The 56,660-nt window shown below is 66.3% G+C and carries 47 protein-coding genes, 1 tRNA gene and 1 pseudogene (1 of these 49 running past the window's edge); 26 read left to right on the top strand and 23 right to left on the bottom strand.

The genetic code is table 11. The features are described from left to right. Both HMPREF2826_RS08400 and rd read left to right on the top strand, forming a co-directional pair. A protein-coding gene (locus tag HMPREF2826_RS08400) for a cupin domain-containing protein (protein WP_070640907.1) crosses the window boundary here: on the top strand, window positions 1–508 show its 3' portion. Its footprint begins 146 nt before the window's first position; 508 of the gene's 654 nt are visible here — the last part of the coding sequence; its start codon lies off the left edge, out of view; its stop codon occupies window positions 506–508. Window positions 509–522: 14 nt separating this feature from the next. Continuing rightward, complete coding sequence (rd, locus tag HMPREF2826_RS08395; protein WP_148138367.1) at window positions 523–1,914, top strand: rubredoxin; 1,392 nt, start codon at window positions 523–525, stop codon at window positions 1,912–1,914. Window positions 1,915–1,987: 73 nt separating this feature from the next. Here the strand turns inward: rd and HMPREF2826_RS08390 are convergent, their stop codons facing one another. The 6 genes and pseudogenes from HMPREF2826_RS08390 to HMPREF2826_RS08375 form a co-directional block, all read right to left on the bottom strand. After that, window positions 1,988–2,800 carry an N-acetylmuramoyl-L-alanine amidase gene (locus tag HMPREF2826_RS08390; RefSeq protein ID WP_070640905.1) on the bottom strand — a complete coding sequence of 271 codons (813 nt, stop codon included), beginning with the start codon at window positions 2,798–2,800 and terminating at the stop codon, window positions 1,988–1,990. Window position 2,801: 1 nt separating this feature from the next. Next, window positions 2,802–3,206 (bottom strand): hypothetical protein, encoded by a 405-nt coding sequence (locus HMPREF2826_RS08385; RefSeq protein ID WP_070640903.1) that lies wholly within the window; start codon window positions 3,204–3,206, stop codon window positions 2,802–2,804. A 326-nt stretch (window positions 3,207–3,532) separates the two neighbouring features. Next, window positions 3,533–4,027, bottom strand: coding sequence for a hypothetical protein (locus tag HMPREF2826_RS09705; RefSeq protein ID WP_070640901.1), 495 nt, complete (start codon window positions 4,025–4,027; stop codon window positions 3,533–3,535). Next, window positions 4,028–4,177 (bottom strand): hypothetical protein, encoded by a 150-nt coding sequence (locus HMPREF2826_RS09700; protein WP_168163999.1) that lies wholly within the window; start codon window positions 4,175–4,177, stop codon window positions 4,028–4,030. Window positions 4,178–4,226: 49 nt separating this feature from the next. Continuing rightward, a pseudogene (locus tag HMPREF2826_RS09805) lies at window positions 4,227–4,280 on the bottom strand (hypothetical protein); the annotation flags it as partial. A gap of 484 nt (window positions 4,281–4,764) precedes the next feature. Beyond that, window positions 4,765–7,341, bottom strand: a complete 2,577-nt coding sequence (locus tag HMPREF2826_RS08375) for a YfhO family protein (RefSeq protein WP_070640899.1) — start codon at window positions 7,339–7,341, stop codon at window positions 4,765–4,767. 98 nt (window positions 7,342–7,439) lie between these two features. Here HMPREF2826_RS08375 and rffA point away from each other — a divergent pair, with 98 nt between their 5' ends. The 5 genes from rffA (at window position 7,440) to HMPREF2826_RS08350 (ending at window position 13,323) form a co-directional block, all read left to right on the top strand. Beyond that, window positions 7,440–8,588, top strand: coding sequence for a dTDP-4-amino-4,6-dideoxygalactose transaminase (gene rffA, locus HMPREF2826_RS08370; RefSeq protein ID WP_070640897.1), 1,149 nt, complete (start codon window positions 7,440–7,442; stop codon window positions 8,586–8,588). Then, window positions 8,581–9,810, top strand: a complete 1,230-nt coding sequence (locus tag HMPREF2826_RS08365; protein ID WP_070640896.1) for an ATP-grasp domain-containing protein — start codon at window positions 8,581–8,583, stop codon at window positions 9,808–9,810. Before rffA ends, HMPREF2826_RS08365 begins: the two co-directional genes overlap by 8 nt. A 16-nt stretch (window positions 9,811–9,826) precedes the next feature. Beyond that, window positions 9,827–10,789, top strand: a complete 963-nt coding sequence (locus HMPREF2826_RS08360) for a glycosyltransferase family 2 protein (RefSeq protein WP_246824723.1) — start codon at window positions 9,827–9,829, stop codon at window positions 10,787–10,789. Between the two features lie 90 nt (window positions 10,790–10,879). Then, entirely contained in the window at window positions 10,880–12,070 is a 1,191-nt protein-coding gene (locus tag HMPREF2826_RS08355; protein WP_070640894.1) for a sugar-transfer associated ATP-grasp domain-containing protein, read from the top strand. Window positions 12,071–12,138: 68 nt separating this feature from the next. After that, on the top strand, window positions 12,139–13,323 hold the full coding sequence (locus tag HMPREF2826_RS08350; RefSeq protein WP_070640892.1) for an ATP-grasp domain-containing protein: 1,185 nt from the start codon (window positions 12,139–12,141) through the stop codon (window positions 13,321–13,323). Here the strand turns inward: HMPREF2826_RS08350 and HMPREF2826_RS08345 are convergent. Then, entirely contained in the window at window positions 13,242–14,285 is a 1,044-nt protein-coding gene (locus HMPREF2826_RS08345; RefSeq protein ID WP_168163998.1) for a hypothetical protein, read from the bottom strand. The two genes, HMPREF2826_RS08350 and HMPREF2826_RS08345, sit on opposite strands and share 82 nt — an antisense overlap. 236 nt (window positions 14,286–14,521) lie before the next feature. On the opposite strand from HMPREF2826_RS08345, the gene HMPREF2826_RS08340 reads away from it, so the two are divergent. The 5 genes from HMPREF2826_RS08340 to HMPREF2826_RS08320 all read left to right on the top strand — a co-directional run bounded on the left by HMPREF2826_RS08340 (window position 14,522) and on the right by HMPREF2826_RS08320 (window position 19,997). After that, a complete protein-coding gene (locus tag HMPREF2826_RS08340) occupies window positions 14,522–14,899 on the top strand; it encodes an EamA family transporter (RefSeq protein WP_070640888.1) in 378 nt (125 codons plus the stop codon). Further along, on the top strand, window positions 14,896–15,246 hold the full coding sequence (locus HMPREF2826_RS08335) for a DMT family transporter (RefSeq protein ID WP_070640887.1): 351 nt from the start codon (window positions 14,896–14,898) through the stop codon (window positions 15,244–15,246). Before HMPREF2826_RS08340 ends, HMPREF2826_RS08335 begins: the two co-directional genes overlap by 4 nt. Window positions 15,247–15,415: 169 nt before the next feature. Continuing rightward, window positions 15,416–16,528 carry a DegT/DnrJ/EryC1/StrS family aminotransferase gene (locus HMPREF2826_RS08330; RefSeq protein WP_070640885.1) on the top strand — a complete coding sequence of 371 codons (1,113 nt, stop codon included), beginning with the start codon at window positions 15,416–15,418 and terminating at the stop codon, window positions 16,526–16,528. A gap of 34 nt (window positions 16,529–16,562) precedes the next feature. Further along, window positions 16,563–17,522 carry a glycosyltransferase family 2 protein gene (locus HMPREF2826_RS08325; protein WP_070640883.1) on the top strand — a complete coding sequence of 320 codons (960 nt, stop codon included), beginning with the start codon at window positions 16,563–16,565 and terminating at the stop codon, window positions 17,520–17,522. A gap of 141 nt (window positions 17,523–17,663) precedes the next feature. After that, window positions 17,664–19,997, top strand: a complete 2,334-nt coding sequence (locus HMPREF2826_RS08320; protein WP_070640882.1) for an RICIN domain-containing protein — start codon at window positions 17,664–17,666, stop codon at window positions 19,995–19,997. Window positions 19,998–20,033: 36 nt separating this feature from the next. On the opposite strand, the gene HMPREF2826_RS08315 is transcribed toward HMPREF2826_RS08320, so the two are convergent. Continuing rightward, window positions 20,034–21,086 (bottom strand): glycosyltransferase family 2 protein, encoded by a 1,053-nt coding sequence (locus HMPREF2826_RS08315; RefSeq protein ID WP_070640881.1) that lies wholly within the window; start codon window positions 21,084–21,086, stop codon window positions 20,034–20,036. A gap of 98 nt (window positions 21,087–21,184) precedes the next feature. On the opposite strand from HMPREF2826_RS08315, the gene HMPREF2826_RS08310 reads away from it, so the two are divergent. Then, window positions 21,185–22,090 (top strand): glycosyltransferase family 2 protein, encoded by a 906-nt coding sequence (locus HMPREF2826_RS08310; RefSeq protein WP_070640879.1) that lies wholly within the window; start codon window positions 21,185–21,187, stop codon window positions 22,088–22,090. Here the strand turns inward: HMPREF2826_RS08310 and HMPREF2826_RS08305 are convergent. From HMPREF2826_RS08305 to HMPREF2826_RS08295, 3 genes are read right to left on the bottom strand one after another with little or no spacing between them, the layout of a single operon-like run. Next, window positions 22,040–22,444: a DUF2304 domain-containing protein gene (locus HMPREF2826_RS08305; RefSeq protein WP_070640876.1), complete on the bottom strand. Its 405-nt coding sequence runs from the start codon at window positions 22,442–22,444 to the stop codon at window positions 22,040–22,042. The genes HMPREF2826_RS08310 and HMPREF2826_RS08305 overlap by 51 nt on opposite strands. A gap of 9 nt (window positions 22,445–22,453) precedes the next feature. Beyond that, window positions 22,454–23,137: a glycosyltransferase family 2 protein gene (locus HMPREF2826_RS08300; protein ID WP_070641303.1), complete on the bottom strand. Its 684-nt coding sequence runs from the start codon at window positions 23,135–23,137 to the stop codon at window positions 22,454–22,456. Between the two features lie 54 nt (window positions 23,138–23,191). Beyond that, window positions 23,192–25,279, bottom strand: a complete 2,088-nt coding sequence (locus tag HMPREF2826_RS08295) for a DUF6541 family protein (RefSeq protein ID WP_070640874.1) — start codon at window positions 25,277–25,279, stop codon at window positions 23,192–23,194. Window positions 25,280–25,504: 225 nt separating this feature from the next. Here HMPREF2826_RS08295 and HMPREF2826_RS08290 point away from each other — a divergent pair, with 225 nt between their 5' ends. The 6 genes from HMPREF2826_RS08290 to argS all read left to right on the top strand — a co-directional run bounded on the left by HMPREF2826_RS08290 (window position 25,505) and on the right by argS (window position 32,112). Continuing rightward, window positions 25,505–25,708: a cold-shock protein gene (locus HMPREF2826_RS08290; protein ID WP_058270229.1), complete on the top strand. Its 204-nt coding sequence runs from the start codon at window positions 25,505–25,507 to the stop codon at window positions 25,706–25,708. Window positions 25,709–25,831: 123 nt separating this feature from the next. After that, entirely contained in the window at window positions 25,832–27,280 is a 1,449-nt protein-coding gene (locus HMPREF2826_RS08285) for a Sapep family Mn(2+)-dependent dipeptidase (RefSeq protein ID WP_070640872.1), read from the top strand. Further along, window positions 27,273–28,256 carry a radical SAM protein gene (locus HMPREF2826_RS08280; RefSeq protein WP_070641302.1) on the top strand — a complete coding sequence of 328 codons (984 nt, stop codon included), beginning with the start codon at window positions 27,273–27,275 and terminating at the stop codon, window positions 28,254–28,256. Before HMPREF2826_RS08285 ends, HMPREF2826_RS08280 begins: the two co-directional genes overlap by 8 nt. Further along, a complete protein-coding gene (locus HMPREF2826_RS08275) occupies window positions 28,249–28,557 on the top strand; it encodes a hypothetical protein (RefSeq protein WP_070640870.1) in 309 nt (102 codons plus the stop codon). The genes HMPREF2826_RS08280 and HMPREF2826_RS08275 overlap by 8 nt, the downstream gene beginning before the upstream one ends. Before the next feature lie 117 nt (window positions 28,558–28,674). Further along, window positions 28,675–30,153, top strand: a complete 1,479-nt coding sequence (locus tag HMPREF2826_RS08270; RefSeq protein WP_070640868.1) for a nicotinate phosphoribosyltransferase — start codon at window positions 28,675–28,677, stop codon at window positions 30,151–30,153. Window positions 30,154–30,267: 114 nt separating this feature from the next. Then, window positions 30,268–32,112, top strand: coding sequence for an arginine--tRNA ligase (argS, locus tag HMPREF2826_RS08265; RefSeq protein ID WP_070640866.1), 1,845 nt, complete (start codon window positions 30,268–30,270; stop codon window positions 32,110–32,112). An 83-nt stretch (window positions 32,113–32,195) separates the two neighbouring features. Here argS and HMPREF2826_RS08260 read toward each other — a convergent pair whose 3' ends face one another. The 3 genes from HMPREF2826_RS08260 to HMPREF2826_RS08250 all read right to left on the bottom strand — a co-directional run bounded on the left by HMPREF2826_RS08260 (window position 32,196) and on the right by HMPREF2826_RS08250 (window position 33,888). After that, a complete protein-coding gene (locus HMPREF2826_RS08260; RefSeq protein WP_210388989.1) occupies window positions 32,196–32,993 on the bottom strand; it encodes a YdcF family protein in 798 nt (265 codons plus the stop codon). Window positions 32,994–33,055: 62 nt separating this feature from the next. Further along, window positions 33,056–33,131 (bottom strand) — tRNA-Ala (locus tag HMPREF2826_RS08255). Between the two features lie 61 nt (window positions 33,132–33,192). Beyond that, window positions 33,193–33,888, bottom strand: coding sequence for an HAD family hydrolase (locus HMPREF2826_RS08250; RefSeq protein ID WP_070640864.1), 696 nt, complete (start codon window positions 33,886–33,888; stop codon window positions 33,193–33,195). 159 nt (window positions 33,889–34,047) lie between these two features. On the opposite strand from HMPREF2826_RS08250, the gene HMPREF2826_RS08245 reads away from it, so the two are divergent. Beyond that, entirely contained in the window at window positions 34,048–35,460 is a 1,413-nt protein-coding gene (locus HMPREF2826_RS08245; RefSeq protein WP_070640862.1) for a Sapep family Mn(2+)-dependent dipeptidase, read from the top strand. A gap of 251 nt (window positions 35,461–35,711) precedes the next feature. Here the strand turns inward: HMPREF2826_RS08245 and HMPREF2826_RS08240 are convergent, their stop codons facing one another. The 3 genes from HMPREF2826_RS08240 to HMPREF2826_RS08230 form a co-directional block, all read right to left on the bottom strand. Continuing rightward, window positions 35,712–38,339, bottom strand: coding sequence for a bacterial transcriptional activator domain-containing protein (locus HMPREF2826_RS08240; protein WP_148138365.1), 2,628 nt, complete (start codon window positions 38,337–38,339; stop codon window positions 35,712–35,714). A gap of 66 nt (window positions 38,340–38,405) precedes the next feature. Further along, entirely contained in the window at window positions 38,406–39,746 is a 1,341-nt protein-coding gene (locus HMPREF2826_RS08235; protein WP_168163997.1) for a polysaccharide deacetylase family protein, read from the bottom strand. A 314-nt stretch (window positions 39,747–40,060) separates the two neighbouring features. Beyond that, window positions 40,061–41,293 carry a DUF1015 domain-containing protein gene (locus HMPREF2826_RS08230; protein WP_070640858.1) on the bottom strand — a complete coding sequence of 411 codons (1,233 nt, stop codon included), beginning with the start codon at window positions 41,291–41,293 and terminating at the stop codon, window positions 40,061–40,063. Between the two features lie 178 nt (window positions 41,294–41,471). Between HMPREF2826_RS08230 and HMPREF2826_RS08225 the strand changes: the two genes are divergently transcribed. From HMPREF2826_RS08225 to HMPREF2826_RS08215, 3 genes are all read left to right on the top strand, one after another. Beyond that, a complete protein-coding gene (locus tag HMPREF2826_RS08225) occupies window positions 41,472–42,161 on the top strand; it encodes an HAD family hydrolase (RefSeq protein WP_070640857.1) in 690 nt (229 codons plus the stop codon). A 138-nt stretch (window positions 42,162–42,299) separates the two neighbouring features. Then, entirely contained in the window at window positions 42,300–42,671 is a 372-nt protein-coding gene (locus HMPREF2826_RS08220) for a phasin family protein (RefSeq protein ID WP_070640855.1), read from the top strand. A gap of 10 nt (window positions 42,672–42,681) precedes the next feature. Next, complete coding sequence (locus HMPREF2826_RS08215; RefSeq protein WP_070640853.1) at window positions 42,682–44,400, top strand: ABC1 kinase family protein; 1,719 nt, start codon at window positions 42,682–42,684, stop codon at window positions 44,398–44,400. Between the two features lie 71 nt (window positions 44,401–44,471). Here HMPREF2826_RS08215 and HMPREF2826_RS08210 read toward each other — a convergent pair whose 3' ends face one another. The 6 genes from HMPREF2826_RS08210 to HMPREF2826_RS08185 all read right to left on the bottom strand — a co-directional run bounded on the left by HMPREF2826_RS08210 (window position 44,472) and on the right by HMPREF2826_RS08185 (window position 52,170). Next, the gene (locus HMPREF2826_RS08210) at window positions 44,472–45,494 is read right to left on the bottom strand and encodes an RlpA-like double-psi beta-barrel domain-containing protein (RefSeq protein ID WP_070640851.1); all 1,023 of its coding nucleotides are present in this window, start codon (window positions 45,492–45,494) and stop codon (window positions 44,472–44,474) included. A gap of 187 nt (window positions 45,495–45,681) precedes the next feature. Continuing rightward, entirely contained in the window at window positions 45,682–46,368 is a 687-nt protein-coding gene (locus HMPREF2826_RS08205) for a peptidylprolyl isomerase (protein WP_305778305.1), read from the bottom strand. Next, a complete protein-coding gene (locus HMPREF2826_RS08200) occupies window positions 46,359–47,501 on the bottom strand; it encodes a hypothetical protein (RefSeq protein ID WP_070640849.1) in 1,143 nt (380 codons plus the stop codon). Before HMPREF2826_RS08200 ends, HMPREF2826_RS08205 begins: the two co-directional genes overlap by 10 nt. Window positions 47,502–47,796: 295 nt before the next feature. Further along, entirely contained in the window at window positions 47,797–49,671 is a 1,875-nt protein-coding gene (locus HMPREF2826_RS08195) for an ABC transporter ATP-binding protein (RefSeq protein WP_070641294.1), read from the bottom strand. 100 nt (window positions 49,672–49,771) lie between these two features. Further along, window positions 49,772–51,658 carry an ABC transporter ATP-binding protein gene (locus HMPREF2826_RS08190; protein ID WP_070640847.1) on the bottom strand — a complete coding sequence of 629 codons (1,887 nt, stop codon included), beginning with the start codon at window positions 51,656–51,658 and terminating at the stop codon, window positions 49,772–49,774. Continuing rightward, window positions 51,655–52,170, bottom strand: a complete 516-nt coding sequence (locus HMPREF2826_RS08185; RefSeq protein ID WP_070640846.1) for a MarR family winged helix-turn-helix transcriptional regulator — start codon at window positions 52,168–52,170, stop codon at window positions 51,655–51,657. The genes HMPREF2826_RS08190 and HMPREF2826_RS08185 overlap by 4 nt, the downstream gene beginning before the upstream one ends. A gap of 434 nt (window positions 52,171–52,604) precedes the next feature. On the opposite strand from HMPREF2826_RS08185, the gene brnQ reads away from it, so the two are divergent. From brnQ to sdaAB, 3 genes are all read left to right on the top strand, one after another. Further along, a complete protein-coding gene (gene brnQ / locus HMPREF2826_RS08180; protein WP_246824722.1) occupies window positions 52,605–53,891 on the top strand; it encodes a branched-chain amino acid transport system II carrier protein in 1,287 nt (428 codons plus the stop codon). A gap of 191 nt (window positions 53,892–54,082) precedes the next feature. Continuing rightward, entirely contained in the window at window positions 54,083–55,024 is a 942-nt protein-coding gene (locus tag HMPREF2826_RS08175) for a 3-hydroxyacyl-CoA dehydrogenase (protein WP_070640845.1), read from the top strand. Window positions 55,025–55,257: 233 nt separating this feature from the next. Beyond that, the coding region (sdaAB, locus tag HMPREF2826_RS08170) for an L-serine ammonia-lyase, iron-sulfur-dependent subunit beta (RefSeq protein WP_168163996.1) at window positions 55,258–56,660 on the top strand (1,403 nt) is incomplete at its 3' end.

Genomic DNA, 56,660 nt, shown 5'->3' with positions numbered 1-56,660 from the left:
CTATCCTTATCACAAGCTGCTTTTGATCCATTCGGGGGTTGTGGAGGTGTATGGGGCAGCAGGGGATGCCGTCAGAGCGAAATCCGCTGACAGCATTTTCACCGATGCGGATACACCCGTAGGGATCAGAACGGACACAGGTGCGGTTTACACGGAGATAGCCATTCAAAAGGAGGACATAGTGAACGAAATAATAAAAGCAGGAGAGGTTTTCAATCTGGCCGAGATCATCCCCTATCAGGACGGAAAGATCGTCAATATGGACATCGTCCAAAACGACAAGATGAAATTTGTCGTCATGGCGTTTGACGAAGGTACGGGGCTTTCAGAACATGCGGCACCCGGTGAGGCGATCGTGTTCGCGCTCGATGGCAAGGCCGTAATCGGTTATGAGGGAAAAGACCATCCTATTAATGCCGGGGAGCAATTCCATTTCGCACAAGGTGGACTCCACTCGGTGAAGGCGAACGGAAAGTTCAAAATGGGTCTTTTGCTTACGCTGGAATGATGGAGGTACACACAGTGAGAAAACATGTAAAAGGAAATGTCAGCTGGATAGGCCATATTGACTGGGAGTTGGAAAGCTTCCACGGGGATGACTATTCGATCATGAACGGGTCGAGTCAGAATGCCTATCTGATTGAAGAAGAAAAAACGGTTTTGATTGATACCGTCTGGACGCCTCACAGGTTCGATTTTGTAGAAAACCTCAAGAAGGAAATCGATTTAAGCAGAATCGACTTTATTGTGGCGAACCACGGAGAGTGCGACCATTCGGGTTCGCTCACAGCTCTGATGGAAGAGATTCCCGACACGCCGATCTATTGCACGGTAAATGCTGTCAAGAGCATCGAGGGTCAGTATGGGAAACGGGGCTGGAACTTTCATGTTGTAAAGACCGGCGATTCTGTGGAGATCGGAAACGGCAAGAAGTTGGTATTCGTAGAGATGCGCATGCTCCATTGGCCGGACTCTATGGCGACATACTTGACCGGAGACAACATCCTGTTCTCCAACGACGCATTCGGCCAGCATTACGCGGTGGAAGAGCTGTTCAATGACAAGGCGGATCAGTGCCTGCTGAATAAAGAAGCGATGAAATATTTCGCCAACATCCTGAACCCATTTGCACCGATTTTGGCAAAGAAGCTTGCGGAGATCGACGGATTCAATTTGACCTTCGACATGATCGCCCCGTCCCACGGCGCTATCTGGAGAGAAAACCCGTTGCAGATTGTAGAAAAGTACGCTGCATGGGCAAATGCGTATCAGGAAGATCAGGTGACGATCGCTTATGACACCATGTGGGAGGGGACAACGAAGATAGCCCACAAGATAGCGGAGGAAATCCATCGTCAGAGTCCTGATACGGTAGTGAAGGTTTTCAATATCGCAAAAGCCGATAAGAACGAGATCATGACAGAGATATTCAAGTCCAAGGCGATTGCAGTCGGCTCTCCGACAGTAAGCAACAGCATTTTGTCCAGCGTAGCCGGATGGATGGAGTTCCTAAAGCAGCTGAAGTTTAAGAATAAAAAGGCCGCTGCCTTCGGGTGCTACGGTTGGAGCGGCGAGTCCGTGAAGCTCCTACAGGAGCAGTTAAAGGGCGCAGGATTTGACGTGATCGAAGAGAATGTCCGTTCCCAGTGGAATCCGGAGGATGAGGATTTTTCGAGCATCCCTGCTTTGGTAACCGCCCTCATTGGCAGCAAGGAAGCTGAGGGTGAAACGGAGAATGTTCCAGATGGCAAGGCCGCAAAGTATCAGTGTGGCCCTTGCGGGTATATCTATGACCCGGAAAAGGGCGATCCGGACAGCGGCATTGCCCCGGGAACGGCTTTTGAAGACCTGCCGGATGATTGGTGCTGCCCCATATGCGGAGTGAGCAAGGATATGTTCGAGGAAGTAAAGTAAGAGGTAGGCTAAACCAGTAATAATCGAAAAAGGCCTGCGGGAATCATTGCTGAAACCGCAGGCCTTTTCATGTCTATATGCGCTTTGTGTAGTCGAGGCTGATCCAGCCAGCGCCGGATTTCAGCCGTCCCCATCCGGCGGCAGACCCCTGCCCGGACTTGACCTCCACGATGGTGAAGACGCCGACGCCGGTGAACCTGCCGGTGCGGGCATAGTTGGTGCCAGCGCCTTTCCTGATGTTGAGGTCGGTGATGGAGACCTTCACGAGGAAGGGCACCTTCGCATTCGAGGCGGCAGAGGCCTGCGGCTTCGCAGGCGCTGCCGTCGTCGTATTTGCCGTGGTGCCGCCGAGCTGCTTGGTCACCTGAGAGGCGAGGTCGTCGAGGCGTGCGTAGAGCCAGTTGCCGGGGCACGACTTGTTGGCGAACCACCTGTGGACGGTGATGACCATCTCGTCTGCTTTCGGCGTGTAGTTCAGCGTCTTGTTCTTGTCTGAGAACCACAGGAGCTTCTTCTTGCCGTTTCGCCTGCAGATGTCCGCACAGAGCTTGATGAGCGTGGCGTAGACCTTGTCGTTCATCCAGTAGGGCTCTGCCGTGTCGGATGCGCATTCGATGGTGACGGCACGCTGGTCGTTGGCGTTGGAGGAGGTGCACCACGAGCGGTTCTTCTCCTCCACGTAGAGGCCGACGCGCCCGTTCTTGTCGATGCCGTAGTTCGACGATGCCTGCGTCGAGCTTTTCGCGAACCAGTCGCCGAGCCCCTCGGCTGTGCATTGACCCACCACGCAGTGGGGCGAGACGCGGTCGATCGCGTGTGTCCTCTGACCCGAGTGGTTCGGGGAGAGCCTCTTGTAGGCCACTAAAGAACTGTTTGTGTAAGCCATTTTATTCACCTTCCTTTTCAGCCCTGTCATGGAGCTGCTCGATCGACGCGATGGCGCGGTCGGTTTGGTAGCTCACGTCCTCGAGCGAGAGCGTCTGGGAGATGAGGCCCTCCTCGACCTCGCAGATCCCGTCGCCGTACATGAGGTCGAAGCTAATTGCCTCGTAGACCCCCTTGGCGCGCCTGCGGGCCCTCCTATTCTCGTCCATGGCGGAGGCGAGGGTCTTGTCGCGGGCGCGGAACCGCTCCATGCCCTCTTTGTCCGAGACCTCGTCATCGTCGTCCGCCGCGCCCGGCGAGAGCGCTGCCCTGATGCGGGCCGCGATGCCCTCGGGATTTCCCGCGGTCGCCTCCTCGGTCTCCTGCCCGGCCCCGGGGAGGGGGTCCGCGTCGCCGAGGCCGTACACCTCGACGGCCCTCCTCGTAGACGTCGCTCACGTCGACGGAGAGCTCGTTCCCGCAGGCGGTGCAGTAGCGGTTCCCGGGTCCGATCTGCTCATGGCATACCAGGCATCTCCTGCCCAGGTCAAACCGAGGGCCATCGCTCGAAGCTCCTCTTCCTGCGGTAGGCAGCGTAAGCCTTGGAAACGGCATAGTCCCTCCTTCCCCTGGGAGGTAGCCCGCCGAAGATGGCGAAGGCGACCGTGATGATCGCGCCGGCAACGATGGCCTGGAAGGCGGAGACGATCTGGACGCTCCCGCCCTTGGTGTCGCTGAAGACTGCGACGCTGATTTACACGAAACCCCATCCCATGATCGCGGTGCCTATGAAGAAGACGCCCTGCGAGATGGTGTTGAGGATCGAGGGCAGCGTGCCCTCCGCGTCGTAGCCCTCCACGGAGAGGATCGCCCCCATCCCTGCGAGCGCCCTCTCGCGCTCGGCGAGGCTGCGGCGGAGGGTCGCCCTCCTCTCCTCGAGCTCCCGTTCCGCCCTGCGTGCGGTGGCGCGGGTCTTCGCCTTGGCGAGGGCCTCCTCCGCTACGCAGACGTCGTCCTCTGCGTCGACGACTGGCATCCGCACGTGGGCGGCGTCCTGCCTCGTTTCGAGCGAGCGCCTCCACGGCTCCGCGTCCCTCTCTAGTGGGGACCCGTTCGCCCTCCAGTCCGGGAAGTCGAACTCGTGGTGCCGCGCGGTCAGGTCGTCGGGGTCGAATATGTAGGCGGGGTCGTAGTTCCTGTGCTCGAAGACCCCGCTCTTCGCGTCCTCGACGGGGTATTCGGACCCCATTCAGACGACGGCATGCCCCGCGTCCATATGCGCGAGCTCGGATGCCTCGAAGACCTCCTGGTCCTTCTGCGAGTACTGGTAGGAGACATCCGGGACGCTCCCCGCGTGGACCGTCTCCGACTGGACCGTGATGGTGCGCTTCCTCCGCAAGCTGGCGGGCGGTCGCGTAGTCCTGCCCGCCTGCGAGGAAGACCGTCGTGGCGCAGTTGTCGCGTACGGTGTTTGCGGTCTCCTGACTGTAGACCTCTTGAATCTGCGAGAGGCTCTACAGGATGACCGTGAGGTCGATGTTGCGGGAGCGGACGACCGCAAGTAATGGGCGAAGAAGGTCGGCGAGTGGAATCCCGACGTAGAAATCGTCGGGGACACGCCCGACGGCCAAGACCAGATTGAGATGTAGGCGGTTGGACGCGGACGCGGCTGATCGTGTACCGTTTATGGTCCCGTGGTGGGCGATGTATGGACCAGTTGCGACACACAGACGGGCCATAGCTTGCTGGATTTTCGCTATGTGGGACATAGACGGTACACGGATGGACCGTGGTTGGGCGGCGTTCGGGCAGCCGTTGTCCGTTAGCACACCACGCTTGTGGCCCGTGGCTGGTCATAGATGGGCGGGTGTTGGTCCCTTGACGGACGACAGGCAGTACGAGTGCTTTGGGCTGATAAACGCTTCTGAGGATTCTCGAACCATCGAGACAGGATTGCGATAAGCGACAGAATAAAATACATGGTTGCTATCCGGATGAAAAAGGCCGGAGACGTTTACCGTCTCCTACCTGCATTTGGTCGCTGGGACAGGATTTGAACCTGCGACCTCCGGTTATGAGCCCAACCACGCAGCAGGCGGCCGCGAGGCAGACGCCCATGCCTGCCAGGACCACGCCCAGAGAGGCGTTGGGCGCCTCGTAGCGCGCCTCGACCTGATGATGTCCCGCCGTCAGGGTAAACCCCACGAAGCCGTAGTTCACGCGGAAGGTCGGCACCTCACGGCCGTCCACGCTCACCCTCCATCCCAGGGTATGCGGCACGCTCAGGCAGGCCACGGACCCGTCGACGTCAGCGTCGGCCGTGCCGCTCAGCCGGTCCGCGCCGGCAAGGCACAGCCGTGCGGGAGCGGGGTCATAGGCGATGGGGCCGTCGGGGCCGCCAACCGTGTGGCCGCCCAGCTCCTGCTGCCCCGTCGGGCGGGCCTGTCGCTCCAATGAGTCGGCCACCTCGTCAGGGACGATGACGCTCGCCGCAAGAAGCTCCCTGCGCCCCTCGGCGTCCATGAGGGCCGCGTCAGACTCCCGCACGACTCCCCGCCGCACCGACAGGGGACACGCCGCTCCCAGCACCTCATAGACGCGCACCGAGCCAAATTGGGCCCTCTGGTCGTATGCGGGCCCTGCCAGGTCGTCGTGGGAGAGAAGGTAGCGCACGCCCAGCAGCCTCAAAAGCGCCGGCTGGTCGGGGTCGGCGAGGAACTCCTGGTAGGCGCTCTCGCCCACGAGGACGCGAGGCCACAGCTGTCGGTAGAAGTCAATGACGTCGCTGTCGAGGGTGGAGTTATACGAGGACACGCCGGCATACCCCTGCACGAGCGCGTCGTTGAGGCGCGTCCAGTCGCGGTAGCGCTTCTCAACCCGCACGAAGCCGTCTCCCTGCGCCCTGACCCAGGCGAGGGCCGCACGCGTGTCCTCGTCGCGTCCGGGGCTCACCGCCGCCGGAAAGCGGTCGGGCAGGCCCGTCGCCCTGTGATTGGTGGCCATGAAGGCGTCGGTCACGCTGCCGAACAACGCGAGGGCGCAGAGCAGGACGAGCGCCACGTTCCGTCTGGCCCCCGTTCGACCCAGGCAAAGCAGGAGGGCGATGCCGCCGGCGATGCTCACAAGATAGACGAGGCAGGTGACGTGGCCGTCAACCGTATGCGCCAGGGACCACCCGATGACGACGAGGGTGAGTCCGCCCGTCGCAAGCAGCGTCGGGCGAGACGGACCGCCCAGCGCGACGCGCCGCTCCCATCCGACCGCCATGGCCAGGCACAGGGGGATGGCAAGCGCGAAGGAGCTACGATACTTGGGCTCGACGAAGAGGTTCGAGAGCGCCGGGAGAAAGAAGTTAAGGCAGTACAAGGCGCAGATGAGCGCGGCGATGCCGGCGAGCGCCCTCTCGCGCCTCTCCGCCCCCGTGAGCTCCCAATGGAAGAACTGCCCCAGGAGCATGACGGAAAAGCCGGAGAAGCCCATTTGGACGAACTCGTACACGTTGACGTAGCCGAACCCTGCGGTGGGGGGTATGACTGAGGGAGGGATGTCCGACCCGGCGCTGATGAGCGTGGACCCCAGAAGGCGGCTCAGGACGGGCAGCACCCAGCGCACGGGGACGAAGGCGCCAAGGTAGCCCATGGCCCGTGAGGCCAGGGTGCTCGTCCCGCTCACGCGCGCCGACTCACCCAGAAGCAGCGTGGCATAGGGGACGACCGTCAGCATGGACATGAGCAGGCCGCAGATGACGGGTGCGGCCAGCCTGCCGAAGCATCTCGCGTACGTGGCCGGGGACGCGGCGTCCATGACGCAGGGCAGCCTCAGCGCGGCGTAGGCGCTGGCATAGAGCATCACCATGAATCCCGAGTACGTGCTCATCATGACCGTCGCCGCGACGGCGCAGGTGACCCCCAAAAAGCGGGGGACGCTCCAGCGCCGCATGAGGAGCTCAAGCAGGAGAGTGAGCAGGGTCGCCATCACGAGCACGGTGCCGAGCCAGTAATGCTGCCCCCACAGGACCAGGTAGCCGCAGAAGGCAAAGAGTGACGCCCCCAGGACCCGCGACAGAGGGAGGCGGCAGTAGCCGCACAGCAGCCGGTCAAAGAGGAAGGCGCAGCAGACCACCTTGAGGGCCTGGACGATCGCGAGGGCACCGCCGAGCAGGCCGTCGCCAAACGCCAGGCACAGCGGGAGCAGGACCAGGTTGAACGGGTCAAGAGTCCAGCTCTGGTAGGACATGAAGCTGGTGCCCAGGCCGTAGTCGGCGTTCCACAGGCCCAGAGAGCCGTCCCTGATCGACCTCAGCAGGCTCAGGTAGTAGGGCACGTACTGCTCGGAGGTGTCGGAGCCCACGTCATAGTAGGCAAACAGCCGTGCCCCCACGAGAAACCTCCCGTAGACGACCCAGACGCCGGCAAGGACCACGACCCCCAGGACGGCCGCCTCCGCGCGCGTGACGCGCCCCGACGCCGTCATGAGTCGGTCAGCACAGCGAAAAAGGACGGCCGCGGCGAGTCCGCCCGTCATGAGGATGCCAATCAGATAGGACAAGAGCGACGCTTCCATGTGCCTCCTTTTGCGACGGCGGACCTGCATGCGCGGCCGGCATGACTCTCTGCGCTATAGTGTAAGGGTTATGCGGCACCCGACCGTCTGGAGGCGGCATGGCCGAAGAGGCTCCTACCATCAACTTCAACATCCCCCCGTTCGTGGGGACGGAGCTCGGCTACATCCGCGAGGCGGTGGAGGCAAACCACAAGATCTGCGGAGACGGGCCGTTCTCGCGCAAGTGCCACGCGTGGATGGAGGAGCGCTTTCGTGCCGAGAAGGTGCTGCTCACCACGAGCGGAACCTCGGCCCTCGAGATGGCGGCCGTTCTCTGCGACCTCGCGCCCGGCGACGAGGTGATCCTGCCGAGCTATACCTTCTCGTCCACGGCCACGGCCTTCCAGGCCGTGGGCGCGCGCCTCGTCTTCGTGGACGTTCGCCCCGACACCATGAACATCGACGAGAGCGTCATAGAGGCCGCCGTTACCGAGCGCACGCGCGTCATCGTGCCCGTGCACTATGCCGGGGTGGCCTGCGAGATGGATGAGATCCTGCGCATCGCCCGCCGTCACCACCTCATGGTCGTCGAGGACGCCGCCCAGGGCGTCATGAGCAGCTACAAGGGCAGGGCCCTGGGCACCATCGGGGACTTTGGGTGCTACTCGTTCCACGAGACCAAGAACTACTCCATGGGCGAGGGCGGGGCGATTCTCATCAACAACCCCGAGCACATCGACCGCGCCGAGATCATCCGCGAGAAGGGCACCAACCGCCAGCGCTTCTTCCGCGGCCAGGTGGACAAGTACACCTGGGTGGATCGCGGCAGCTCCTACCTGCCGAGCGACCTCAACGCCGCCTATCTGTGGGCCCAGCTCGAGCAGGCCGACGCCATCAACGACGACCGGCTGGCGAGCTGGCGGTTCTACTATGACCAGCTGACGCCCCTCAGGGACGCGGGCAAGATCGAGCTGCCGACCGTGCCTGACGGCTGCGTGCACAACGCGCACATGTTCTATCTCAAGTGCGCCGACCTCGACGAGCGCAGCTCCCTCATAGCCCACCTCAAGGCCAAAAACATCCAGGCCGTCTTCCACTACGTCCCGCTGCACAGCTCGCCGGCGGGCCTGCGCTTTGGGCGCTTTGCGGGCGAGGACAACTGCACCACGACCGAGTCCGACCGCCTCGTGCGCCTGCCCCTGTACTATGGGCTCAGGCGAGAGGACGCCCGGCGCGTCGTGGACGCCGTGGGGGGCTTCTATGGCTAAGCCCGACGGACCCTCAATCCTCCTGCTTGGGGGGTCGCGCCACCAGGTTCCCGCCATCGAGACGGCCAAGAGGCTTGGCTATCGCACGGTGCTGTGCGACTATCTCCCCGATAACCCGGGACAGTTCAGCGCCGACGTGTTCTACCAGCTGAGCACGACCGACCGGCAGGCCATGCTGCGCGTCGCCCAAGACGAGGGCGTCTCGGGCGTGCTGGCGTTCGGGACGGACGTCGCGGCCGCCACGGCGGCCTATGTGGGGGAGAGTCTCGATCTTCCCACGAACCCCCTGGCCGCGGTCGAGGTGCTGAGCGAGAAGCATCTCTTCAGGGCGTATCTTGCCGACCATGGGTTTCCCTGCCCCCGCCACGCTCGCCTGGCCGCAAGTGTCTCCGTCGACGAGCTTCTGCGAGCGGCCGAGGGGATGAGGCTTCCCGTGGTGCTCAAGCCCACGGACTCGTCCGGCTCCAAGGGCGTCCACGTCCTGCGGTCCCTGAGCCCCAGCCTGGTCGCCGACGCCCTGGCCGACGCCGCGGGGTTCTCGCGCAACGGCCTGCTTCTCCTTGAGGAGTACATCGAGGCGGGCTTTCCTCGCGTCGTCGGGGGGGACGTCTTCGTCGTCGACGGCACGGTCAGGTTCTGGGGGCTCATGAGCTGCCTGCGCGACCGGGGCATCGGCGGGCTCGTGCCGGTGGGCGAGCGATGGCCCTCGGGGCTTGCCCCCGCCCAGCTCGACGCCGCCAAGGCCCAGATTCAGGCGCTCGTCACGAGCCTGGGCGTTCGCTTCGGCGAGATGAACGTCGAGATCATCTTTGACCGCCATGACGTTCCCCACTTTCTGGAGCTCGCCGCCCGCGCGGGGGGCAACATGCTCCCCAACCAGCTCTCCGACATTGCGGGGGTGGACCTCGTCGAGGCAAACGTCCGCTTTGCGATGGGCGAGACCATGGAGCTCTCGTTTGACGGGGTCAGCGCCCCGGGCGCCTATGCCACCTACATGCTCCATGCGCAGCGTCCGGGCATCTACCGGGGCGTGGAGCTGTCGAGCGAGCTGCTGGCGCACCTCTATCGGCGCGTGGACTACGTCGCCGAGGGGTCGCACGTGGGCGCCCTCGGCGACGCGAGCAAGGCGCTTGGCGTCCTCTTCCTGCGCTTCTCGTCAACGGCCGAGATGGAGGGCCTGCTTGATAGAATAGGGGAGCTCGTCTTGGTTCACATCGACTAAACACGGGGGCGTGCAAGTGATTTCTACGACGGATGCGCGTGAGGGACGGGGCCCGTCGCGGCTCGTGTCGGTGGTCATCTCGTGCTATAACTCCGAGAGGACCATCCGTGAGGTCGTCGAGCTGTCGATGGCCGAGTTCGCGCGGATGGACGGCTACGACTGCGAGTTCGTCCTCGTGGACGACTGCTCGTCCGACCGGACGTTCGAGGTCATCCGGCAGCTCGCCGACGAGCACCCCAACGTCCGCGGGGCGAGCCTCATGCGCAACTTTGGCCAGCATAACGGCCTCATGTGCGCCATGCACTTTGCCCAGGGGGACTACGTCCTGGGCATGGACGACGACCTTCAGACCCACCCCTCGCAGATACCTGCCCTGATCAAGAGGATGGAGGAGGGGTTCGACCTCGTCTACGGCTGCTACCGCGAGTCGTTGAACGGCAGCCTCAAGCGCTTTACGAGCTGGCTCAACAAGGTCACCTCCAACAAGCTGCTGGGGCGTCCCGAGGGTATCCGCGCGAGCAACTTCTGGGTCATCAGCTCCCAGGTCAAGGACCAGGTCATCCGCTACGCCAACTACAACCCCAACGTTGACGCCCTCTTCACGCGAATGACGAGGCGCGTGGCCAACGTCACGATCGAGCACCATCAGCGCGCGTACGGGTCATCGGGCTACACGCTCGCGAAGCTGGTCAGGCTCTGGCTCGCCTACTTCAACTACACGGTGGTGCCCCTGCGGATCGTGTCGGCCGTCGGCGTCATCACCGCCGGCGTCGGGTTCTTCGCGGGCGTCGTCACCGTCGTGCGCAAGGTCCTGAATCCCGGCATGATGGCGGGATGGGCCTCCACGATCTGCGTCCTGCTCTTTTTCTTCGGCCTGGTGCTGCTCACGCTGGGGGTCATAGGAGAGTACCTGGGCAACATCGTCTTGTCCATCAACTCGACCCCGCAGTTCATCGTTCGCGACAAGGTCAATCTCTGAGGAGGGTCATGCCGAGGCGCCGCTTGGGCGTGCCTCGGCGGCAGCGGGCGTCGGCCCATGACAGACGGTAGATGACAGAAGGAAGAGGACATGGCAATCAACGGACACGTGACGAACGAGCTCGGCGCGCTTCTCAGGGACGGCTTCGCGCGTCCGCGAGCCGAGGAGTACCTGAGCATCCTCAAGGAGGAGATCGAGCCGCCCAAGACGTCCGAGAAGGGCACGTTTGAGGACGGCATGTTCGACCCGGACTACTGCGCCTGGGCCCACTCCTATGGCTTCTTTGCCAAGGAGGCCTACGTCTACGACCTTGACGAGGCCAACAAGGACGACTACATGTCGGACTATGACTACCACCGCGTGTGGCCGCTCAACGCCTGGCAGCGCATCTGGATCAACGACAAGCTCACCCTCAAGTACATGATGCAGGGAAGCAGCCTTGACGCCTATCTCCCCGACTATTATTACTACTCGACCCCTCAGGGCCCCCTCCCGCTGTACGGGAGCGGCGCGAGGCCCGGCGACGAGGCGTTTCTTGATACCCTGAGGGCTGTCGGCGAGTTTGCCTGCAAGCCCTGCAACGGCTCGCGCACGGTGGGCTTCCACAAGCTCGCCTGGCATGACGGCGACTACTTCATCGACAATCGCCCCTCCAGCGCGGACGGCGTCATAAGCTTCCTGCACGCCAACCCCAACTTCGTCTTTACGGAGTTCCTTCATCCCAGCACCCAGATGGCCAAGATCAGCCCCGTCATCAACAACCTGCGCATCATGGTGTTCAACCCCTCGGGCGTCGAGCCCGTCATCGGCGCCTCGTACTTCCGCATCGCGATGGACGCCGGCACCGACGACAGCAAGTCCAACTACCGCTATCCCGCCAACGGCGACTGCGGCAACTACAACGTGTGGTTTGACTGGAAGACGGGGCACTTTGGCAGAGGGACGATCCTCTACGCCAACCGGGTCGTGGACGCGCCCCGCTCGCCTGACACCGGCGTGCTAGCCGAGGGCGTGCTGGATGGCTGGCAGGAGGTCTGCGACATGGTCCTTGAGATGTCCGAGCGCCTCAACCCGCTCGAGTACCTTGGTTACGACGTGTGCATCAGCGACAAGGGCCCCAAGGTCATCGAGATCAACTCGCACTCGGGCAGCAAGTACCTCCAGTACTTCCAGCCCTTCTACAAGGACGACTTCCTCCGGGGCTACTTCAGGGACAAGGTCGAGGCCATCGAGGCGATGGACGAGGACCAGATCAGGCGGCGCAACGCGCTCGTCCGCTAGACCCCGGACCCTCGCGGGCGGCTCGCGGTGGGCCGGACGCATGATGAAGACGCGACCAAGGAGGACGGATGCGGAGGCTGGCCATCATCGGAGCGGGGCCCATGGCGTGCGTCTTCGCTCAGAGGGCGCGTGAGCTGGGCATCGAGACGCACTGCTTCGCGTGGGCGCGGGGGGCCCAGGCCCGAGACGCGGTTGACGTCTTTCACGACGTCTCCGTCACCGAGCATCACCGGATCGCCCGCATCTGTCGCGACCTGGGCATCGACGGCGTCGTCGCCACCACCGAGCTGACGATCCACCCCGCGGCGGCCGTGGCCCATGCGCTGGGTCTCAACGGCCACGATGTCGAGGTCGCGCGCGTCCTCACCGACAAGCATCGCAACCGCGAGGCCGTGCGTGACGTCGAGGGCCTCTGTCAGCCGCGCTATCGTCTCGTCAAGGCGGACGAGCCGGCGGACATGGGGAACTGGGGCCTATCCTATCCCGCCATCGTCAAGCCCACCTCGGAGGGGGGTAAGCGCGGGGTCACGGTGGTCACGGACGACGCCTCCCTCGCCGACGCCCTGGCCTACGCGCGCCAGGAGAAGAAGGCGTCATCCGACATCATCGTCGAGGAGTTCGTGCCCGAGGGACAGGAGTATTCGGTCGAGAGCCTCTCCTACCATGGCGAGCACCGCATCATCCAGGTGACGGGAAAATGGAGCTCGGGCGCTCCCCACTGCGTGGAGCTGGGACATCATCAGCCGGCGCGCCTCTCGGCCGCCCAGCGATCGCGCATTGAGGACGTCCTGGCGCGCGCCCTCTCGGCGGTGGGCGTCTCAAACGGCTGCTGCCACACGGAGGTCAAGCTGTGCGGCGACGACCTGTACCTCATCGAGTTCAACGCCCGCCCCGGCGGGGACCATATCTCGCACCCCCTGACGGAGCTGAGCACCGGCTATCCCTACGTCACCGGTATGATCCAGATAGCGCTCGATGACTTCGAGCTGCCGGACGCGAGCTCCTTCGAGGCGAACGCCGCGGGCATCTGCTTCGTGACCGAGCAGACCAAGGAGCTCCGGGACGTCTTTGACCGGTGCCAGGACGAGCCCTGGTGCTATGAGAGGCACGAGGTCCCCGGGGGCCTCAGGTCGCTCGAGCACAATCACGTGTACGACACGAACTACTTCATCTACTTCTCGCGCGAGGGACGTCCCGCGTTTCTCGACGACGTCGAGCGACATGCGTGGTGGCGCGAGGCCGCGGGGGCTTGACGGTCGCTCGCGAGCGCCCTCGCGATCAGCTCGCACTCATAGTCCATGTCATCTGTCGTGTAACGCTGGTCCACGGGCAAAGGCAGGATGTCTTTGGCGTATCGCCCGGCGACGCCCGGCAGCTCCGTCGCGTTGCCCCAGAGCGTCGAGACGTAGAGCCTCTGCTTTTGCAGGCGCCTGCGTAGCGCGGCGCCCCCCTCGATGAGGAGGGGATACATGAAGGCGCCATAGGTCGAGCGCACGGCAAGCTCGTTCATGCCGTCGAGTCGCTTCGCCAGATGATCGAAGTTCTCCTGCCGCCTCGTCGCTACGTCCGCGTAGTCCACGGCACGCAGGATGTTGTGGGTGATGGGGCTCATCCAGCTCACCGGCTCGCTCACAAAGCGCTTGTTGTTGGCCGCGGACTCGGGATAGTAGTCGTTGGCGGGCAGCTCGCAGCGGGCCAGCACGAAGCCCATCTTGTCGTGTGACTGACAGCTGGGCAGCTCGCGCCCAACGTGCGCGTCCGTGTACAGATAGGCCCCGTCGGCGACGCCAAAGAACTTTCGGCAGGAGTAGAGCGTGTCAAGATGGGGGAGGGGCCTGCGGAAGAAGGCCATGACCTCATCGACGACGATCCTCCCGTCGCAGCGCCCCGCCGCCTCCCGTATGTCCTGGTCAAGGAGCTGCCCGTAGTAGTCCACCAGATAGAGGTAGTCGTTCTCTGACATGTCGACGGTTTCGTAGTCGGGGCGCAGGTCCGCCGCGACGTCGTACGGTCGCACCCTGACGCCCAGGGAAAGCAGGGTCGCCTCGACGGAGCCGCAGAGGTAGCGGGGGACCCACATGGACGTGATGGCGCGCGCCTCCACGAGGTAGGCGAGGCAGGACCTCGCGCAGTTGAGCGCCAGGGCGCCCTCGTGATACTCGTGCCCCGAGAAGCGCTCGAGCTCAAAGTAGCCGCCGATCTCACGCTGCGTCATGTCCACGTTCCCACCTCGCATCCGCCCGGCCGTCTGGGCACACGATACCCCTTGGCAGGCCGGCCATCAAGGAGTCAGGCGCAGGCGCGGGCCAAGGGGAGGCCGCCTCGTGCGGGACGCCTCCATCAAGTATCATGAGAGAAGTGGTGACGGCCCCTTCGGGGGCGGGAAGGTCGTGGGCTCATGACGGTTCAGACGAGGCGTGACAGGGTGCGGGCGCTTGGCGGGGAAGCCCTATGACGAGGCCTCTCGCGCGCGTGTCGGGCAGGGCGGGGACGCTTTTGTCCCTGCACCTGCTGCTTGCCGTCTTCTCGCTCAGCGGCATCATGAGCAAGCTGGCGGCCCGTCACGCGTTCATGAGTCCGGGCTTCCTGCTATGGTACGCGGGCATGGTCGGCGTGCTCGCCGTCTACGCCGTCGGATGGCAGCAGGTGATCAAGCGCCTCCCCCTCACCGTGGCATACGCGAACCGCGCCGTGACCGTCATCTGGGGCATCGTCTGGGGGGCGTCGCTCTTTGGGGAGACGATCGGCTGGCAGAAGGTCGTCGGCGCCCTCGTCGTCCTTGTCGGGGTCGTGCTGTACTCCACCGCAGGCGGGGGCGAGCGCCCATGAGCGGCGTCGCCCCGTATGCGGCCCTCGCCCTCCTGGGCGTCTTCGTGAGCGGCGTCTCGCAGGTCCTGCTCAAGAAGTCCGCCATACGGGGGCACGCATCGCGCAGTCGGGAGTACCTGAACCCGCTCGTCATCACCGCCTATGCGCTCTTCGTCCTGGCGACCTTGCTCTCCACCCTCGCGTATAAGGTGATCCCCCTCTCCATGGGCCCCATCCTCGACGCGACGGGCTACCTCTACGTGACGGGCTTTGGCGTGACGATCTTCAAGGAGCGCCTCACCCGCCGCCAGGTGCTGGCCCTGTGTCTCATCATCGGGGGGATCGTCATCTATGCGCTGGGAGTCTGACGGGGCGTCGCGGCCGCCTTCCTGACGTCCGTCATGCCGAACGCGCCGCCCGCGCGCCTCGGCGGCACCGCCCGTCCGCGCGAGCAGGGGAGGAAGGGTTACTATGAGCACTGCACCATCTGCAAGGTGGCCGGGCGCGCCACCGTTACGACAAGCGACGGGAGCCAGCATGGACATCGACCCCATCCTCGTGACGCGATCATCGATGCCGCCCTTCGAGGAGTACGTCTCGGAGATAGCCCCGCTCTGGGAGTCGCGGTGGCTCACCAACATGGGCGTCAAGCACCAGGAGCTGGAGCGTAGGCTCGAGGAGTACCTGGGCGTCGCCGACCTCGCCCTGTTCGTCAACGGCCATCAGGCCCTGGAGTGCGTCCTCGAGGCCATGGGGCTCTCGGGAAAGGTCATCACGACGCCCTACAGCTTTGCCTCGACGACCCACGCCATCGTCCGCAAGGGCCTCAAGCCCGTGTTCGCCGACATCCGCCCGGATGACTACACCCTTGACCCCGCCGAGGTCGAGCGTCTGGTGGACGGTGAGACCTGCGCCATCCTGCCGGTCCACGTCTACGGGAACCCCTGTGACGACGACGCGCTCGCCGACATAGCCGAGCGGCACGGGCTGCGTCTCATCTATGATGCGGCCCATGCCTTCGGGGTCAGGGTGAACGGGCGCCCCGTGGCGTCCTTCGGCGACGCGTCCATGTTCTCGTTCCACGCGACCAAGGTGTTCAACACCATCGAGGGCGGCGCGGTATGCTTCAAGGACCCCCAGCTCAAGACCAAGCTCAACCGGTGGAAGAACTTTGGCATCGCAGACGAGGAGAACGTCGAGTTCGTGGGCGGCAACGCCAAGATGAACGAGTTCTGCGCCGCCATGGGGCTCTGCAACCTGCGTCATCTTCCCGGGGAGATCGAGAAGAGGCGTCTCGTGGCGCAGCGCTACTGGGAGCGCCTGGAGGCCGTGGACGGCATACGGGTCCATCGGCCCGCGTCCGGCGTCTCCTCAAACTACGCCTACCTCCCCGCCGTCTTCGAGGAGGGGCGCTTCGGCGCCACGCGCGACGACGTCTTCGCGGCCCTGCGGCGCCAGGGCGTCTTCTCGCGCAAGTACTTCTATCCCCTCATCAGCGACTTCGCGTGCTACCAGGGGAGGTTCGACTCTGACCTCACGCCCCATGCCCAGCACGTCGCCGCGCGCGTGCTGACGCTGCCGCTGTACGCCGACCTTGCCCTTGAGGACGTGGACCGCATCTGTGACGTCATCGTCGCGTGCGGGCGCTAGCGAGGGTCGCGTCGTCGTGAAAGGAGCACTCCCGTTGGATGCGCCCGTCATCTCCGTCATCGTGACCGTCTACAATCACGGCCCCTATGTCGAGCGCTGTCTGCGGGGCATCCTCATGCAGCGCTGCGACCATCCCTTTGAGGTGTGGGTCGGCGAGGACTGCTCCCCCGACGACTCGCGCGAGGTCATGCGGCGCATCGAGCCGGAGTTCCCGGACAACTTCCACTTCCTCTATCGCGAGCACAACCTGGGAGACGCCAACAACACGGACCTTATTGCACGCTGTAGGGGCAGGTACCTGGCAATCTGCGAGGGCGACGACTTCTGGACCTACGAGGGGAAGCTTCAGGAGCAGGTTGACTTCCTGGAGGCGCATCCCGAGTACGTGGCCTGTTACCATCACTGCACGGTGGTGGGAGAGGACTCCCTGCCCAACGGCGAGCGCTATCCCGACTGCCTGGCGGACGACTACTCCTTCCGGGAGAACTTCCTGTGCACCATGCCGGGCCAGACGAGCACCTCGGTGGTGAGGATGAGGCCCTATCTTGCGCAGAAGGAGCGCTTCCTGTCGTTCAAGCGCTTCGACTCCTATCCCGAGGACCGCCGCAACGCCTTCATCCTGCTGACGGTGGGCAAGGTCAAGGTGTTCCAGGAGGCCTGGGGGGCATATCGTCACGTGACGCACGGCGGCACGAGCTACTCGGCCCAGGTCAAGGTCAGCGAGACCTACGCGCGCAACGAGGTCCTCTTTGGCCAGACGCTCGTGGACTACGCCCTCGCGTCCGGCAACCCCGAGGCGGTCGACGCCGCCCGCCGCACGTATTACCGACTGCTGCTCAAGTGGAGCGTGGGAAGGGTGCGCGTCGCGTCGCTCGCCGACTCCCTGAGGGAGCTCGCCCGCGAGCCGCACGCCCTGCGCTACCTGCTTTCCGTTCCGCGCTGGTACGCCATTCTGGGCGTGCGCGCGCTGGCGGGCAGGGGCGTCACGCTCTAGGGTCGCCCGCTGCGACCCCGGTCTTGTCCCTTTGGGTCCTGACGTCGAGCTTCTGGCGTTTGCGTGTCCTGCGCCGAGAGCCGCGCCGCTGCCCTATCATGAGGGCAAGCGATTCGTTGCCCAGCGAGAGGGGATGTCCGCATGCGCGCCAGCCAGCTACGCCGTCTGATGGGGGGAATGGTCCGCTCGGCGCTGTGCCGCGCGGCTGCCCTCACGCTTCTTCTCGTCTGCGCCTGGCTCCCCCAGACGGTCCGCGCCACTGAGTATGCCCAGGTCGAGGATGGCGTCTATGCCATCACCTCAGCGCTGTCGGGCAACGCGCTCGACATCGCGGCCGCGCGGACCTCAAACGGCGCGAACGTCCAGACGTGGGAGGCCAACGGCACCTTCGCGCAGTACTGGCGCGTCACGCGCGTGGACGGGCACTACGCCATCGTGAACTCCCTTACGGGCGTGTCCCTTGACGTCGCGGGCGGTCGGGCAATGTCCGGCACGAACGTCCAGATATACGAGGCAAACGGCACGAAGGCCCAGCTGTGGGACTTCGTGCGACGTGACGACGGCACGTACGCAATCGTCTCGGCGCTTGACGGGCGCCTTGCTTTGGACGTCGCGGGGGCGAGCCCCAGGAGCGGGGCGAACGTCTGGGCCTATGCCGCCAACGGCACGAAGGCCCAGAGCTGGCGCCTCTGTAAGGTGGAGCGCGCCCTCGATGACGGCCTCTACACGATCGCGAGCTCCCTGAGCCCTGACAGGGTGCTCGACGTGCGGAACGGGTCTGCCGCCAACGGCGCGGCGATTCAGCTCTGGTCGCCCAACGGCACCGCCTCCCAGACGTGGTCCCTCTCGTGGGACGAGCGCACGGGCTTCTACACCCTGCTTGCGGCCGGGTCTGCCAAGTCGCTGGACGTGCCCGGCGCCCAGGGCTCAAACGGCGTGCGGCTGCAGCAGTATGACGCCAACGGCGCCCGTGCCCAGGCCTGGGCCGTCCGCCGCGCGTCCGACGGCAGCTACGTCATCACCTCGGTCGTCTCCGGGAGGGCCATCGACGTGCCGGGGGCCCACGCCGGGCAGGGGTCCGCGGTGCAGCTCTGGGACGCCAACGGCAGCAGGGCGCAGGGATGGTCCCTGACGCCGACCACGCTCTCGTTCTCGGGCACCTATCGGATCGGCAGCGTCGCCAACGAGGACGGCGTCCTCGACGTGCGCGGCGCCTCCATGGCCCAGGACGCCACGGTTCAGGTGTGGGAGGCCAACGGCACCCTCGCGCAGACCTGGGAGCTTGTCGACTGCAAGGACGGCACCCATACCCTCAGGAGCGCCAACTCGGGACGCTATCTTGCCGACGAGGGCGGCGCCCTCGCCAGCCTTGCCGCGCCCGCCGAGACGGCCCGCTGGAAGGTCCAGGTGGGCAGGGGTGGCTACGTGTTGAGAAATGCCGTCACGGGCAGGGTCCTCGCCGCCTCGGACGGCGCCCGCCGAGGGGCCGTCGTGAGCCTTCGGGCAAAGGAGTCCGGGGAGCGGCTGTGGAAGCTCGTCCCCGCCGCGCTGGTGGGGGAGGGCACCTATGTGCTCTACAACCGCAGCGCCCCCGGCCAGGTCCTTGACGTTCCCGGCGGCACGGCCGCGAGCTACCAGGCGCTTCAGACCTATGGCTTCAATGACAGCGGGGCCCAGAAGTGGGTGGTCAAGGCTGCGGGCAACGGCTTCTACACCATCACCAACGCCAGCTCCAACCTCGCTCTCGACGTGCGCGGGGCGTCGGCCGCAAGCGGGACCGTCGTGCAGCAGTACACCGCCAACGGCACCAAGGCGCAGCTCTGGCGCTTCGTCGTCGCCCCCTCGGGAGGCGTCGAGGTGGTCTCGGCCCTCGGCTCGGGCACGCTCGCGTTGACGACGTCACGGCCCGTCGCGGCGAACGGCGTCCCGACCGTCGTGTCCACGTGTGACCCGGCGGCGGGCCCGAGCTTCTCCTGGAATTTGGCAAGGACCACCTTCTCGCGCATCACCGAGGTGGCGGACGTCTGGGGCGACCCGTCGTACGTCGCGCAGATGCGTGCGCGTGCGACCGAGGTCGGCAGCTCGACGCCCTGGGTCGTCCTGGCGGACAAGGCGCGCGGACGGGCGACGGTCTTCTTCCGTTCGGGCGGCTCGTGGGTGCTCGCCAACTCTATGGACATACGGACGGGCGGAAATACCTTCACGGGGACCTTCAAGGTGTACATCACGGCTCGCGGCTACTGGAAGTGGCCCGACTGCGATGACGTCAACGACTGGTATGTGGGCTACATGGAGGACTGGTGGGAACGTCCCAGCTCCTCTCACATGAGAGAGGTGCCCGGCAGGGGGTATGACGAGGGACAGGGCTTCCACTACGGCTACGTCGGCTCCGGCTGCATCACCGTCGAAGACAAGGGCAGGATCAAGTGGATGCACGACAACGTGACGGTGGGATCGACGGTCAGCATCTTCTAGGGGCGCCCGCTGCGACGGCGCAGGGCCTCCGCCGACCTACCATTTGAGGTCTCTGCCCGACAGGCGCAGCAGGAGGCGATAGGCCGTCAGGAAGGGTCCCATGAGACCCGCCTTGTAGAATAGGCGTGCGAGCCAGAGCTTGCGCGCCGCCGACCCCTGCGTGAGGGCGGCGTGCAGGCTCATGTAGGGAGACCTTCGCCAGGTGGGAAAGTGCTCGTCAAGATAGCCCGTCGTGACACGCAGACCCTCCCTGAGGGTGCGCCCGTCGCCGCAGGAGAGCCTGAAGGACATGGAGACGCCCAGGTGCAGGAAGGCCGTGGCGTCCAGGGACGCCAGGAGGCCCTCTGAGGCCCCGCCCCTCTCAAAGAGCTCCCTGACCTCAAGCAGGGCTACCCGGACGCTCTGAACTTGAGCTGGCGTCACGCTGTTGATCATGGAGCCACGCCTGATCAGGTAGTTGTAAGGGGCGTCGCCGGTAAACGCCACCGGGCGCCTCGACGCGAGATAGGCCAGCTGGCTGAGCATGACGTCCTCGAGGATGGCGGGCGGCTCCTCGAGCCGGCCCATGCGTCTGAGAAGCTCGGCGCTAAAGCACTTGTTCCAGGCGGCGGGGTTGATGCCCACGAGACGCCCTGGCTCGTGGCGTGCGAGAAAGGGGGGCAGCGGATCGGCCATCTCGACGGAGAGGACCCTGCCGTCCTCCTCGGCCACGCGCCTGAAGCCGCAGACGACGACGTCGGCACCTTCGCGCAGGGCGGTCGCATGGAGGCTCTCGGCAAACGTCGGTTCGACGAAGTCATCGCTGTCAACGTAGGTGACATAGGTCCCGCGTGCGACCTCGGTGCCGCTCCAACGCGCCGCCCAGAGTCCTCCGTTGGCCTTGTCGACGACCCTGATGACGTCCGGGCGCCGCCGCTCGTAGTCGCGCAGCACTGCCAGGCAGCCGTCAGGCGAACCGTCGTTGACGCCGATGACCTCTATGCCGTCGAGCGTCTGCGCCAGCAAGGAGTCAAGGCAGCGCCTCAGGTAGCGCTCGGTCTTGTAGCAGGGGACGACGATGCTCAGCTTTGGTGGTGCGTCGTGTGCCATCCGTCCGACCCTCCCGTGTGGTTTGCTCCCGTCGTACAATCACAATCGTCCCTATGGTAGCGTGTGCAGGCGGAAGAACGACCTTGGGAGGACCCTTCATGCCAGTGAGCGGACCGAGCGTCGCCGTCGTCATGTCAACGTATAACGGGGCCGACCATCTTGTCGAGCAGCTTGAGAGCGTGCTCGGGCAGGACGTGGGCGCCTTGTCGGTCCTCGTGCGCGACGACGGATCCTCGGACGGGACGCTCGAGCTGCTGAGGCCCTACGCGAGCGCGGGGAAAGTCGAGCTTGTCGAGGGCGAGAACCTGGGGGTCACCCGGTCGTTTTTGGACGCCCTCTCGCGCGTCCCTCGATCGGTGGAGTACGTGGCCCTCTGTGACCAGGATGACGTCTGGCATGCCGACAAGCTCTCGCGCGCCCTGGACGTCCTCGAAGCCAAGGGCCGTGACCTGCCGCGCCTGTACTGCTCCGAGTACACCTTCTGCGACGCCGACATGCGGCCGCAGGGCCGCTCGCGGCTCAATCGCATCGGCGTCGACTTTCCCAAGATGCTCTTCGAGAATCGCGGCTCGGGCAACACGATGGTCCTCAATCGGAGGCTCGTCGACCTGGTGGTCGAGGCGGGGCCCGACGACGTGTACTGCCATGACTGGTGGATCGCGCTCGTCGCCACGGCGGTGGGCGAGCTGACGTACGATGACGTCTCGACGCTCGAGTACCGGCGAACGGGGTCCAACGCCAGCCCGACGGGGTCGGGGGGGCTGCGGCTGCTGCGCTATCGGGTGCGAACCTTCTTGCAGAGGGGGCAGCTCGACGACGTGACGAGGCAGCTGGGCAAGCTTGAGGCGGCCTTTGGCGGGCGCATGGACGCCCGGCGCAGGGACCTGCTAAAGCGGGCGCTCAGAGGCGGGCGTCTGACCAAGGCGTTGACGCCGCTGCGTTTGCGGCAGACGCTAGCGGGCGAGCTCGCCCTGAGGGTCCTCTTCCTCGCGGGGCTCCTCTGACGCCTGCGCCCTCGCTTCCTCGTGTTCGAGGCGTTCGAGGGCGATCTCCTGCGCGAGCTCGTTGACCTTGTCCTTGAGCCTCGAGATCTCGCTGGCGTTGGTGAAGGCCTTCCAGAGCAAGAGGACGATCACGGCCAAAAAGATGAAGTTGCTCGCGGACATGAAGCCGAGCGCCTGCGACGCCATCACCGCTATCTGGGGAAAAATGGCCAGCACCACCAGCACGGCGGCGAGCACCATCCAGAAGATGGCGTCCTCCACCAGGATACGCTCCCTCCTCACGCGGTTGGAGACGACGACAAACGCAAGCAGGGCGCCGAGGACCAGCAGAAGCCTGAGCTGAAGGGGGAGCATGCGGGACACCTATCTAAGAAAGCGGAGCATGATGATGGACAGGCAGGTACGGGCCATGTACTTGAGCACGTTGCCCAGCTTGAGGTAGCTCTCGCCGCCCTGACGCTCTCGCATGGAGGCCTGTATCTCGACGACGGCGCCCTGTTCGCGCGCGACGAGCGCGATGGTGTCAGGCTCGGGGGCGCAGTCGAAGCCCTGGGCGAAGAGGCGTATCATCTGTCGGTCGTACATGCGCATGCCGCTGGTCGGGTCCGTGATGACGGCGCCCGTCGTGATTCGTATGAGCAGGGTGATCAGGCGCGAGCCCGCACCTCGCGCCCCGGTTGGCCTCACGCTGCCGTCAAGGTAGCGCGAGGCTATGGCGACATGCGCGCCGCCCTCCTCGAGGGCGGCCGCCAGCTGCGGGATGTAGCGGGGCAGATGCTGACCGTCGGCGTCAAACTGCACCACAGCGTCATACCCGTGACGTTGGGCGTACTTCATCCCCGTCTTGAACGCGGAGGTGAGGCCCGTGTTCACCGGCAGGTTCGCGACGCGCGCCGCGCAGCGGCGAGCCACCTGCGCCGTGCGGTCCCGCGAGCCATCGTTGACGATGAGGCAGTCAACGTCCGGACAGGCTTGCGCAAGCATGTCCACGGTCGCGAAGAGGCACTGCTCCTCGTTGAAGGCCGGGACCACGGCAAGCACTCTCATGTACATGACCCTTTCGTCTCACGTTGACGTCGATAGTCTAGCACGGCATGACGCCTACCTGACGATCTCGTAGAGCGCACCCGCCTCGGAGCTGACGACGCAGACAAACCCCGGCGTCTGTGGGCCTATGGAGCGTATGCCAAGAAACAGCGACTCGTCGTAGTCGTCCCTCAGGTCGACGAAGCCGCTCGTCTCCTCCGTCCCGCGCAGGACGAGGACGTAGCGCGCGTCAAGGCGCCGCACCGCCTCCTGGACGTCCTGGTCGGTGGCATAGGCGGCCAGGCGCGTGCGGATGACCTCGCTCTCGGGCGACTCGGCCGACGAGCCAAAGCCGGTGAAGGTGCGATACAGGACGCGTATGCCATGGGCGCCGTAGGCCAAGAAGCTCCCGTCCATGGGGTCGTTGATGACGAGGGACCCCGTGGGGACGCGCTCGGCGACCGTCACGAGCAGCGCCTGCTCCTGCTTGTCGAGGGGGGTGTCAAAGGCGTAGGTCGCGACGGCGTTTGACCGGTAGTCCCCAAAGGTCGTGCGAACGCTCTTGGGCCAGTCCTTGCGCTCGTCGTCCTTGTGCCTCTGCATCTCCTCAGGACTCAGCTGCAGGCGCAGGCCCGCAAGATTGAAGCTGGGCATGAAGGTAATGATGGCGAAGCCGGCCGCCAGGACGGCGACGACGCGGCGAGGGTGCGCCGGCCTGCCGGCGACGCGCCCGTAGGCGTCGGCCGCGCGCAGCGCGACCTCTCGGACCCAGACGAGGCCCTGGGTCGCAAGGGGAATGGCGGCGATGGCGCAAAGGGCGGCGAGGCGCATGGGGTCGGTGTACCAGAAGCCGGCGAGCAGCTGCTTGATCGGTCCCGAACGCGTGGCGCTGACGAACATGATGAGACAGGCGGCGGCATATGAGGCGCACAGCCAGCGATACGGGCGCCGGTGCAGGCAGCGCACGAACCCGGCGACTACGAGGGCGGCCAGGAGGGGCTGGCAGGCGACCTCGCTGTCAAAGCCAAAGTTGTACGACAGGACGAGGATGTTGACGAGCTCCTGAAAGGTCCAGGAGAAGGGAGGCCACCTGTGGCTCACGGTGGCCTGAAACGCGGGAAGGTGATAGCAGACGAGCCAGACGCCCGCGAAGACGCCCGCGAAGGCGGCGCAGCACAGGAGCCGTTGGGGTCGCGGCAGGCCCGCATCCTCGCAGACGTCCCAGATGCGCGACACGCAATGGGGGGCGAGCAGGACCGCACAGGCAAACAGGGTGTTGGGGTGGCACAAGGCGAGGCCGGCCACGCAGAGCGTCAGCAGCGCCGCCGCTCGGAGTCTCTCACCGGCGCCCGGTCCCTTCGAGACGAGGTGGACGAAGAGCGCCATGGCGCTCGGCATGAGGGCAAAGCCGGCGACGTTGGCGTACAGGGGCCCAAAGGTGAGCATGTTCCAGGGAAAGGACACAAAGGCAAGGCAGCAGAGGAGCCCCGCACGAGGGGCGATCGCGTTACCGGGAAAGATCGTCGAGATGAGGGCGAGCGCCGACAAGGGAAAGCCAAGGCAGGCGATGACGAACATGGAGGCATTGATCACCATGGGCGTCGCGACGCCCGTGGCCTGGCAGACCAGGGCGCAGAGCACGTGCCATGCCGCAGGGTAGAACCCCGAGGTCGAGATGGGGGCTATGGCCGCGTCGGCGGCCGAAAGGTAGGGGCTCGCGCCCAGGGAGGAGAGGCGTCCCGAGTCGGCCATCGCCTGGATGAGATCAAGGTGCCAGGTGACGTCATAGGCCTGAAACACCACGTCGGGCGACCCCAGCCTCAGGATGAGGAGGTTCCAGCCGAGAAGGCCGCCGGCCAGGGCATATAGCGGGGGCAAGGTCGTTGCCAGGGCGGGAAGGCAGAGCGCGGGCCCCCTCTCGTGCAGGCAGGCGAGCGTCAAGAGCCCAATAAGCGTCGAGCCGCCCAGGACGAGCCCCGCAGGCGCCGTGACGCCTGCCAGCGCGAGCGCCTGGCCCACGAGCGCGAGCAGCGACAGGCTTACGAGGGGGGAGAGGCACACGGACCACGAGCGCGTGGCGCCCAGGCCGCGCAGGACCAGATAGCCGGGGAGCAGCAGAAAGGCGCAGAGCGCCAGGGAGGCCACGACGAACGAGGACCACATGCGAACCACCTCCAATGAGCACCACGATGACTCCTGTGCGTCAGCCTAGCATACGCGCTCAAGGGGGCGCCTCGCGACCGTCTCGGCCGGACCTTCTGAGTTCTCCTCAGATTGTTGGCCCCGACGGGCCTCTCTTAGGCTAGAATGACACTCGTGGCCTACGGTCACATGTATCGCGCTTAGGCGCAGCGTTCTGCCCCTCGGGGCAAGAAAGAAAGGCACGACATGGCACAGGGTACTGTCAAGTGGTTCAATCCCGACAAGGGCTACGGCTTCATCTCTCGCGAGGACGGCGACGACCTGTTCGTCCACTACTCCGAGGTCAAGATGGACGGCTTCAAGACGCTGGACGAGGGCCAGGCTGTCGAGTTTGACATCACGCAGGGTCAGAACGGCAAGCTTCAGGCTTCCAACGTCAAGAAGATCTAAGTCTCTTACACCAAGAGCATTCTGAAGGGGAGGCCCCATCGTGGCCTCCCTTTTGCATACGCAGGCGGCGAGCGGGGCGACTTCGGCGCGTGAGGTCCCAGGCGAGCGACAAGGAGTTGGTGCATGGCTGACGAGCGGCTCAAACAAGAGGTCGACGAGTACGTCGATGAGGTGTGGGAGGACGTCGTCGAGGACATACGCTCCCTGGTGAGGATCCGCTCCGTCGAGGACCTCTCGCATGCCACGGCCGCAGACCCCTGGGGTCCCGCCTGCCACCGGGCGCTTCGTCAGGCCCTCGCGATCGCCGAGCGCCTGGGCCTTGAGGCCCATGACTGCGAGGGCCGCATCGGCTATGCCGACCTGCCCGGCCGCTCCGAGCGCTATCTGGCCACCATCTGCCACGCCGACGTCGTGCCCGAGGGCCGGGGCTGGACGTTCGACCCCTTTGACGTGACGCGCAAGGACGGATGCCTCGTGGGCCGCGGCGTGCTGGACGACAAGGGGCCCCTCGTGCTCAGCCTCTATGCCGCGCACTTCTTCGTCCGGCGGGCGCTACGCACGGGCGAGCGCCTGCCGCTCACCCTCCGAGCCATCGTGGGCTCGGAGGAGGAGACGAGCATGCGTGACGTCGCCTACTATCTCGAGCGTCACCCCCAGCCCGAGTTCCTCTTTACGCCCGACGCCGACTTCCCGCTCATCTGCGGCGAGAAGGGCGTCTTTCAGGGTCGCTTTTGCTCCGTCGCCACGGTGGGCGGGCATGACGCGCCCATCGAGAGCATGGACGGCGGCACCGTGCCCAACGCCGTCTGCGGGCGCGCCGAGGCGGTCGTGAGGAAGAGGGCGGCAGACCTTTCCGGTCGCGAGCGCATCGATGTCACGGACCTGGGCGACGGTCGCTCGCGCGTGGTCGCCCGGGGCGTCGGCGGGCACGCCTCGCTCCCCGAGGGCACGCTCAACGCCATCGGCCTCTTGTGGGCGTACCTGCTTGACGCGGGCGTCGTTCCCGAGGGGCTCGTGCCCTTTGCCGAGCTCGAGCTCAGACTGTGCGCCCAGGGCTTTGACGGCTCCTCCCTGGGGGTCGCCTGCTCGAACGACCGCTTTGGCTCCCTCACGCTCATCGGCGGGACGCTTCGCACGGAAGGGGGGCATCTCGTGCAGACCTGTGACTGCCGCTACCCCGACGCCATCGACGCGCACGCCCTCGAGCGGGCGCTCGCACGGCAGGCCCAGGCGCGCGGCGCCAGCTTCGTCGTCGTCGGTGTGAAGCCGCCCTTCCACATCGACCCCGAGAGTCCCGAGCTGCGCTGCCTGCTCGACACCTATGACGAGTTCAGAGGCACGACGTCTCGCGCCAAGGTCATCGGCGGCGGCACCTACGCCCGCAAGTTCATGAGGGCCTGCGCCTTTGGGCCACATGAGCCCGCGGACCCCCTGCCCTCGTGGGCGGGCCCCGAGCATGGGGCCGACGAGGCCATCGGCGAAGGAACGCTCAGGCGTGCCCTCAAGATCTACATCGTGTCGATCGCGCGACTCATGCGCCTGCATGCCCAAGACGGCCGTCGCAATGGATGACGAGCTCGCGTCCCTCGAGCCGTATGAGCGCTGCCGGCTCTGCCCGCGGCGCTGCGGCGCGCGGCGTCTGGCGGGGGAGCGCGGCGTCTGCGGCGCGACCTCGCGCCTGCGCGTGGCTCGCTGCGCCCTGCACTTCTGGGAGGAACCGCCCATCTCGGGCGAGGCGGGCTCCGGCGCCATCTTCTTCACAGGCTGCCCCTTGCGCTGCGTCTTCTGCCAGAATCACGGCATCTCCCAGGAGGGCTTTGGCCTCGAGGTGTCCTGCGAGCGGTTGGCGGCCATGATGCTCGAGCTCGAGGCTCAGGGCGCGCTCAACATCAACCTGGTGACGCCCCTGCACTTTGCGCCTCAGGTCAAGCTCGCCGTGCGCGCCGCCCGCGCGGCGGGGATGAGCCTGCCCGTGGTGTGCAACACCTCGGGCTACGAGACGGAAAAGGTCGTCTCGCTGATGTCGGACGTCGTGGACGTCTGGCTCACGGACTTCAAGTACGCGTCCCGCGAGCTGGCGGGCCGTCTCTCGCACGCCGCCGACTACCCCCTCGTCGCCGAGCGGGCCCTCCTTCGGATGCTCGCGGGGCTCAGGGAGCGCGGGGGCCGGCGACTTGGCGAGGACGGGCGCATGCTCCAGGGCGTCATCGTGCGCCACCTGGTGATGCCCGGGCAGACGGACGACTCGCTCAGGGTGCTCGATCGCGTCTGGGCGCTCGGCGGCAACGAGCTGGACCTTTCGGTCATGAACCAATACACTCCCAACGAGCGCTGCCGCCGCGAGGGGGGAGACCTCGGGCGCGCGGTGACGGACGAGGAGTACGAGCGCGTTCTTGACCATGCCGACGACCTGGGCTTTGAGCGCCTATGGTGGCAGCAGGGCGGCACGGTCTCGGAGAGCTTCGTCCCCGCCTTTGACGCGACGGGCGTGCGCGGGGCGGAGCTGGGACGACAAGACGTCGGACAGGATGGGGGCAGCCATGAGTGACATGCCGGACGCAGGCCCGCTCTCGGACGAGGAGCGCGCGGAGCTCCAGAGGCTGCGCGCCGAGCGGGCGAGACGCCTTGACGCCGAGCGCGCTCGCAAGGAGCGCCTCGAGCTTCAGCAGCTCAAGGAGGAGCGCGCCGAGGCCGCGAAGGACGAGCGCATCCGCGAGCTGCGCCGACGCAACGCGAGGCTCATGGAGCCCGACGACGAGCTCAACATGCCGTTGGGGCAGAAGGTCGTGCTGGGCGCGATCCTGATCGTCGCATTGGCCCTCCTGCTCATGATGCTCCTCAACCACTGAGGCGCGCGGACGTCCCCTGAGGGACCGCCCGTCACGTCCCGTGCGTCCCGACGTGCTACGCTGGTGTCCGTAACGACCGCCTGACGGTCATGACGCCACGAGAGAGGGCCCGCGCCCATGGCATTGACAGACACCACCACGCCGCATGACGTGGCGCTCAACACCGACCTGTACGAGCTGACGATGGCCCAGGGCTTCTGGGAGTCGGGCATGCTCGACGTCCATGGCTGCTTCACGGTCTTCTTCCGTGACAACCCCTTCGGCGGGGGCTACGCCGTCGCCTGCGGCATGGGGCAGATCGCGGACCTCGTCCATAACTTCGTGTTTGACGAGGCGTCCATCGCCTATCTTGCCTCGCTCGAGGCGCCGTCCGGCGGCCCCCTGTTCAAGCGGGGCTTCCTTGACTATCTGCGCGACTTTCACCTGCGCGTGAGCGTCTGGTCCGTCGCCGAGGGCGAGCTCGCCTTCCCGCGCGAGCCCCTCGTGCGCGTCGAGGGTCCCATCATCGACTGCCAGCTCCTCGAGACGGCCCTGCTCAACCTCGTCAACTTCCAGACGCTCGTCGCCACGAAGGCGTCGCGCGTCGTGTACGCCGCCGAGGGCCACCCCGTGTCCGACTTTGGCCTCAGGCGCGCCCAGGGCCCTGACGGGGGCCTCGCGGTCGCCCGCGCGTCCTATGTGGGCGGCGCGTCGTCCACCTCAAACGTGCTCGCCGGCAAGATCTACGGCATTCCCGTCTTTGGCACGCACGCCCATTCCTGGGTGATGGCGTTTCCCACCGAGCTCGACGCCTTCCGCGCCTTCGCCGCCTCGAGCCCCAAGAACTGCGTCCTGCTCCTTGACACGTACGACGTGCACCAGGGCATCAAGAACGCCGTCGTCGTCGCCCGCGAGATGGAGGAGGCCGGCGAGCATCTGGCCGCCGTGCGCATCGACTCGGGGGACCTCGCCAAGCTCTCCAAGGAGACGCGACGGGCCTTTGACGAGGCGGGTCTGCCCTTTGTGAAGATCTCGGCGTCAAACGACCTCGACGAGTACACGATTCAGTCGCTCTTTGCCCAGGGGGCGCCCATCGACTCCTTCGGGGTGGGAACGAAGCTCGCCACCTGTGACCCGCAGCCGTCGCTGGGAGGCGTCTACAAGCTCTCGGCCACGCGCCCGGCGGCGTCGGCGGTCTGGGAGCCCGTCATGAAGCTCTCGGAGATGTCCTACAAGCGCACCATCCCCGGCATCCAGCACGTCAGGCGCTACGTTGACGCCTCGGGCTGCCCGGTGGGCGACATGATCGTCGACGACGCCTACGACATGGGCGGAACCCTCATGGTCGACGCGGTGGACGACCTCGCGAGCTTCGACCTCGCGGGGTATGAGGCCCATGAGCTTCTCGTGGAGCTCGTGCGCGAGGGGCGTGCGGTGGGCGAGGGCGAGGGCATCGAGGCCGCCCGCACGCGCTGTCGCGACGCGCTCATGCACCTGGACCCCGCCGTGCGACGCTTTCTCAACCCGCAGATATACCCGGTGGGCATCGAGGAGGGGCTTGCCCGCGTGAGGCGTGAGCTCGCCCTGCGCGAGCACAGCGGCTCACGGCGCGAATAGGGCGGCTCCCGGCGCCTCACGATGGGCTGCCGCGTCCTGGTCTCTGATACAATGCAGAAGGTCTATGGAGTGGCGCGCCACGCGCGTCGCGTTCGTCAAACGAAGGAGCAAGCGATGCCCGATACGCTCGAAAATCTGGTCAGGGAAGCCATCCGCGCCGCCCAGCAGGCGGGCGACCTTCCCCCATTCGAAGTGGATGACTGCGGGCTGGAGCGACCCGCCGACACGACGAACGGCGACTGGTCGAGCACCGTGGCGATGCGCTCCGCCCGTCTTGCCCACCTGGCCCCCGCCAAGATTGCCGCGGCCATCGTCAAGCACCTGCCTCCCAGCGACGCCGTGGCCACGTGTGAGGTCGCCGGCCCCGGCTTCATCAACTTCTACCTGAGCGCCTCCGCCAACAACGAGGTGTTTCGCACCATTCGCGCCGCCGGTGCCGACTGGGGCAAGGTCAACGTGGGCGACGGGCTGAGCCTCCAGGTCGAGTTCATCTCGGCCAACCCCACCGGCCCCCTGCACGTGGGCCACGGCCGCTGGGCCGCCATCGGCGACTCGCTCTGCAACGTGCTCGAGCATGCCAACTTCAAGGTCCAGCGCGAGTACTACATCAACGACCATGGCAGCCAGATGGACGTCTTCGGCCATTCCGTCGCCCTCAGGTACCTGCAGCTTGACGAGGTCATCAAGAAGCAGGGCCTGAGCTTGGACGAGGCTGCGGCGGAGCTGCTCGCCGACCGCGAGCGCTACGTGGACGACGACCTTGACGCGCATCCTGAGCTGCACCCCTACATGGACGCCTTCAACGAGGCGCTGGGCGGCAACTCCTATGGCGGGGATTACATCATCGACATCGCCAAGGAGTTCTATGCCAAGGACGGCGACGCGTGGGTGTCCGTCAGCCCCGAGGTGCGTGACTCCGAGTTCCGTGAGCGCTCCTATCAGGCCATGCTCGACCGCATCAAGGCCACCTGCCACACGGTTCGCTGCGACTTTGACGAGTGGAAGAGCGAGCGCAGCTTCTACCAGAAGGGCGAGGACGGCTCCACGCCCATCGACCGCGCCTTCCAGAACCTCCGCGAGAAGGGCTACGTCTACACCTCCGAGGACGGCGCCCTCTGGTTCAAGTCGACGGCCTTTGGCGACGACAAGGACCGCGTGCTCATCAAGAGCAACGGCGAGTACACCTACTTCGCCTCCGACGTGGCCTACTGCCTCGACAAGTTCGAGCGCGTGGACTACGAGATCAACATCTGGGGCGCCGACCACCATGGGTACATCAAGCGCGTCCAGTCCGTCGCGGACGCCTTCGGCTATCCCGGCAAGTATGAGGTCCTGCTGGGCCAGTTCGTGAACCTCCTGCGCAACGGCGAGCCGGTCCGCATGTCCAAGCGCAAGGGCACGATGGTCACCTTTGACGAGCTCATCGAGGAGGCGGGCGTAGACGCAACGCGCTACACGCTCATCAGCCGCTCGTCCAACCAGACCATCGACTTCGACATCGAGGCCGTCAAGCAGAAGGACAACTCCAACCCGGTCTATTACGTGCAGTACGCTCACGCGCGCATCTGCTCCATCCTGCGCAAGGCCGCCGGCGTCTCTGAGGATGAGGCCCTGCGGCTGGGCATGGACGAGGTCGCGCGGCGCGCCATCGGCGATGACTGCGACCTTTCGCTGCTCACCGACCCCACCGAGGCCGCCCTGGCCCGCAAGGTCTCAGAGTTCCCCGAGCTCATCGCCGGCTGCGCCCGCGACCGCGCCCCGTTCCGCATCACGCACTTCTGCGAGGAGCTGGCGAGCGCCTATCATGGCTTCTACGCCAACTGCCAGGTGCTTCCCAGCGAGGGGCGCCCGGTGGACGCCGCGCTCTCGCGTGCCCGCCTTGCCGCCTGCGACGCCGTGCGCATCAACCTCGAGGTGGCCCTCAGGCTCATCGGCGTCAACGCCCCTGAGGTCATGTAGGCCTGCGACCACCATCAGCGCATGACCAGGGCCCCCGGACGCATGTCCGGGGGCCTCGTGCACGAGGGGGCGAGGATCAGGCGCTACCGGCATCCCGCCCGGGAGGCAAAGCGCGGGTCCGCGACGCGTGCGCGGACGCCGAACTCGTCCCTGAGCGTCTCGAAGGCGCCAAGTACCTCGTCGGGCACGTCCACGTGGGCGATGAAGCCCCTGCCGGTCGGCCCATAGCCTTCTGTCGTGTCATGCAGGCGGGGTATCTCCCCCATGAGCAGGCTGACGTATCGCTCTATGTCCCAGCTGCCGTGCGGCTCTCGCGCATAGGCAAGCTCGCCGTCGCGTTCGACGATGTGCGCGTCGTAGGCCGCAAAGTTGACGACCCTCACCTGAGGGGCATGCAGGGCGAGGCCGGCGGCCATCCGGCGCTGCATGGTGGCGTCCTGGCAGATGATGAGGCTGTCGTGGGGAACGTCCCGGGCCTTGAGGAGCGCGAGGAGGTTGGTGACGTTATTGCCGCAGTTGGTCGATGCGGTCTCGAGCAGGTCGGCATGAAGCCCGTAGACGGCGGCCAGGTAGCGATCAAAGATCTCCGCCTCGCAACGCCCGGCGGTCGTGATGTCGGGACGTTCCGTCTGAACGCGCCGGCGCAGCGCCTCGGTGGTGTGGCCAGCGCCTCCGACGATGGCGTAGGCGTGCGCGACGTCTTCCCGCACCGCATGGGCGAGGACGTCCGCCCCCGCGAGGATGCTCCCGCCAAAGAGGACCATGACGTCAGCGCGCGGGACGCCCAGAGACTCGCGCAGCCTGTCTTGCGTCAGGGCAAAAACGTCACGGGGCCCGCAGAACCTGCCGAGCATGTTGACGCAGTCCGCCTTGAGTCCCACGGCGTTCCTCTCGGGAGGGAAAAAGACGGACGCGCCCAAAGGGCGCGTCCGCGTCAGAGTCATGGTGGAGATGAAGGGGTTCGAACCCTCGGCCTCAGCGTTGCGAACGCTGCGCTCTCCCAGCTGAGCTACATCCCCGTGCGCGGTGCACAAGGGGTAGTATCGCAATTCCGGCGTGGGCTGTCAACACTCGCGGTGCTCATGCGCACTTTCCCACGGGAGCTATGTCACGCCAGTCGTCGAGCCAGAGGTCGGTGTTGCTACGCAGCTCATGGGGGTCCTGGTTGGCGTCGCCCGAGCGCACGCCGCACACGAGCGCACCCGCGCGCCTTGCCGAGCGGGCCGCCGCCAGGATGTCCTCAAAGACGATGCACGAGGAGGGACTGGCCTGGAGGAGCTCGGCCGCCTTGAGGTAGATGTCGGGCGCGTCCTTGGTCACGCCCAGCTCGCCCGCATGGACGCGCACGTCAAAGATCTCGTCCAGGTCAACGGAGCGCATGGCGTCGAGCACGCCGCGTCCGTTGGTGGTGGCAAGGGCGACGGGGACGCCCCGGTCCCTCAGGGCTCGGATGTATGCGTACGCGCCGGGGCGCAGCGTCGCTTTCGTCTCGTACAGGGCCCTTGCCATCCGCTCCCATTCAAGGCAGACGTCCTCCACGGATTCGGGCAGCCCGTAGCGCTCGATGGTGTAGCGGGCGCCCGCCGCAAAGCCCAGGATGTTGAGCCGGCGCGAATACTCGACGTCCATCGCGATGCCGCGCGCTCCCAGAAACGCCCTGTCCACCTCATGCCAGAGGGGGGCGGTCGTTGCGATCGTGCCGTCAAAGTCAAAGATGGCGGCCTTGAAGGTGGGGGGCCAGAGATGACGAACGTCTTGTCCTGTCGATGGCGTCACGAGGCTCCTCTCTCATGTCACGACCGCGTTGTCGTCCCACCAGTCTATCAGAGTCAGCCCCTCCGGCCCGCTGGTCGAGGGGTTGCGCGCCTGTGGCATGACGTCTGATATCCTCAGGAGGACCTCTGTCACGACACATCCCAGCGAGAAGGGAACGCAATGACCGACCCCGACATCAAGGACCAGGTGCGCGCCTACGTCGATTCCATTTGGGAGGACGCGGTGCGTGACCTGGGAACGCTCGTCTCCATTCGCTCCGTTGAAGACCTGAGCCAGGCCGAGGAGGGCAAGCCCTACGGCCCGGAGTCCTATCGCGCGCTCAAGGCCGCCGTCGACATCGCCGGTCGTCTGGGCCTGGACGCCCATGACTGCGACGGCCACATTGGCTATGCGGACCTGCCGGGCGTCAGCAAGCGTCAGATCGCGATGATCGCCCATACCGACGTGGTCCCCGAGGGCACCGGCTGGACCTACGACCCGTTCACGCTGACGCGTAAGGACGGGATGCTGATCGGCAGGGGCGTCCTGGACGACAAGGGGCCGTTCGTCCTCTCGCTCTACGCTGCCAAATATTATGCAGACCAGGTGCGTCGTACGGGTGAGCCCTTGCCCTACACGCTGCGCGTCATCATCGGAAACAACGAGGAGACCGAGATGGCCGACGTGGAGTGGTATCTCGAGCACTTCCCCCAGCCCGAGTTCTGCTTCTCGCCCGACGCGAACTTCCCGCTCATCTGCGGCGAGAAGGGCGGCTACTCCGCCACCATACGCTCCAAGGCCATAGCCGACGTCATCGTCAGCTTCGAGGGCGGCACGGTGGGCAACGCCGTGGCGGGCGAGGCTACGGCGCTCGTCAGGGCGCAGTCCTCAAAGCTGCCCGCCACCGATCGCATCGACGTCGAGGACGCCACGGACGGCCTCGTGCGACTGACCGCCCACGGCGTCGGTGCGCACGCCTCGACGCCGCAGGGGTCCGTCAACGCCATCGGACTTCTCGTTTCCTACCTGCTTGAGCATGGGCTCTGTTCCGAGGCTGAGCGGGACTTCCTCGAGCTCGAGGCGCTCGTCTTTGGCTCGACGGACGGCTCGACGCTGGGCATCGCCGCGTCCGACGAGCTCTTTGACCCACTGACCTGCATCGGCGGCACGATGCGCACGGTCGATGGCCACTTTGAGCAGACCATCGACTCGCGCTATCCCACCTCCATCACCAGCGAGCAGATCACCGAGCGCGTGGGGGCGCTGTGCCGCGCGCATCACTGCGAGCTCACGGTCGACCTTGACATGGTCCCCTGGTCAACGGACCCCAGCTCCGATGCCATTCGTGCCTGCGTGGGCACGTACAACGAGTACACCGGCCGCAAGGCCGAGCCCTTCACCATCGGCGGCGGCACCTATGCCCGTCACTTCAAGGCTGGCGGCGCCTTCGGGCCCAACGACCCGGCCTTCCCTTTGCCGGACTGGGTGGGCGCCGAGCACTCGGCGGACGAGGGCTTCTCGGAGGAGCAGTTCAAGCGTGCCCTGGAGATCTACATCGTCTCCCTGGGCAAGCTCATGGCGCTCGACTTCTAGCGGCGCGCCGTCCCGGCCTGCGCGACGCGCATGCATTCCGCGCGCTTTTGGCCGCGAAGATATGGGTCTGGGACGAGGCTGGGTGCCTGGGGCGCGACGGGGACGTCTCTTTTCGGTCGCGCCCCGTCATATTCACCGGTCTCATTGTCCGGTCACGGCCGAGGGCTGATCTTACGACTTCACCGGCGCGCGGCGCTGCCCCCGCGCGCCGACGAACGTCCGCCGAACGACAGGGCGTCAGACGCTAGGCGTCAGGCGTCGGGCTCACCCTCGAGCGAGCGCATGACGCCGATGAGGACGTCGTCCGGATGGAGCGTGACCAGGGTGCTGACGAAGCTTCGGGCGACGGGAAAGACCTCGGCGTCCACCGAGGCGCGCATGCACGAGAGGAACGACGCGGTCATCTGCTTTGTGGGGGCGACGGGAATGCCGGCACCCTCCAGCAGCGAGGTGGTCTCGTCGTGACTCAGGTCCTGGCGAAAGGTGTCGGGGTGCTGGGCGGCAAGCGCCGCCAGCTCCAGGGCCGCCAGGGGAAACGAGCCCCTGAACGCGGCGATCGAACTGTGATAGGCGGCCTGGGCGGCGAGGATGTTGCCCTTCTGCCATTGGAAGGAGGCCATGCGGTAGTAGCCGATGCCCAGGCCCTCCAGGTCGTGGGCGCGAAGGAGCAGCACCTTGAGCGCCTCGATGGCCTCGTCCGTGTCGCCCTTCTCCTCCAGGCAGCGCACCAGATGGAGGAAGCCGCGATGGTCGAGCGGGGCCAGCTCGACGAGCCTGCGCGCGTGACGGCAGGCCTCGTCGCTGTCACCTAGGGCGAGCCGCGCGCTCGAGCAGATGAGATGACACTCAAAGTAGCCGTCGGGGACGAGCATGATCGACGTCTCGGGCGGGGCAAACAGGCGGTTGTAGAGAGCCCGGTCAACGTAGCTGCCAAAGTAGCGCCACTCGATGCCCTCCGCGTCGTCATAGAGCCCTCTACCGTCAACCTCGCCGAGCGCGCGCTCGCAGCGTTCGAGGGCGGCTCGAGGGTCATGGCGTGCGAGGCTCTCGCGCCCGGCTGCGGCCGCGCGCGAGAGGGCATCCCCGCTGACGAACTCCTCGGCGATGGCCAGCGGCTCGTTTGGCAGCCTCCCGTCGATGAGCCCGCGCACGGTGCGCTCTGCGGCGCTGCGGACGTCGGGGTCAGGGTCGTCGCCCGCAAGCTCAAGGATCGTGCCCACGTTTCGCGCGGTGGCGTCCTTGTCGACGTCATGGCTCGCGAGACGTCGCAGGATGTCGGTGGCGATCAGGGAACGCTTGTCCGCCTCCTGGATCGCGAGGCCGTAGACGCTCTGACAGCCAAGGTCGTGCGCCTGGCGGGGCGGGAGCCTGCGGGAGGAGAGCGAGGGCGACTCATGGCGGCGGGGCGGGCAGAAGCGCGCCTCGTTGAGCGAGAACGACTGCTCGACGGGTCTCAGCATGCCCCGCTCGCGTCGGATCACGGGAACGAAGCGCCGGTACACGCGCTCGAAGTCGCTGACCCTGGTAAGGTCGTGCGCCAGGTCGATCTGGGAGAAGCGCCCGCGGTCAAAGTCAACGGAGAGGTAGCACCAGTGGCGGTTGGCGGTGTCAAGCGTGGCCGCGACCCATACATGTCGCACCTTCGTCGAGGCCCGGAACGCCTCGGCTGCGAGCAGGATTGCAAGGCGCTGGGCGTAGGCGGAGGCGGCCTTGCGGCGCATCTCGCGGGAGCTTGTCACGACGCCCAGCTGGTCCACGAGCATCGAGGCCGGAAAGACACGGTCGGGCGTCATGGCGAACTCGATGGCGACGTTGCCGTCCGCCACGTTGGTCCTGAACGAGGCCTCCAGGCGATAGGGGAGCACGAGCGACTCGATGGCGTTCGAGATCTGACGCCGGGTCGCCCACTCGCCGTCGGGCACCTCGCCCTCCAAGAGCTCGCCCGCCTCGTCGATGGGCCTGGCCTGGGCGCAGATGTGCCTCAGGACCAGCTCGTTGGCCTCGTAGCAGTCCTCCTCGCTCGCTGACGACTCGAGGTACTTTGAGCAGAAGACCAGCTGGTTGAGGGCCGCCTCAAGGCCCAGGACGCGCAGCCGGGCGAGATAGGCGACGGGACCTGGCGCCATGCGCAGGTAGAAGAGGCCCGACCTGCCCAGCAGGACGATCTTGAGCTGTGGCAGCTCGACGTCGTCCTTGAAGAGACCGGCCTCCTCGAGGCGGCGCGCGGCAAAGAGCTCCATCGGCGAGGGGGAGAGGCGAGGCGTCGGACGAGACGCTCCCGCCTGCGCCGGCATCGCCAGCGACGCCCCCGCCGTGGGCGTCGGCACCTCCCCGACGGGACGGGATCCGACGTCCTCGGCACCAGCCGGCGCCGCCTCGCGCGCCCGTATGTCTTTGACAAAGAGCTTGAGCTCGGCGAGGGGGTCGTCACTTCGCGCGAGCTGCGCGGCGAGGGATTCCAGGTCGAACTGGGACTGGGCCGTCGTCGTGACGTCGGCTGGCGACGAGCCGTCATCCTGCCAGGGGCGCCCGTCCTGCGCGTCCGTGCCCTTGGGACAAAGCCCTGGCGCCGCGTGCCCGGCGACCCCGGCATCCGGGTGCGCCGAGCCGTCATCCGCGTCGTCCGCGTCGGAAGGGACAAGGCGCGAGGCGGCAGACGACCGCTCGCGGACGCCGCTTCTGAACAGCTCGAGCAGAATGAGGCACGCACATCCCAACGCCGATGCCACGATCCATGCGACGCCGCCCCCGCCGACCGCAGAGGCCACGCTCACGGCGAAGGCGACTCCCGTCACAAGCTCGACCAGCGCCAGCGACAACGACTGGCGAGCCGACGGGCCCTCCTGCGAAAAGGGTGATGTTGGCGCATGACGTGACATGGGACTCCGGGTCATAGGTGGCAGAGCGGGACGCTTCATGTGACCCTTATACCCAAGCCCCCGTCGCTAGGCGTCGCCGAGCTCCGTAGGCCAGACCGTGTCTGCGGGAGGCCTGGCGTTGCCGCTCTTGATGTCCTGCGGGATGGAGCCGTCGGATTGCATGAGCTCGTTGAGGGTCACGAACTTGTATCCCCGCGCCTGGAGCGCCTCGATGATCTTGGGCAGCGCCTCCAGGTCCTGCTCGCGAGGACCGCCCCCGTCATGCATGAGGATGATGGATCCCGGCACCACCCCGGCCGTCGCCTTGGAGACGATCGCGTCAACGCCGGGTCGCCTCCAGTCCTCGGAATCCTGGGTCCAGTACACGGAGAGCGACAGAAGGCCGTTGGACCGCAGCCAGGTGGACTCCTTGAACTCTCCGTAGGGGGGTCTCAGGACCGTCGTCTCGACGCCCGTGGCGTTCTTGATGGCCTCAAATCCCTGACTCAGCTCGCCCTGCACGCCCGCGGCGTCGAGCTTCGTGAGCAAGGGATGCGTATGCGAGTGGCAGGCCACCTGATGCCCGTCGTCCACGACCGCCTTGGCGACGTTGGGCAAGCCTTGGACGTTCTGACCCAGCTCGAAGAAGGTGGCCTTGGCGTCGTACCTCTTGAGTATGTCAAGGTATGCCTGCGTGTATTGGGAGGGGCCGTCGTCAAACGTCAGGGCCACGAGCTTCTCGCCCCCGTCAGGCTTGGGGTAGTGCAGCTTGATGACGCAGTCCTTCTTCTCCTTCGTCGTGACCTGGGCCGTCTCGCCCGAGACCGAGCCGGTGCGGGTCTCGACCTCGCCGACCTGCCCCCACTGCGCGACGTAGGCCAGCGGGCCCTCGACGCCGTCCATCGTGAGCGCGGGCTGCTGCGTGGCGGTCTCGGCCGTGTACTGCTCGATCACGTCGTCGCCGTCTGTGACGGTCACCTCGTCGCCCTTGGCGACGCGGTAGGCGCCCGCCTGCTCGTCCGTGAGCTCGGTGCCGTTGACGGTGGCGTTGAGCGGACGTCCGCCGCCCTCCTCGAGGACGGTCCCGCCGACCGAGACAAAGTTGCCCGCCTTGACCGAGACGCCGTTGTCGGCCATGAGCGCGGAGAGGGTCGTGCCGGGTCGGGCCTCGACCTCTTGGTCGTTAAGCGTGAGCGAGACGGGGCGGGTGAGCCAGACGTAGGCCCCGCCCGCCGCGATGAGCGCCATGACGACCAGGGCCACGACGAGGGGGAGCTTGGAGCCTCCTCGTCCGGCCGCCCTGCGCGAGCCCTTCTCGGACGCCCCGTCGTAGCTTGACGCGGGGATGTAGTAGGCCTCCTGCGCGTCACGTCGGGGCGTGGCCCGGCCGTGCGTCCTGGTGGGGTGTGCGTGCGTCGACGGTGCCATGCCAGGTTTCCCTGCCTGCGCGGCACCCGAGAAATGCCGCGCGGTACCCCTCGGATGACGAGAGTCGCCTGTGTGTCCCTGCGTGTTGGCTGCCATCGACGCTCGATTCCGCCGCACCGTCATGGCTCGTCGCGTATGACCCTGCGCGTGACGGGCGGCTGTGCCAGAAAAGTAAACGTGGTTGAACCCTATCATGCGACCGCCTCTGACGCAAGGTGGCGACTCCGCAAAATGGCTCGCGGACACGGCCATGCCGGCCTTCAGGGTACGGCCGAGGCGGTACGGCCGAGGCGTGCCAGGTGAGTCGGACGAAGTCAGATGCACCGGATGAACAGGCCGCTTCTGAGCTTTGGCTCAAACCAGGTCGACTTGGGCGGCATGAGCAGCCCGGCGTCGGACACGACCATGAGCTCGTCGACCGAGGTGGGGTACAGCGAGAACGCCACGCCCTCGGGACCGGCCAGCTCCTCGAGGCGGCCGCTGCCCTCGATGCCGCCCACAAAGCGAATGCGCTCGCTGGTGCGGGGGTCGTCGATGCCCAGGAGGGGCGCGAGCACGCTCTCCTGGAGGACCTGCGCGTCAAGACGGGACACGGGGTCCGCCGGGTTGACGTCGGCCTGCGAGAGCTCAAGCTCATGCCAGGCGCCGTCAAGATACATGCCCACCCGTCCGTGCTCGCTGGGCACGGACGCGACGGGCGCGGACGTGCCGACGACGTGCCCGGCCTGGCGCATGAGGTCCATGAGCTGCCGGGGGGAGTGACCGTTGAGGCCAACGACCACGCGGTTGTAGGCGAGGACCTTGAGCTGGCTGGCGGGGAAGAGCACGGCGAGAAAGAGGTCGCTCGCCCGCTCGCCGTCGTCCGTCCGTGCCCGTCGCCTCTCGACGCCCACGCGCACCGCGCTTGCGGCGCGGTGATGACCGTCGGCCACGTAGGCATGCGGGACGGTGGCGAAGGTGGCCCTGAAGGCCTCGACGGCGGCAGGGCGCGCGACGCGCCACACCGTCTGCCGCACGCCCTGCCCATCCGTGAAGTCGTAGAGCGGCGTGGCGCAGCTGGCCGCCTTGACCAAGGCGTCCAGGGCGACGTTGTCGGGATAGGTGAGGAAGATGGGCCCCGTCTGGGCTCCCGTGGCGCGAATGTGCTTGACGCGGTCCTCCTCCTTGGCCGCCGTGGTGTTCTCGTGGCGGCGAATCGTGCCGTCTTGGTACTCGTCGACGGCGCAGGCGCAGACGACGCCGGTCTGGGCTCGCCCGCCCTGCTCAAGACGGTAGAGGTAGTAACAGGGCACCCTGTCGTCGAGCAGGGTGCCGTCCTGCGCCCGCGCCCGGAGGAGCTCGGCCGCCTTGGCATAGACCTCGGGCGCGTACATGTCCTGCTCGGGCGCAAAGTTGGTCTCGGGCCGGTCGATCCTGAGGAAGGACGTGGGGTGCGAGGTCACGTAGGATCGCGCCTGGGAGCGGTCGAACACGTCATAGGGAAGGCTCGCAAACGAGGCCGCCTTGCTCGGGGCGGGACGAAGGCAGCTGATGGGCTCTGCTCGCATGGGACGTCCTCCACATCTGTGACGATGACCGCACGTTGCCCGGGACGCCTCGCGGTGCCTGCCGGTACGTCAAGCATAGCTTCGAGCTATCATGGGAAAATGATAATTTCCCGTTTGGTCACGCGTGCGGGCCGCAGCGCCGGCCGCGCGGACGCGGGACCGCGAAGGGGGTTGGACCATGGCGGAGCGCACGGACGTGAGGGCGGATCTTGCCGCCCGCCGCGTCGTCGCCTTTGACTTTGACGGGACGCTGGCGGACACCAGGGCGGGCATCGTCGGGGTGGCCAGCACGGTCCTGCGCCGTCACGGCGTGGGCGATGACGAGCTGACGCGCGTGGGCGACATCGTGGGCCCTCCCTTCCCGCAGGCCTTTCAGCTCGTGTTCGGCCTCAGCGAGGAGGAGTCCGTCGAGGTCACCCGCGAGTATCGCGCGATCTATCACAACCTGGGGCCTGACGGCTGGCCTCTGTTTGCGGGGGTGCGAGAGCTGCTCGTCGCGCTCAAGGCCGACGGCAGGATCCTCACCACGGCCAGCTCGAAGCGAGTGGAGCTCCTGCGCGCGGGCCTCACCGACAACGGCGTGATCGACCTCTTTGATCTCGTTCTGGGCAAGACCTCCGACGAGGGGTTCTCAAAGGCCCAGGTTCTCGCCCGGGCCGTGGACGCGCTGGGCATGACGTCGAGCGACGTGGTCATGGTCGGCGACCGGCGCTTTGACGTGGAGGCGGCGCACGCGTGCTCGATCCCGTGCGTGGGCGTCGAGTACGGTGACACCGCTGCGCCCGGGGAGCTCGAAAGGGCGGGTGCCGTCGCCGTGGTGGGCTCGGTCGAGGCGCTGGGCCGGCTGCTCCTGGGAGGTCCGTGCTGACGCCGCCCGTGCGACGACGTCTGTCGCCGTCTGCGGCCGTCATCGCCCTCTCGGACTGAAGCCGTGGCAAATGGGGCATGAGAGCAGCATGTAGGGATGCCGCCCCAGCGGCAGAAACGGCGCATGAAAGGGGTCCGCATGGCAAACTTCGATGATGTGGGAGAGGGCGTCCGCAAGGTCTTCCTGGCCGGCGTCGGCGCGCTCGCCATGGGCGCGGAGCGTTCGCAGAAGATCGTGGAGGACCTCGTCAAGAAGGGCGAGCTGACGGTCGAGCAGGGCAAGGCCCTCAACGAGGAGCTCATGCGGAAGGTGCATGACGCCTCGCAGGACGGCTCGGACGCCCTCATGCGCGCCAAGCTCAAGAGCATGGGCGCCGAGGAGCGCGCCGCCTGGCTCGACAAGCTCCGCCAGATGTCTGACGAGCTGGACGCCCAGGACGTCGGCGCCGACCCTGAGGAGGCGTCGGACGAGCCCGAGGTCGAGGACCCGGACGACGACGACAGCGACTAGGGAGTCATCCATGTCTGACGTGCCGGCCGAGGCCGCCGAGGGGCGGTCGCGGTCGGACGCCGGCGCCCAAGGCGGCACGCATGACGAGACGATCGGGCTGCTTGGCGGCGGTCTCAAGGGGGCGGGTCGATACCGGATCTCACGGGCGAGCAAGCTTGCGCGCCTGTGGGAGATTCTGTCCATAGCCAGCCATTACGACCTGCTTCGCGGCCTGACGCCCCTCACCCTGCGCCAGCTGCTCGAGGAGCTGGGGCCAACCTTCGTCAAGGCCGGGCAGATACTCTCGATGCGCTCCGAGATCCTGCCGCAGAGCTTTTGCGAGGAGCTCGCCAAGCTGCGCACGAGCGTCGAGCCCATGGGGCGCGACCTTCTCCTTGATACGCTGCGCGCCGAGTACGACCAGCCCCTTGAGGACATCTTTGACGCCATTGACGACGTGCCCTTGGGCTCGGCGTCCGTGGCGCAGGTCCACAAGGCTCGTCTCGCCTCGGGAGAGCTCGTCGCCGTCAAGGTGCAGCGCCCGCACGTGCAGGAAATCATGGCACAGGACATCTCCATCATGCGCTCGCTTGCCGCCCGCGCCGCCCGCGTCATGGGCGAGGAGCAGTTTCTCGACCTGCAATCCGTGATGGACGAGCTCTGGCAGTCGTTCCTTGAGGAGACGGACTTTCAGGTGGAGGCGCGCAGTCTGGAGGAGTTCAGGCGCAACAACGCGGACTGCCGGTTCGTCGGCAGCCCCCGGCCCATCCCGCGCTATTGCACCGAGCACGTTGTGGTCATGGAGTACATGGAAGGCATTCCCATAGACGACGTGGACGCGCTCAGGGAGGCGGGCTACGACCTGCGCGAGGTCGGCACGAAGCTGGTGGACAACTACGCCCAGCAGATGCTCGACGACGGCTTCTTCCACGCCGACCCCCATCCCGGAAACCTCGTCGTCCAAAAGGGCAAGATCATCTACCTCGACCTGGGAATCATGGGACGCCTCTCGTCCCATGACCGGCTCGCCTTGCAGGAGATGGTCTTTGCCGTTGCAGGCCACGACGTCGCGCGGCTCAAGGAGGGTCTGCTGCGCTTCTCCGTCGGGGAGCTGGGAGACGTCGATCACCCCCACCTGCTGGCCGACCTCGACCACATCATGGACGAGTTTGGCACGGCCGATCTGTCCGAGCTCGATGTGGCCGCCTTCATCAACGCCCTCATCTCGATGGCACGCAAGGACGGCGTCGAGCTGCCGGGCTCGGTGATCATGCTGGGCAGGTCGCTCGTCACCCTCGAGGGCGTCGCGAACGCGCTCATTCCCGACGTCTCCATGGTCGAGATCATCCGCGACCACATTCGCGCCCATCGCGATCCCGTCTCCCAGACGCGCGACGACATCCGGGACTTCGCGCAGGACGCGCTCAAGGCGACGAGGAGTCTCGTGCGCGCCGTGCCGGAGGCCTCCGAGACCCTGCGCATGCTCACGCGCGGGCAGCTGCGCATGAACCTCGACCTTCCGGGGACCACCGACCCCATGAGCGACATCGCCCACGCGGCGGACCGCCTTACGATGGGCATCGTGATAGCCGGCCTCTTCATCGGCTCGTCGGTGATCTACTATGCCCGCATCAAGCCTGTCATCTTTGGGATTCCCATCATCGGGCTCATCGGCTACCTTGTCGCCCTCGCGCTGGGCCTCTGGATCGTGAGCCAGATCATCGCCGAGGACCGGCGTCGCCGCCGCTAGCGCCCCGCAGCTCTGGCTCCCGCGCCGGTCCTTGCGATCGGCGCCTCGTGCGACCGGACCTCTCGTCCGGCCTAGCCGACGACGCGATAGCCCACCGTGCCGACCCCGTCAAACCCTAGTGCCGCCGCGACGGCGGGCTGAAGGTCAATCTGGCGGTTGCCGGCATAGGGACCGCGGTCGTTGACCTCGGCGCGGACGGTCCTACCTCGATAGGTGATCTCGATGATCGTGCCCAGGGGCATCGTCTTCATGGCTACGGCCATGGAGGTGGGGGTCACGATGTCTCCCGAAGCCGTGACGCCGTACATGAGGCCGTCGCCCACGCCGTACATGGAGGCGAGCACGTACGTGTACGGCGTCTCGGCGTTCGAGCCCTGGCTCGACCCGGAGGATGAGCCCGTGCCCGCATTCGCGGGGCGCATCGGGGACGTCCCCGTTCCGCCGTCGGACGAGAGGCTGTCGTTGACGGCCGTGGTCGAGGGGTCGCTCACCGTTCCTGCCGCCCGCTGCGCCTCATAGGCGGCCTGCGCGCTGGCGGCATGCTCGACGGCCTTTCTCCGGGCCGCCTGGCTTGCCGACTCGGCCTCGTCATAGGCCTGCCTGGCGCTTGCTGCCTGTCTCTCGGCGTCGGTCTTCTGTGCCTCGAGCGTCGCCTTCGTGCGGTCGAGCTCGGCTTCGGAGTTCTTGAGCTCGGCGATGGCGTCCGTCTGATAGTTGGCGATGGTGTCGAGGTAGGTGACCTGCTCGATCAGCTCGCCCAGCGTGTCGGCGCTCAGTATGAGACTCACGAGGCCGGGGCCGTTCTCCTGCAGCCGGTACTGGGAGCGCATGGCGAGCGACGCCCGCTCGCGCTGCTGGGGGAGCGTCGCCTCGATTTGGTCGATGCGCGACTGATTCTCGGCGATCTGGTCGTTGAGGGCGTCGACGCGGTCCTGGGCTTGCTGGTAGGCGGCGCTTGCCGCGATCGCTCTGTTCTGGAGGTCTTCGAGGTCACCCTCCGCGAGGGCGGGGGAGGCTCCCATGGCAAGCAGGGCGAGCAGGAGTAAGGCGGCGAGGGCCGACGCGAGACGGGGTGTCCGATTGAGTGAGGGCATGCTCCTCCAGGGTGACGTGGATAGCTGTCATCCGGCGTCTGGCACGGCGTCCAAGGCGCACGATTGCTGTCTGATGGTACTGCCAAATGTGTACCTTCGACAAAAATCCTTAAGTGCTGCTTGAGAGTTTTGCCGGCGCGCGCCGCCGCTCGGATGGCCGGACGGCGGCTTGGCCACGTCAGACCGGCTAGTCGAGCATGCGAATGGAGCTGATCTTGGGCTGCCGGTCGGGCGCCACCGTCCCGTTGTTATCCGTGACGGGGGTGGTCTCGCAGATGTCGTCGATGACGTCCATGCCGTCGGTCACCCTCCCGAAGGCGGCATAGTTCCCGTCGAGCGAGCTGGCGTCCTGTTGGACGATGAAGAACTGGGAGCTTGCCGAGTCGTTCTCGCTCGAGCGCGCCATGCTGATGACTCCGCGCTCGTGCCGGATGGCGTTGACGACGCCGTTGGCGCCGAACTCTCCCATGATGGTTCGACCCGAGCCTCCGGTGCCGTCCCCCTTGGGATCGCCGCCCTGCGCCATGAAGCCCTTGATGATGCGATGGAACGTGAGACCGTCGTAAAAGCCTCGAGTGACCAGGTCGGCAAAGTTGCTGACCGTAATGGGGGCGTTGCTGGCGTTGAGCTCCAGCGTGAGGGTCCCGTGTCCCTCGACCTCCAGCGCGGCATGGTGAAGACCCGTGTCAAAGCCGTTGTCGAGCGCCTTGGTGAGGGTGCCGGAGAGCGTGTCGGAAGTGTCGTCCACGGTAGGCGCCGCAGCGGACGCAGAGCAGCCGGCAAGGGCCAGCGAGGCGGCCCCGGCAGCCGAAAGGACGAGGCTGCGACGCGTCATCGCGGGCGACGTGGGAAGGGCGTGCGTGCTCATGGGCATAAGACCTCGCTTTGCTGGAAGGGAAGGCGCCGGCCTGCCTGCGGGCGACGCCTGCGGCGCATGTCGATCACCTTGTACCATAGCTCATGCGGCCCGAGGCGAAGCTGACGCCAGCGCAGTCCCCGCGCCCGCCCGCGCGTCCGATTGCGCGCCTGAGTCTGCGGCGGAATGCCCTTCGCGACGCCAAAGGCTGCGAGCACGCGTCCCACGCGGGCTGCGTCACGGGCGTCGGACCCGGAGAACCGGGCGACCTCGATGCCATAGGCCGTGACGCGTGACTCGCGGAGTCGCTCCGCGCGGCGGACCTCCTCGGGGTCGGCACCGCCGGTCAGGCTGGGATCGAGGTACTTGTCGCGACCGTCGAGCTCGATGTCCACCAGCACGCCTGCGGCGTTTCTGACCACGAGGTCAAGGCGAAAGCTTCGGGAGGGGTCGATGGGATCCTTGATGACGAGCTGCGGCGTCGGGACGGGAAAGCCCAGCTTGACAATCGTCGCCCGCAAGGCGGACTCGCCACCGCTCTCGGAACGCCCGTCAGCGAAGGAGGCGGTCAGACGCGCCTGAGGGACGCCCTTGACGCCGTGCCCAAGGTCCTTGAGGAGGTTCTGAAGCTGACGTCGCGTCGTCCCCGTTCGACGCAGATACCCATCCGCCACGACGAGGCCCTCGGTGAAGTCGAGCGAGCAGAGGCAGTCGACGACGGTCTGGTCAAGCGACGTGACGCGCACGCCGTCATGGTTCGTGACCTGCGCATCGCTGCGCTGGTGCCACCTAATCGAGGATGCTGGCCCCTGCCTGCGACCGCCGGTGGAACGCAGGGCGTGAACCTGCCCCAGCAGCTGCCAGCTGACGGGCAGGTCCCATATGAGCGCGGCGGTTACATGGCAAAACGGGAGGTAGGGGTGCTGACGGGCGAGCGCTCGCACGATGCGGCGGCATCGTTGGGCGGGGTTCAGACGGTCCCAGAGCTCCGTCGGGCAGTAGAGGCCGCGCAGGGGAGACGTCATGCGATTCTGACGCACGAGTCGACACAGCCGCAAGCGATCGCGCTGGCTGTCTGCGACCAGGCACCGCTCCTCCTGCTCAGCCTCCTCGATCATGAGTCGCAGCTCGTTCGCTACGCGTTCGCTCATGGCGCCTCCTTGGGACTCGCCTGGTGACACCATACCTCCCGACAAACGTATGCATGGGCGTCGCTTAGCCAAAACACGACCGATATATCAAAAATTTGGAGCTTTGGGGGGATATTCTGATATAAGTGTCGTGTTTTGGCTAAGCGGACTCGCCGCGGCGCCGTGGTCTCGGCCCGACGCGGCAAGCCCATGAAGCAGTATTCATTTTATAGAATTATCATGGACATTATATGCATTAGCATCGCAGGTTCGGTGCGCCTCCCGTCACGCGACCGTCACGCGCCGCCGCCACCCGTCATTCGAGCTCGAACGCTCCGGTATAGAGCTGGTAGTAGGTGCCCCCCTGGGCGATGAGCTCATCGTGCGTGCCACGCTCTATGATGCGCCCGTGGTCAAGTACGATGATGACGTCGGAGTTGCGCACGGTCGAAAGTCGGTGAGCGATCACGAAGGTGGTGCGCCCTTGCATGAGGGCGTCCATGCCGCGTTGCACGATCTGCTCCGTGCGCGTGTCGATGGAACTCGTGGCCTCGTCCAAGATCATGACCGGCGGATTGGCCACGGCAGCTCGCGCAATGGACAGAAGCTGTCGCTGACCCTGGGAAAGCTGGGAGGCGTTATCGGTGAGAAGGGTCCGGTAGCCCTGGGGCAGGCGCTCGATGAAGCTATCCGCCCCCGCAAGACGGGCGGCCGCCTGGCATTCCTCGTCCGTCGCGTCGAGGCGGCCATAGCGGATGTTGTCCATGACCGTGCCCGTGAAGAGGTTCACGTCCTGCAGGACGATGCCCAGCGAGCGGCGCAGGTCGGCCTTCCTTATTTTGTTGATGTTGATGCCGTCGTAGCGAATCTTGCCGTCATCGATGTCGTAGAAGCGGTTGATGAGGTTGGTGATCGTCGTCTTGCCCGCGCCCGTCGCGCCAACGAAGGCGACCTTCTGCCCGGGCAGCGCGTAGAGCGATGTGTCGTGCAGCACGATGTGGTCCGGGCTGTAGCCAAAGTCAACGTGGTCAAGGACCACCTCCCCCTGAAGCGGGACGAGCGTGGTCGTGCCCTTTGCCCGATGCGGATGCCTCCAGGCCCAGCCCGTGCCGTCATGCACGCTTCCGTGCCCGTCGCCTTCGCGCCCGTCGTCCTCACGCACGAGCGTGACGTAGCCGTCGTCAGCCTCGACGTCACGGTCGAGCAGGGCAAAGATGCGCTCGGCGCCGGCCAGGCCCATGACCACGAAGTTGATCTGCTGCGACACCTGTCCGATGGAGCCTGCGAAGCGCTTGGTGAGGTTGAGGTAGGGAACGACGATGTCGATGGACAGCGTCATGCCGCTGAGGGAGGGGTTGGGAAGTCCCACCGCCAGGAACAGGCCGCCGCAGAGCGCCACGAGCACATAGGCGAGGTTGCCAAGGTTCATGAGAATGGGCCCCAGGCTGTTGCCGTAGATGTTGGCGTTCTTCGCCGCCTGGAACAGCTCCTCGTTGACGACGTCAAACCCCGCCTGCATGGCCGGCTCGTGCGAGAAGACCTTGATGACCTTCTGCCCGTTCATGGCCTCTTCGGCGAAGCCCTCGGCCTTGGCGAGCGAGACCTGCTGCGCCAGGAAGAAGCGCGCCGAGCGCCCGCCCATGAAGCGCACGAGCCACCCCATCACGGCCACAAAGACGAGCACCACGAGCGAAAGCGGCAGCGAAAACCATGCCATGACGGCCAGCGTCGACGCCATCTGCAGGAACATCGAGAGAAGGTTGGGGAGCGCCTGGCTGATGAGCTGGCGCAGCGTATCGACGTCGTTCGTGTAGTGCGACATGATGTCGCCGTGCTTGGTGGTGTCAAAGTAGCTGATCGGCAGCTTCTCCATGTGGTCAAACATCTGGTTGCGGACCTTCATGAGGGTGCCCTGGGTGACGACGGCGCCCAGCTGCGTCTGTATGGTGGTGCAGGAGAAGGCGACCACGTAGACGCCTATGAGCCTAAGGACGAGGGGGGCGATCTCCCGCTCTGCACCCGCCCAGTCGCCCGCCGCCCAGTACCTGGACACGATCTCGAGGGCCCTCTGCATGAAGACGGAGGGGAGCGACGTCAGGATTGCCGCGACGAGGATGCACGCGGCCATGGCGGTGACATGCACGGGAAAGTAGCCAAAGACGAGCCTGAGGGTGCGTCTCAGGGTGGCCATGGGCCTGCCGGCGCCCCGCCCGCGCTTGTCGCCGAGGTTGAGGTTGGCGCGCTCATCGGAGACGAACTGCCCCTCCGACTTGCCCTTGTTGGAGACGTTCTTACTCATGGGACCCTCCCTGTCCCTGACCAGGGTCCTCGACGCCCGCCATGGCGCCCATCTTGAGGTCATGGGACTGCTTGTTCTGCGAGGTGTAGGTCTCGCGGTAGATGTCGTTGGCGCGAAGCAGCTCCTCGTGGGTGCCGATGGCGTCGATGCGCCCGTCACGCATGACCACGATGCGGTCCGCGTCTTCCACGGAGCTCGTGCGCTGTGCGATGATGATCTTGGTCGTCTGGGGGACGAAGGTCATGAGACCCTGTCGGATGAGCTTGTCGGTCTTGGTGTCCACGGCGCTGGTCGAGTCGTCGAGGACGAGGACCTTGGGGCGCCTGAGCAGGGCGCGTGCTATGCAGAGGCGCTGCTTCTGCCCGCCGGAGACATTGGTGCCCCCCTGCTCGACGTACGTGTCGTACTTCTTGGGCATGCGCTGGACGAACTCGTCGGCCTGAGCGAGCCTGGCGGCCTCGATGAGCTCCTCGTCCGTGGCGTCGGGGTCGCCCCAGAGCAGGTTCTCCCGGATGGTGCCCGAGAAGAGCACGTTGCGCTGAAGCACGACGGCAACCTCGCCCCGCAGGGTGTCCAGGTCGTACTCGCGCACGTCGCGCCCGCCCACCTTGACGGTGCCGTCGCTGACGTCATAGAGCCGACTGATGAGCTGGATGAGCGTCGACTTTGACGAGCCGGTGCCGCCTATGATGCCGATGACCTCGCCGCTTCGTATGTGGAGGTCGATGTCGTCCAGGGCCGGTCGCTCCGCGTCCCTGTCATAGGCAAAGCTCACGTGGTCAAAGTCCACCGAGCCGTCAAGCACGGTGTAGCGGGGGTGGTCTGGGTTTTTGATGTCCGGCGTCTCGACCAGCACCTCGCAGATGCGCCTGGAGCTCTCCTCCGACATGGTGACCATCACGAAGATCATGGAGAGCATCATGAGGCTTATGAGCATGGAGAAGCCGTAGGTGATGAGCGCGGACATCTGCCCCACCTGCATGGCCCTGCCGGCGGAGGACACGATCGCCATCGACCCGAAATAGATGACGAACGTGTAGATGACGTCGATGGCGAGGGTCATCATCGGGGCGTTCAAGGCGAAGATGCGCTCGATGTGCAAAAAGTCGTGACGCAGGTCCAGGGAGGTCTGCCGAAAGCGCTTGCACTCGTAGTCCTCGCGCACGAACGACTTGACAACGCGGATGCCGCTGACGTTCTCCTCGACAAAGTCGTTGAGCGCGTCGTACTTCTTGAAGACTCGGCGAAACAGGGGCATGACCTTGAGAGCGACGCCAAAGACGCCCACCCCCAGCAGCAAAGACACGATGACGTAGATGATCGCCATGGCACCTCCCGTGAGAAAGGCCATGACGATGGCGAAGACGATCAGCATGGGCGCACGAATGGCGGTGCGGATGATCATCATGTAGGCGAGCTGCACGTTGTTGGTGTCGGTGGTGAGGCGCGTCACCAAGGAGCTCGTGGAGAAGCGGTCGATGTTCGAGAACGAGAAGCCCTGGATGGCCCTGAACAGGTCGCTGCGGAGGTTGCGGGCAAAGCCCGTCGCGGCGATCGAGCAGGTGACGCCCGCCCCGGCGCCGCAGGCGAGCGAAATGACGGCGAGGGCGACGAGGATGAGGCTGTAGCGCGCGATGACCTCCATGCCAGCGCCCGCCTGGAGCTGGTCGATGAGCTGGGCCGTGATGAACGGAATGACGCACTCGATCGCGACCTCGCCCACGACCAGCACGGGCGTGAGCAGCGTCGGGCGCATGAACTCCCTGACGCTCGCCCCCAGCGTCGAGAAGATCTGCCCGTAGCTCAGCGACGCCCCGTCGGGGCCCGCGACGACCGTCCCGTCGGCTCGGACGTCGTTCTGGCCGCGACGCGCGCTCATCGTGCGACCTCGCGCGCGCCCTGCGCGCGCCTCGGCCTGTCGGCGACCTGGGGCGCGGTGCCCCTCCAGTCGCGGGAGACGCGTTCGAGCATCGAGACGAACGCCTCCTTCTCGTCGTCGGCAAGGGCGGCGAGGCAGCGACTCTCGAACAGGCGGCGACCCTCGGTGACCGTCGTCGCGCTCTGCGCGCCGGCATCAGTCAGCTCGATGACGAGCTGTCGGCGGTCCCGCTCAGAGCGCGTGCGGCTGATGAGCCCCTCGGCCTCGAGCTTGCTGAGGACCTCCGAGAGGGCGGCGGCGCTGATGGGGAAGAGCTCCTGCAGCTCGCGCTGGGTGAGGCGGCCGCCGTGGGTGAGCAGCTTGGCGAGGATGCGCTGCTTGCCGCATCTGCCGCCGGCGTGGACGTGCAGGTAGTGCCCAAAGTATCCTAGGCAGTGCAGCGCGCGCTGCTCGAGCGTGGGGACCAGGGGCTCGCGGTCACGTGCGGTCGTCGATGACGGTTCGTTGCTCAATGGCGCGCTTCCTTCCTGCGAGTCGTGCGCCGCTCGTCGTGTCGTCGCGCACGGGGTGCGTGCCGGTCATTCGGCCGGTCGCTCGGACATGCGGCGCGAAAGCAGCCTACGGTCGAACGCGTCAATTGTCAAGGTACCTAATGACCTGTTTCGTACAGCACCGTACTTTTTTCACAGAAGGTTCTCGCGGGAGGCCCTCGCGAGCCTTGCGGTCCGTCTTCGTGGCATGGCCGCCAGCGCGACCCCGGCATGCCGACTCTGGTATAACGATAGGACGATAAAGATGTCATCCAGGACGAGGGAGTGGTCACGTGACGGGACGGGGAGAGGGCGGGACATCCGCGGGAGCGGCGCGAGCGTGCGGTGCGCCTCGTCGCGACGCTGATGGGCAGGGCGCTGCCGCAAGGTCGCTCGGTCTTAGGGGCGGCCTCGTCGTGGGCGTGACGCTCTTCTCGATGTTCTTTGGGGCGGGCAACCTCATCCTCGCGCCGCTCCTGGGCGTTCAGGCCGCCTCCCAGACTCCGCTGGCGACGCTGGGCTTCCTGATTTCCGCCGTGGGACTGCCTGTCCTCACCATCGCCGCGATCGCGCTCTCGGGCACGGTCCGCGACCTCGTCGATCGCATCAACCCGATCTTCTCAGAGGTCTTTGCCGCCGCGGTCTACCTTGCCATCGGCCCCTTCCTGGCCATCCCGCGCACGGCGACGACCTCCTTCGAGATGGTGCGCCCCCTGCTGGGCGACGCCGGGAACGCCCCGCTGGCGCTCACCGCCTTCTCGGTGGCGTTCTTCGCGCTCGCGTTCGCGCTCGCCCTCAGGCCCAGCCGCCTGACCGAGCTCATGGGCAGACTGTCCGGCCCCTCCCTCGTGGCGCTCATCGTGCTGTTGGTGGGCGCCTGCGTCGTGTCCCCTCCCGGCACGGTCGCCCCCGCGGTGGGGAAGGGCTATGTCGCCAACGCCGGCGTCGCGGGCTTCGTCTGCGGCTACCAGACGATGGACGTGCTCGCCTCGCTGGCGTTTGGGCTGGTCATCGCTCTTAACGTGCGCGAGCTTGGGTTGAGCGATCCCACGGACGTGGCGCGCCAGGTCATCCGTTCCGGCGCCGTGGCGGGCGTCATCCTCGCGCTCATCTACTGCGGTCTTTCCTACCTGGGATTTTCCATGGGCTCGGTCATGCCCGACGCGGCCAACGGCGCCGCCGTCATCGCCGCCGCGGCGGCGATCGAGTTTGGGGGCGTCGGCTCCGTGCTCGTCGCCGTCATCTTCGCGCTGGCCTGCCTTAACGTTTGCATCGGCCTCATCTGCTCCATCGGCGCGTACTTTGCCGAGCGCTACGACAGGCTGAGCTATCGGCAGTGGGCGGTCGCGATCACGCTCGTCTCGCTCGGGCTGTCCAACTTTGGCCTCACGACCATCCTGGGATACTCGGTGCCCCTTCTGTCCGCCCTCTATCCGGTCGCGATCTGCATCGCGGTCATGGGGCTCGTCCAGCGCGATGGCGGCAACGCCTGGGCGTGGCGTCTTGCCGTGGGCCTGTGCGCCATCGATTCCGTCGCCGTGGCGCTCAGGGACGGCTTTGCGCACGAGCTCGAGCTTCCTCTGCTTGACCAGCTGCCCCTGGCCGACCTCTCGATGGGGTGGGTCCTGCCTGCCGTGACGGGCTTCGCCCTCGGTCTCGTGGTTGAGCGCGTCGTGACGTCGAGGGCCGCCGCCGCGCGCTGAGCTTGTGGCACATCACGCGGGTCCGAGCCGCTTTCGGGCCTGGGTCGACGTCCGGGCGGAGGCGCGCCGCCGGCCCCGCCAGGGCATGACGGGCGCGGCGTTTGGGGATACTTGCCTCAAGCCGTGACCGCGGACCTGCCGTGGTCGGCACGTTGACGGACGCGCATGCGTCCCAGAAAGGAGTCCTTCTCATGGGCTTTTCTAACATCACTGTTGCCGGCGGGGGAATCCTGGGGAGTCAGATTGCCTTCCAGAGCGCCTATCAGGGCTTCAATGTCACCATCTGGCTGCGCTCCGAAGCCTCCGTCGGTCGCGCTCGGCCCAAGATCGACCGTCTGCGCACCATCTACCTCGACACCCTCGAGGCCATGAAGACCGATCCCGCCGCCTATGCCTACGGGCTCCTCGCCAAGGAGGATGTGACGCCCGAGGCCTGCGACGCCGCCAAGGAGCGCGTCGAGGCCGCCTACGCCAACCTGAGGCTCACGACCAGCTGGGACGAGGCCTTTGGCGACGCCGATCTCGTCATCGAGGCCGTGGCAGAGGACCCAAAGGCCAAGACTGACTTCTATACGGAGCTTGCGCGCCACCTGCCTCAGAAGACGGTCGTCGTCACCAACTCGTCCACGCTCCTGCCCAGCAGCTTCGCCGCCGCCACGGGCAGGCCCGAGAAGTTCCTCGCCCTGCACTTTGCCAACGAGATCTGGCGCAACCCCACCGGCGAGGTCATGGCGCATGCAGGCACCGACAAGGCGCACTTTGAGGAGGTCGTCGAGTTTACCGCGGCCATCCGCATGATTCCCCTGCGCGTGCTCAAGGAGCAGCCGGGCTATCTGCTTAACTCCATGCTCGTCCCCCTCCTAAGCGCCGCGCAGTACCTATGGGCCAACGGGGTGGGCAGCGTCGAGGACATCGATCGCGCCTGGACCCTCGGCACGGGCGCGCCCGCCGGCCCCTTCCGCATCCTTGACGTCGTCGGCCTCGTGACGGCCTACAACATCGCCTCCATGAACCCCAAGGCCAAAGACCCCTCCACAGTGGAGCATCGCATCGTGAAGCTGCTCAAGGAGAAGATTGACGCCGGCGAGACGGGCGTCAACGCGGGCAAGGGCTTCTACGAGTATCACGCCTGACGGCTTCGGGCGGATGCGCACCACTTCCCAGCCCGCCCTCGGCGTCGCGCCCGACCCCTCGTCAACGGGGCCGGGCGCTGTGCCGTCCTCGTCGCGGGCGTCTTCTGGCGATGGCGTGACGGTCGGTCTCGCCGGCGTCGCTCGACGGGCCTCTGGCGTACGATGGGCGCGTCATGGCGGGCAGGACGTCTATGGGCGGGGTCTTCGGCCCCGTTTTCGTGCAGGAGGACGACATGGCTGACCTCAGGCTTGAGGACGTGCTTGGCCCCATCATGGTGGGACCCTCGTCCTCGCATACCGCCGGTGCGCTGCGCATTGCATCCATGGCGCGACAGCTTCTTGACAGTGCCCCTCGCAGCGCGAGCTTCACGCTCTTTGGCTCCTTCGCGCGTACGTATCGCGGGCACGGCACGGACCGCGCCCTCGTGGCGGGCCTCTTGGGGCTGGCCCCCGACGACATGCGCATCAGGGACTCCTTCGTCCTGGCCCGCACGGCCGGCCTGGACGTGTCGTTCCGTCTTGACCTCGAGACCAAGGTGGACCATCCCAACACCGTCGACGTGAGCATGACGGACGCCTTGGGCCAGACGGTCGTGGCGCGCGGTGAGTCCGTCGGGGGCGGCCAGGCGCGCCTGACGAGGATAGATGGCAATCGCGTCGAGATTGCCGGGGACCACAACTCGTTCATCGTCTTTCAGCATGACGTCCCCGGCGTGCTCGGCTTCATCACGGGCGTGCTGGGTCGAGAGGGCATCAACATCGGCTCCGTCAACCTCTGCCGCTCGCGCAGGGGCGGCGAGGCGTTTAACGTGCTTGAGGTTGACGAGGACGTATCGGAGGCGGTCAAGGACGAGATCATCGCCCATCCCGAGGTGCGCCGCATCATCTTCATGGCGGCGCAGGGCGCGCCTGCCGCCCTGTCGGACGCTTCCGAGTCCCTGGACGCGGGCGAGGCCGAGCGCCTCTACCCCAGCGTGGACGTTCCCGACGCGGCGTCTCTGCTCGCCCTCGCCCGCGAGCGCGACCTGGGGCTGGGGGAGGCCTTCCTCTATAGGGAGGAGATCCTCCAGGCCCTGCGCGGCGGCTCGCGCGGCGCGGTCGTGCGCTACCTCGACAGAGTCATGAGCGTCATGGCTCGCTCCGCCGGCGCGGCCCTGGAAGGTGAGGTCAGCTCCATGGGAGGCCTCATCGGTGGCGAGGCACGTGCCGTCACCTTCGCGCTCGGCCGCGGGTCGGCGCTGGGGGCGGTGTTCGACAACGTCCCCTCCCGCGCCGCCGCGTATGCCATGGCCGCGCTCGAGACAAACGCTTCCATGGGGCGCATCGTCGCCGCCCCCACGGCCGGCTCCTGCGGCGTCCTTCCGGGCGTGCTCATGGCCCTGGACGAGAGTCTGGAGCTCGGCGCTTCGGCCCTGCGCGACGCCCTTGCGTGCGCCGCCGCCGTGGGCTATGTGGTCTCGCGCAACGCGACGGTCTCCGGTGCCGAGGGTGGCTGTCAGGCGGAGATGGGGACGGCGAGCGCCATGGCCGCCGCCGCGGCGACCCAACTGCTGGGAGGGGACCCCGAGAGCTGTCTCACGGCCGCGTCCATCGCCCTCACCACCATGCTCGGGCTCGTCTGCGACCCCGTGGGGGG

The organism is Olsenella sp. HMSC062G07 (genome assembly GCF_001811895.1).
GTDB lineage: Bacteria > Actinomycetota > Coriobacteriia > Coriobacteriales > Atopobiaceae > Olsenella_F > Olsenella_F massiliensis.
This window is presented reverse-complemented; position numbering and strand designations above follow the sequence as displayed.

Bases quoted from the DNA above. Each gene is read 5' to 3' on its own strand.
- HMPREF2826_RS08390 (WP_070640905.1), bottom strand. From the start codon at position 2,800: ATGGCTTACACAAACAGTTCTTTAGTGGCCTACAAGAGGCTCTCCCCG.
- HMPREF2826_RS09705 (WP_070640901.1), bottom strand. From the start codon at position 4,027: ATGGGGTCCGAATACCCCGTCGAGGACGCGAAGAGCGGGGTCTTCGAG.
- HMPREF2826_RS08375 (WP_070640899.1), bottom strand. From the start codon at position 7,341: ATGGAAGCGTCGCTCTTGTCCTATCTGATTGGCATCCTCATGACGGGC.
- rffA (WP_070640897.1), top strand. From the start codon at position 7,440: ATGGCCGAAGAGGCTCCTACCATCAACTTCAACATCCCCCCGTTCGTG.
- HMPREF2826_RS08365 (WP_070640896.1), top strand. From the start codon at position 8,581: ATGGCTAAGCCCGACGGACCCTCAATCCTCCTGCTTGGGGGGTCGCGC.
- HMPREF2826_RS08355 (WP_070640894.1), top strand. From the start codon at position 10,880: ATGGCAATCAACGGACACGTGACGAACGAGCTCGGCGCGCTTCTCAGG.
- HMPREF2826_RS08350 (WP_070640892.1), top strand. From the start codon at position 12,139: ATGCGGAGGCTGGCCATCATCGGAGCGGGGCCCATGGCGTGCGTCTTC.
- HMPREF2826_RS08345 (WP_168163998.1), bottom strand. From the start codon at position 14,285: ATGACGCAGCGTGAGATCGGCGGCTACTTTGAGCTCGAGCGCTTCTCG.
- HMPREF2826_RS08340 (WP_070640888.1), top strand. From the start codon at position 14,522: ATGACGAGGCCTCTCGCGCGCGTGTCGGGCAGGGCGGGGACGCTTTTG.
- HMPREF2826_RS08335 (WP_070640887.1), top strand. From the start codon at position 14,896: ATGAGCGGCGTCGCCCCGTATGCGGCCCTCGCCCTCCTGGGCGTCTTC.
- HMPREF2826_RS08330 (WP_070640885.1), top strand. From the start codon at position 15,416: ATGGACATCGACCCCATCCTCGTGACGCGATCATCGATGCCGCCCTTC.
- HMPREF2826_RS08320 (WP_070640882.1), top strand. From the start codon at position 17,664: ATGCGCGCCAGCCAGCTACGCCGTCTGATGGGGGGAATGGTCCGCTCG.
- HMPREF2826_RS08315 (WP_070640881.1), bottom strand. From the start codon at position 21,086: ATGGCACACGACGCACCACCAAAGCTGAGCATCGTCGTCCCCTGCTAC.
- HMPREF2826_RS08310 (WP_070640879.1), top strand. From the start codon at position 21,185: ATGCCAGTGAGCGGACCGAGCGTCGCCGTCGTCATGTCAACGTATAAC.
- HMPREF2826_RS08305 (WP_070640876.1), bottom strand. From the start codon at position 22,444: ATGCTCCCCCTTCAGCTCAGGCTTCTGCTGGTCCTCGGCGCCCTGCTT.
- HMPREF2826_RS08300 (WP_070641303.1), bottom strand. From the start codon at position 23,137: ATGAGAGTGCTTGCCGTGGTCCCGGCCTTCAACGAGGAGCAGTGCCTC.
- HMPREF2826_RS08295 (WP_070640874.1), bottom strand. From the start codon at position 25,279: ATGTGGTCCTCGTTCGTCGTGGCCTCCCTGGCGCTCTGCGCCTTTCTG.
- HMPREF2826_RS08290 (WP_058270229.1), top strand. From the start codon at position 25,505: ATGGCACAGGGTACTGTCAAGTGGTTCAATCCCGACAAGGGCTACGGC.
- HMPREF2826_RS08285 (WP_070640872.1), top strand. From the start codon at position 25,832: ATGGCTGACGAGCGGCTCAAACAAGAGGTCGACGAGTACGTCGATGAG.
- HMPREF2826_RS08280 (WP_070641302.1), top strand. From the start codon at position 27,273: ATGGATGACGAGCTCGCGTCCCTCGAGCCGTATGAGCGCTGCCGGCTC.
- HMPREF2826_RS08275 (WP_070640870.1), top strand. From the start codon at position 28,249: ATGAGTGACATGCCGGACGCAGGCCCGCTCTCGGACGAGGAGCGCGCG.
- HMPREF2826_RS08270 (WP_070640868.1), top strand. From the start codon at position 28,675: ATGGCATTGACAGACACCACCACGCCGCATGACGTGGCGCTCAACACC.
- argS (WP_070640866.1), top strand. From the start codon at position 30,268: ATGCCCGATACGCTCGAAAATCTGGTCAGGGAAGCCATCCGCGCCGCC.
- HMPREF2826_RS08245 (WP_070640862.1), top strand. From the start codon at position 34,048: ATGACCGACCCCGACATCAAGGACCAGGTGCGCGCCTACGTCGATTCC.
- HMPREF2826_RS08240 (WP_148138365.1), bottom strand. From the start codon at position 38,339: ATGTCACGTCATGCGCCAACATCACCCTTTTCGCAGGAGGGCCCGTCG.
- HMPREF2826_RS08235 (WP_168163997.1), bottom strand. From the start codon at position 39,746: ATGGCACCGTCGACGCACGCACACCCCACCAGGACGCACGGCCGGGCC.
- HMPREF2826_RS08230 (WP_070640858.1), bottom strand. From the start codon at position 41,293: ATGCGAGCAGAGCCCATCAGCTGCCTTCGTCCCGCCCCGAGCAAGGCG.
- HMPREF2826_RS08225 (WP_070640857.1), top strand. From the start codon at position 41,472: ATGGCGGAGCGCACGGACGTGAGGGCGGATCTTGCCGCCCGCCGCGTC.
- HMPREF2826_RS08220 (WP_070640855.1), top strand. From the start codon at position 42,300: ATGGCAAACTTCGATGATGTGGGAGAGGGCGTCCGCAAGGTCTTCCTG.
- HMPREF2826_RS08215 (WP_070640853.1), top strand. From the start codon at position 42,682: ATGTCTGACGTGCCGGCCGAGGCCGCCGAGGGGCGGTCGCGGTCGGAC.
- HMPREF2826_RS08210 (WP_070640851.1), bottom strand. From the start codon at position 45,494: ATGCCCTCACTCAATCGGACACCCCGTCTCGCGTCGGCCCTCGCCGCC.
- HMPREF2826_RS08205 (WP_305778305.1), bottom strand. From the start codon at position 46,368: ATGCCCATGAGCACGCACGCCCTTCCCACGTCGCCCGCGATGACGCGT.
- HMPREF2826_RS08200 (WP_070640849.1), bottom strand. From the start codon at position 47,501: ATGAGCGAACGCGTAGCGAACGAGCTGCGACTCATGATCGAGGAGGCT.
- HMPREF2826_RS08195 (WP_070641294.1), bottom strand. From the start codon at position 49,671: ATGGCCACCCTGAGACGCACCCTCAGGCTCGTCTTTGGCTACTTTCCC.
- HMPREF2826_RS08190 (WP_070640847.1), bottom strand. From the start codon at position 51,658: ATGAGCGCGCGTCGCGGCCAGAACGACGTCCGAGCCGACGGGACGGTC.
- HMPREF2826_RS08175 (WP_070640845.1), top strand. From the start codon at position 54,083: ATGGGCTTTTCTAACATCACTGTTGCCGGCGGGGGAATCCTGGGGAGT.